Origin of the sequence: Pseudomonas sp. GV105 (genome assembly GCF_003058185.1) — a bacterium.
In the GTDB taxonomy this organism is placed as follows: Bacteria; Pseudomonadota; Gammaproteobacteria; order Pseudomonadales; family Pseudomonadaceae; genus Aquipseudomonas; species Aquipseudomonas veronii.
Genome location: NZ_QBUF01000006.1, coordinates 286102 through 341356, shown reverse-complemented (window position 1 = coordinate 341356; position 55255 = coordinate 286102). Strand labels below are relative to the sequence as shown.

55 protein-coding genes, 1 tRNA gene and 1 pseudogene (1 of these 57 cut by a window edge) are annotated in these 55255 nt (G+C 60.6%); 21 read left to right on the top strand and 36 right to left on the bottom strand.

Features of this window, described 5'->3' with window-relative positions; genetic code table 11:
• Positions 1–175 precede the first annotated feature (175 nt).
• The 4 genes from C8K66_RS14285 (at position 176) to C8K66_RS14270 (ending at position 3806) form a co-directional block, all read left to right on the top strand.
• Positions 176–487 (top strand): hypothetical protein, encoded by a 312-nt coding sequence (locus C8K66_RS14285; protein ID WP_046383038.1) that lies wholly within the window; start codon positions 176–178, stop codon positions 485–487.
• Positions 488–598: 111 nt separating this feature from the next.
• Positions 599–1495 carry a hypothetical protein gene (locus C8K66_RS14280; protein ID WP_057004379.1) on the top strand — a complete coding sequence of 299 codons (897 nt, stop codon included), beginning with the start codon at positions 599–601 and terminating at the stop codon, positions 1493–1495.
• Positions 1496–1505: 10 nt separating this feature from the next.
• Entirely contained in the window at positions 1506–2897 is a 1392-nt protein-coding gene (locus C8K66_RS14275) for an alginate export family protein (protein WP_026139986.1), read from the top strand.
• A 90-nt stretch (positions 2898–2987) separates the two neighbouring features.
• Positions 2988–3806: an alpha/beta fold hydrolase gene (locus tag C8K66_RS14270; protein WP_108525145.1), complete on the top strand. Its 819-nt coding sequence runs from the start codon at positions 2988–2990 to the stop codon at positions 3804–3806.
• Positions 3807–3860: 54 nt separating this feature from the next.
• Here the strand turns inward: C8K66_RS14270 and C8K66_RS14265 are convergent, their stop codons facing one another.
• Both C8K66_RS14265 and C8K66_RS14260 read right to left on the bottom strand, forming a co-directional pair.
• Positions 3861–4247 carry a DoxX family protein gene (locus C8K66_RS14265; protein WP_026139987.1) on the bottom strand — a complete coding sequence of 129 codons (387 nt, stop codon included), beginning with the start codon at positions 4245–4247 and terminating at the stop codon, positions 3861–3863.
• 77 nt (positions 4248–4324) lie between these two features.
• Entirely contained in the window at positions 4325–5200 is an 876-nt protein-coding gene (locus tag C8K66_RS14260) for a LysR family transcriptional regulator (protein WP_017846689.1), read from the bottom strand.
• A gap of 111 nt (positions 5201–5311) precedes the next feature.
• Between C8K66_RS14260 and C8K66_RS14255 the strand changes: the two genes are divergently transcribed.
• Entirely contained in the window at positions 5312–6544 is a 1233-nt protein-coding gene (locus tag C8K66_RS14255; RefSeq protein WP_108525143.1) for a YbfB/YjiJ family MFS transporter, read from the top strand.
• Positions 6541–7539 carry an NAD(P)H-quinone oxidoreductase gene (locus C8K66_RS14250; protein ID WP_057004383.1) on the top strand — a complete coding sequence of 333 codons (999 nt, stop codon included), beginning with the start codon at positions 6541–6543 and terminating at the stop codon, positions 7537–7539. Before C8K66_RS14255 ends, C8K66_RS14250 begins: the two co-directional genes overlap by 4 nt.
• 59 nt (positions 7540–7598) lie before the next feature.
• Here C8K66_RS14250 and C8K66_RS14245 read toward each other — a convergent pair whose 3' ends face one another.
• From C8K66_RS14245 to C8K66_RS14235, 3 genes are all read right to left on the bottom strand, one after another.
• On the bottom strand, positions 7599–8723 hold the full coding sequence (locus C8K66_RS14245) for an alkene reductase (protein ID WP_108525141.1): 1125 nt from the start codon (positions 8721–8723) through the stop codon (positions 7599–7601).
• 87 nt (positions 8724–8810) lie between these two features.
• Complete coding sequence (locus C8K66_RS14240; protein ID WP_108525139.1) at positions 8811–9488, bottom strand: type 1 glutamine amidotransferase domain-containing protein; 678 nt, start codon at positions 9486–9488, stop codon at positions 8811–8813.
• A gap of 26 nt (positions 9489–9514) precedes the next feature.
• Complete coding sequence (locus tag C8K66_RS14235; protein WP_108525137.1) at positions 9515–10114, bottom strand: TetR/AcrR family transcriptional regulator; 600 nt, start codon at positions 10112–10114, stop codon at positions 9515–9517.
• A 173-nt stretch (positions 10115–10287) separates the two neighbouring features.
• Between C8K66_RS14235 and C8K66_RS14230 the strand changes: the two genes are divergently transcribed.
• Entirely contained in the window at positions 10288–11232 is a 945-nt protein-coding gene (locus C8K66_RS14230; protein ID WP_108525135.1) for a GlxA family transcriptional regulator, read from the top strand.
• Here the strand turns inward: C8K66_RS14230 and C8K66_RS14225 are convergent.
• Positions 11229–11735, bottom strand: coding sequence for a GNAT family N-acetyltransferase (locus C8K66_RS14225; RefSeq protein WP_026139989.1), 507 nt, complete (start codon positions 11733–11735; stop codon positions 11229–11231). The two genes, C8K66_RS14230 and C8K66_RS14225, sit on opposite strands and share 4 nt — an antisense overlap.
• Before the next feature lie 179 nt (positions 11736–11914).
• On the opposite strand from C8K66_RS14225, the gene C8K66_RS14220 reads away from it, so the two are divergent.
• Entirely contained in the window at positions 11915–12787 is an 873-nt protein-coding gene (locus C8K66_RS14220; RefSeq protein ID WP_017846697.1) for an undecaprenyl-diphosphate phosphatase, read from the top strand.
• A 12-nt stretch (positions 12788–12799) separates the two neighbouring features.
• Here the strand turns inward: C8K66_RS14220 and yghU are convergent, their stop codons facing one another.
• Entirely contained in the window at positions 12800–13636 is an 837-nt protein-coding gene (gene yghU, locus C8K66_RS14215; protein WP_046383028.1) for a glutathione-dependent disulfide-bond oxidoreductase, read from the bottom strand.
• Positions 13637–13717: 81 nt separating this feature from the next.
• Positions 13718–14644 (bottom strand): LysR substrate-binding domain-containing protein, encoded by a 927-nt coding sequence (locus C8K66_RS14210; RefSeq protein ID WP_108525133.1) that lies wholly within the window; start codon positions 14642–14644, stop codon positions 13718–13720.
• A gap of 114 nt (positions 14645–14758) precedes the next feature.
• Between C8K66_RS14210 and C8K66_RS14205 the strand changes: the two genes are divergently transcribed.
• Positions 14759–15361, top strand: coding sequence for a glutathione S-transferase family protein (locus C8K66_RS14205; RefSeq protein ID WP_046383026.1), 603 nt, complete (start codon positions 14759–14761; stop codon positions 15359–15361).
• A 6-nt stretch (positions 15362–15367) separates the two neighbouring features.
• Here the strand turns inward: C8K66_RS14205 and C8K66_RS14200 are convergent, their stop codons facing one another.
• Positions 15368–16135 carry an SDR family NAD(P)-dependent oxidoreductase gene (locus C8K66_RS14200; protein ID WP_017846701.1) on the bottom strand — a complete coding sequence of 256 codons (768 nt, stop codon included), beginning with the start codon at positions 16133–16135 and terminating at the stop codon, positions 15368–15370.
• Positions 16136–16273: 138 nt separating this feature from the next.
• On the opposite strand from C8K66_RS14200, the gene C8K66_RS14195 reads away from it, so the two are divergent.
• The 3 genes from C8K66_RS14195 (at position 16274) to potE (ending at position 19672) form a co-directional block, all read left to right on the top strand.
• Positions 16274–17422 carry an aldose epimerase family protein gene (locus C8K66_RS14195; RefSeq protein WP_057004388.1) on the top strand — a complete coding sequence of 383 codons (1149 nt, stop codon included), beginning with the start codon at positions 16274–16276 and terminating at the stop codon, positions 17420–17422.
• 147 nt (positions 17423–17569) lie between these two features.
• Positions 17570–18001 carry a hypothetical protein gene (locus C8K66_RS14190; RefSeq protein ID WP_046383024.1) on the top strand — a complete coding sequence of 144 codons (432 nt, stop codon included), beginning with the start codon at positions 17570–17572 and terminating at the stop codon, positions 17999–18001.
• A 342-nt stretch (positions 18002–18343) separates the two neighbouring features.
• Positions 18344–19672, top strand: coding sequence for a putrescine-ornithine antiporter (gene potE / locus C8K66_RS14185; RefSeq protein WP_046487170.1), 1329 nt, complete (start codon positions 18344–18346; stop codon positions 19670–19672).
• 120 nt (positions 19673–19792) lie between these two features.
• Here potE and C8K66_RS14180 read toward each other — a convergent pair whose 3' ends face one another.
• The 6 genes from C8K66_RS14180 to C8K66_RS14155 form a co-directional block, all read right to left on the bottom strand.
• The gene (locus tag C8K66_RS14180; RefSeq protein ID WP_108525131.1) at positions 19793–21535 is read right to left on the bottom strand and encodes an ABC transporter substrate-binding protein; all 1743 of its coding nucleotides are present in this window, start codon (positions 21533–21535) and stop codon (positions 19793–19795) included.
• 169 nt (positions 21536–21704) lie between these two features.
• Complete coding sequence (locus C8K66_RS14175) at positions 21705–21977, bottom strand: DUF2160 domain-containing protein (protein ID WP_010567825.1); 273 nt, start codon at positions 21975–21977, stop codon at positions 21705–21707.
• A gap of 10 nt (positions 21978–21987) precedes the next feature.
• Positions 21988–22788 (bottom strand): carbohydrate ABC transporter permease, encoded by an 801-nt coding sequence (locus C8K66_RS14170; protein WP_017846707.1) that lies wholly within the window; start codon positions 22786–22788, stop codon positions 21988–21990.
• Between the two features lie 10 nt (positions 22789–22798).
• The gene (locus C8K66_RS14165; protein ID WP_005789024.1) at positions 22799–23665 is read right to left on the bottom strand and encodes a carbohydrate ABC transporter permease; all 867 of its coding nucleotides are present in this window, start codon (positions 23663–23665) and stop codon (positions 22799–22801) included.
• On the bottom strand, positions 23662–24759 hold the full coding sequence (locus C8K66_RS14160; protein ID WP_046383020.1) for an ABC transporter ATP-binding protein: 1098 nt from the start codon (positions 24757–24759) through the stop codon (positions 23662–23664). Before C8K66_RS14160 ends, C8K66_RS14165 begins: the two co-directional genes overlap by 4 nt.
• Positions 24759–25853, bottom strand: a complete 1095-nt coding sequence (locus C8K66_RS14155; RefSeq protein ID WP_017846710.1) for an ABC transporter ATP-binding protein — start codon at positions 25851–25853, stop codon at positions 24759–24761. The genes C8K66_RS14160 and C8K66_RS14155 overlap by 1 nt, the downstream gene beginning before the upstream one ends.
• Positions 25854–26181: 328 nt before the next feature.
• Here C8K66_RS14155 and C8K66_RS14150 point away from each other — a divergent pair, with 328 nt between their 5' ends.
• Complete coding sequence (locus C8K66_RS14150) at positions 26182–27999, top strand: sigma-54-dependent Fis family transcriptional regulator (protein ID WP_108525129.1); 1818 nt, start codon at positions 26182–26184, stop codon at positions 27997–27999.
• Between the two features lie 90 nt (positions 28000–28089).
• The gene (locus C8K66_RS14145; protein ID WP_057004397.1) at positions 28090–28419 is read left to right on the top strand and encodes a hypothetical protein; all 330 of its coding nucleotides are present in this window, start codon (positions 28090–28092) and stop codon (positions 28417–28419) included.
• Here C8K66_RS14145 and C8K66_RS14140 read toward each other — a convergent pair.
• From C8K66_RS14140 to C8K66_RS14125, 4 genes are all read right to left on the bottom strand, one after another.
• Entirely contained in the window at positions 28389–30506 is a 2118-nt protein-coding gene (locus tag C8K66_RS14140) for a TonB-dependent receptor domain-containing protein (protein WP_108525127.1), read from the bottom strand. The two genes, C8K66_RS14145 and C8K66_RS14140, sit on opposite strands and share 31 nt — an antisense overlap.
• Positions 30507–30644: 138 nt before the next feature.
• Positions 30645–30914, bottom strand: a complete 270-nt coding sequence (locus tag C8K66_RS14135) for a hypothetical protein (RefSeq protein ID WP_017846713.1) — start codon at positions 30912–30914, stop codon at positions 30645–30647.
• A gap of 127 nt (positions 30915–31041) precedes the next feature.
• Positions 31042–31755: a hypothetical protein gene (locus C8K66_RS14130; RefSeq protein WP_017846714.1), complete on the bottom strand. Its 714-nt coding sequence runs from the start codon at positions 31753–31755 to the stop codon at positions 31042–31044.
• A gap of 1232 nt (positions 31756–32987) precedes the next feature.
• Positions 32988–34313: an OprD family porin gene (locus C8K66_RS14125; protein ID WP_108525125.1), complete on the bottom strand. Its 1326-nt coding sequence runs from the start codon at positions 34311–34313 to the stop codon at positions 32988–32990.
• A 684-nt stretch (positions 34314–34997) separates the two neighbouring features.
• On the opposite strand from C8K66_RS14125, the gene C8K66_RS14115 reads away from it, so the two are divergent.
• Positions 34998–37601: a cation-translocating P-type ATPase gene (locus C8K66_RS14115; protein WP_256590919.1), complete on the top strand. Its 2604-nt coding sequence runs from the start codon at positions 34998–35000 to the stop codon at positions 37599–37601.
• Between the two features lie 371 nt (positions 37602–37972).
• On the opposite strand, the gene C8K66_RS30885 is transcribed toward C8K66_RS14115, so the two are convergent.
• A complete protein-coding gene (locus C8K66_RS30885; protein WP_158276049.1) occupies positions 37973–38380 on the bottom strand; it encodes a hypothetical protein in 408 nt (135 codons plus the stop codon).
• Between the two features lie 120 nt (positions 38381–38500).
• The gene (locus tag C8K66_RS14100) at positions 38501–38959 is read right to left on the bottom strand and encodes an anti-virulence regulator CigR family protein (RefSeq protein ID WP_081610141.1); all 459 of its coding nucleotides are present in this window, start codon (positions 38957–38959) and stop codon (positions 38501–38503) included.
• A gap of 592 nt (positions 38960–39551) precedes the next feature.
• Between C8K66_RS14100 and C8K66_RS14095 the strand changes: the two genes are divergently transcribed.
• Both C8K66_RS14095 and C8K66_RS30880 read left to right on the top strand, forming a co-directional pair.
• Entirely contained in the window at positions 39552–39827 is a 276-nt protein-coding gene (locus tag C8K66_RS14095; protein WP_046385245.1) for a hypothetical protein, read from the top strand.
• 222 nt (positions 39828–40049) lie between these two features.
• Positions 40050–40190, top strand: coding sequence for a hypothetical protein (locus tag C8K66_RS30880; protein WP_162231504.1), 141 nt, complete (start codon positions 40050–40052; stop codon positions 40188–40190).
• 159 nt (positions 40191–40349) lie between these two features.
• On the opposite strand, the gene C8K66_RS30875 is transcribed toward C8K66_RS30880, so the two are convergent.
• The 4 genes from C8K66_RS30875 to C8K66_RS14075 form a co-directional block, all read right to left on the bottom strand.
• Positions 40350–40529 carry a hypothetical protein gene (locus tag C8K66_RS30875; protein ID WP_057004404.1) on the bottom strand — a complete coding sequence of 60 codons (180 nt, stop codon included), beginning with the start codon at positions 40527–40529 and terminating at the stop codon, positions 40350–40352.
• A 945-nt stretch (positions 40530–41474) separates the two neighbouring features.
• A complete protein-coding gene (locus C8K66_RS14085) occupies positions 41475–41789 on the bottom strand; it encodes a hypothetical protein (RefSeq protein WP_046383008.1) in 315 nt (104 codons plus the stop codon).
• A 105-nt stretch (positions 41790–41894) separates the two neighbouring features.
• Complete coding sequence (locus C8K66_RS14080) at positions 41895–42203, bottom strand: putative quinol monooxygenase (protein ID WP_108525121.1); 309 nt, start codon at positions 42201–42203, stop codon at positions 41895–41897.
• A gap of 98 nt (positions 42204–42301) precedes the next feature.
• A complete protein-coding gene (locus C8K66_RS14075) occupies positions 42302–42958 on the bottom strand; it encodes a hypothetical protein (protein WP_158276048.1) in 657 nt (218 codons plus the stop codon).
• Here C8K66_RS14075 and C8K66_RS31290 point away from each other — a divergent pair.
• Positions 42902–43096 (top strand): annotated as a pseudogene (locus tag C8K66_RS31290) (integrase); the annotation flags it as partial. The gene C8K66_RS14075 and the pseudogene C8K66_RS31290 overlap by 57 nt on opposite strands.
• A gap of 115 nt (positions 43097–43211) precedes the next feature.
• Here the strand turns inward: C8K66_RS31290 and C8K66_RS14065 are convergent.
• Positions 43212–43302, bottom strand: a tRNA-Ser gene (locus tag C8K66_RS14065).
• A gap of 152 nt (positions 43303–43454) precedes the next feature.
• Here C8K66_RS14065 and C8K66_RS14060 point away from each other — a divergent pair.
• The gene (locus C8K66_RS14060; RefSeq protein ID WP_108525119.1) at positions 43455–44126 is read left to right on the top strand and encodes a Bax inhibitor-1/YccA family protein; all 672 of its coding nucleotides are present in this window, start codon (positions 43455–43457) and stop codon (positions 44124–44126) included.
• A 74-nt stretch (positions 44127–44200) separates the two neighbouring features.
• Here C8K66_RS14060 and murB read toward each other — a convergent pair whose 3' ends face one another.
• The 8 genes from murB to C8K66_RS14020 all read right to left on the bottom strand — a co-directional run bounded on the left by murB (position 44201) and on the right by C8K66_RS14020 (position 51044).
• Positions 44201–45220, bottom strand: a complete 1020-nt coding sequence (gene murB, locus C8K66_RS14055; protein WP_108525117.1) for a UDP-N-acetylmuramate dehydrogenase — start codon at positions 45218–45220, stop codon at positions 44201–44203.
• Positions 45217–45681 carry a low molecular weight protein-tyrosine-phosphatase gene (locus C8K66_RS14050; RefSeq protein WP_108525115.1) on the bottom strand — a complete coding sequence of 155 codons (465 nt, stop codon included), beginning with the start codon at positions 45679–45681 and terminating at the stop codon, positions 45217–45219. The genes murB and C8K66_RS14050 overlap by 4 nt, the downstream gene beginning before the upstream one ends.
• Positions 45681–46445 carry a 3-deoxy-manno-octulosonate cytidylyltransferase gene (gene kdsB / locus C8K66_RS14045; RefSeq protein WP_017848011.1) on the bottom strand — a complete coding sequence of 255 codons (765 nt, stop codon included), beginning with the start codon at positions 46443–46445 and terminating at the stop codon, positions 45681–45683. Before kdsB ends, C8K66_RS14050 begins: the two co-directional genes overlap by 1 nt.
• Entirely contained in the window at positions 46442–46627 is a 186-nt protein-coding gene (locus C8K66_RS14040) for a Trm112 family protein (protein WP_003174668.1), read from the bottom strand. The genes kdsB and C8K66_RS14040 overlap by 4 nt, the downstream gene beginning before the upstream one ends.
• A gap of 23 nt (positions 46628–46650) precedes the next feature.
• A complete protein-coding gene (gene lpxK / locus C8K66_RS14035; RefSeq protein ID WP_046382926.1) occupies positions 46651–47661 on the bottom strand; it encodes a tetraacyldisaccharide 4'-kinase in 1011 nt (336 codons plus the stop codon).
• The gene (locus C8K66_RS14030; protein ID WP_046382925.1) at positions 47661–48089 is read right to left on the bottom strand and encodes a biopolymer transporter ExbD; all 429 of its coding nucleotides are present in this window, start codon (positions 48087–48089) and stop codon (positions 47661–47663) included. Before C8K66_RS14030 ends, lpxK begins: the two co-directional genes overlap by 1 nt.
• Positions 48086–48721 (bottom strand): MotA/TolQ/ExbB proton channel family protein, encoded by a 636-nt coding sequence (locus tag C8K66_RS14025; protein ID WP_046382924.1) that lies wholly within the window; start codon positions 48719–48721, stop codon positions 48086–48088. Before C8K66_RS14025 ends, C8K66_RS14030 begins: the two co-directional genes overlap by 4 nt.
• Positions 48722–48830: 109 nt before the next feature.
• Positions 48831–51044, bottom strand: coding sequence for a DNA internalization-related competence protein ComEC/Rec2 (locus C8K66_RS14020; RefSeq protein ID WP_108525113.1), 2214 nt, complete (start codon positions 51042–51044; stop codon positions 48831–48833).
• 147 nt (positions 51045–51191) lie between these two features.
• On the opposite strand from C8K66_RS14020, the gene C8K66_RS14015 reads away from it, so the two are divergent.
• Entirely contained in the window at positions 51192–51707 is a 516-nt protein-coding gene (locus C8K66_RS14015; protein WP_046485254.1) for a DUF2062 domain-containing protein, read from the top strand.
• A 3-nt stretch (positions 51708–51710) separates the two neighbouring features.
• Here the strand turns inward: C8K66_RS14015 and C8K66_RS14010 are convergent, their stop codons facing one another.
• Entirely contained in the window at positions 51711–53081 is a 1371-nt protein-coding gene (locus C8K66_RS14010) for a sensor histidine kinase (RefSeq protein ID WP_046382922.1), read from the bottom strand.
• Positions 53068–53796, bottom strand: coding sequence for a response regulator transcription factor (locus tag C8K66_RS14005; RefSeq protein WP_046382921.1), 729 nt, complete (start codon positions 53794–53796; stop codon positions 53068–53070). Before C8K66_RS14005 ends, C8K66_RS14010 begins: the two co-directional genes overlap by 14 nt.
• A gap of 204 nt (positions 53797–54000) precedes the next feature.
• Between C8K66_RS14005 and C8K66_RS14000 the strand changes: the two genes are divergently transcribed.
• On the top strand, positions 54001–55255 hold the 5' portion of the coding sequence (locus C8K66_RS14000) for a response regulator (RefSeq protein ID WP_046382920.1). 1499 nt of this gene lie beyond the right edge of the window; 1255 of the gene's 2754 nt are visible here — the first part of the coding sequence; it begins with the start codon at positions 54001–54003; the stop codon falls past the right edge of the window.

Genomic DNA, 55255 nt, shown 5'->3' with positions numbered 1-55255 from the left:
CCCCCGCTCTGCATCGCTGCACGGCCGACGTGTCCTTGAAAACCGTCATCCTGAGGCCAGTTTATGAACCTGATGTTACGGTGATAGCAAAAAAAACATCACGGTGATGGGAAACCCGCTGCACTACACTTTCAAGCCTTATCGGCCCAATTCCCCAGGCCCGCCAGGAGGCCCCATGAAGCGACTCCCCACCCTCGCCAGCCTGTTGCTGTGTACCGCGCTGCCCCTGCTCGCCCACGCCGAAACCGCCGCCAAAGGCTGCACCGAGGTGACGGTGGATGGCTATAAGGCTCCTGACTATGGCTGCCTGGGCCAGCAGATGGGCAACAACGCGGACGCGGCCAAGGCGGCGCAGAAAAACCGCGAGGCGCAGAACGTACCGGTGCAGAAGCGGCCGCCGAATCAGGTGGGACTGTCCACCCCGGCGGCGACCAGCATTCGCATGGGCAATACGTTCGGGACGTCGGTCAAACCGCAACGGCCTTGAACCTCTGACAGGCCATCAAGGCTGAACCGCTCAACCGAGCACGCCCATACAATTCGCTTGGCTGCCCTACCCCCTAATCTCCTGACTTTCCAAAAAGGCGGGAGAGTAGGCATGTACAAAAAAGTGAGAACGGTATCGCTGGCATTGACGCTGTTGACCGGCGCCATGATGAACTGCGCCTTTGCGGCGACGCCAGCGGTCGCCGTGGCACCGCAATATGACACTAGCCATGTGTACGTCGCCCCGGCCGATGTGGACCGTTTCACCCAGAGCTTCCTCGCCACTTTCGGCGGCAGGAGCACGCCTCAGGTGGTGGTGAATGTGCTGCCGGTGCCCAGCAGCACCACCTCGCAGTTGCTGCAGACGCCAGCAGGCACAGTGTCGCTGTTTGGCTTCACCACCCCCATCCCGCATCCGTTCGGCCAGGAGCGCAACGGCTATCTGGTCAAGGACATGGACGCAGCGCTCAAAGCCGCCCGGGACAACGGTGCGGCGGTGATCGTCAGCGATTTTCCCGACCCGATTGGCCGGGACGCGGTGATCCAATGGCCAGGTGGTGTGAACATGCAGCTCTACTGGCACACCAAGACCCCAGACTACGCGGCGTTCCAGACCCTACCGGAAAACCGCGTTTACCTCTCCGCCGATCGCGCCGACACGTTCATCCGGTCGTTCCTGGGCTTCTCCCATGGCAAGGTGCTGGCCGATGACAAGCACGCATCCGCGGTCGATGTGGGCCAGGTCAGCGGCACCTACCGGCGCGTCGAGATCGAATCGCCGTTCGGACGCATGACGGTGCTGGTCACTAACGGCCAACTGCCCTACCCGTTTGGGCATGAAACCACCGGCTACCAAGTGGCGGACCTGACCGCCACGCTCGGTAAAGCCACCGGCTCGGGTGCCAAAGTGCTGGTGCCGGCCTTCACCAGTAAAAACCGGCGCAGCGCGCTGGTTGAATTCCCGGGCGGCTATATCGCGGAAATTCACCAGCTCAATACGGTGCACTGAGCCCATGCCAATGACTCGACGCACCGGCTGGGGCCTGGCTGTGCTGTGGCCGCTGCTCGCCAGCAGTGGCCATGCAGACGAGTTGGCCACGCGACCGGCGATCAAGACCAACCGCTGGCAGGAAGACTGGTCCGTACTCAGCGATCCGGCGCTGCGCACGCAGCCACTGGACAGCTTGAAGTACCTCCCGCTGTCCAGCGCCAACCCATTCACCTACCTGTCCCTCGGCGCAACATTGCGCGAGCGCTTCGAGATGAACGATGCCAGCGGTTTTGGCGTACACAATGTGGCCCGTGATAGCTACTTGCTCCAACGCTTCCAGGTCCATGCTGACCTGCACTTGAATGAAAACTGGCGTGTGTTCACCCAACTCGAAGATGTGCGGGCCTACGACAAGACCACGATCGGCGGCGCCGATCAGAACCGCGTGGACCTACGCCTGGCCTTCGCCGAATACATCAACACCTTCGACGCCGGCACCTTCAAGAGCCGTATCGGCCGCCAGGACTTTGCCTTTGACTTGCAGCGTTTCATCTCGTCGCGGGACGGCCCGAATGTACGGCAATCCTTTGATGCGCTGTGGGCCGACTGGGAGACCCGTCAGTGGCGCTTTATCGGCATCGCCAGCCAGCCGGTGCAGTATCAGGACGGGCGGCACTTCGACGACACATCCAACAGCGATGCGCGCTTTCATATGCTGCGGGTCGAGCGACTGGTAGGCGGCAAGAATGAACTGTCAGCCTACTACGGCGTGTATGAGCGCAGCGCCGCGCACTATCTGGATGCGGACGGCGATGAAACCCGGCATTTCGTCGACGCACGCCTGGGCGGGGCGGCCCAGGGTTTCGACTGGGACATCGAAGCCATGCTGCAAAGCGGCTCGGTAGGCCACAAGGACATTCGCGCCTGGGCCGGCGGCAGCCGCACCGGATACACCTTCGATAGCCTGGCGTGGAAACCGCGCATCGGCCTGCAATTGGATATTGCCTCGGGCGACCGTAAAGCCGGCGACGGCACCCTCGGCACTTTCAACCCGCTGTTTCCCAACGGCTACTATTTTTCCCTGGCGGGCTATACGGGCTACAGCAACCTGATTCACGTCAAGCCCTCGATCACCGTTCAGCCTGTCGACAAGCTGAGCGTGCAGACCGCCGTCGGCCTGCTCTGGCGGCAGACCACCAGCGACGCGGTCTACACCCAGCCGAACTTGCCGGTCGCCGGCACCGCAGGCCAGGGTGATCGCTGGACCGGTGCTTACGCTCAACTGCGTACCGACTATGTATTTACGCCAAACCTCAGCGGCGCGGTTGAAGCGGTGCATTACGCAGTCGGCCGGACCTTGCGCGATGCCGGAGGCGACGACAGTAATTATTTGGGGGTAGAGCTCAAGTTCAGTTGGTGAACCCAAGCAAGCACACCCATACAAGCCCGTTGCCCGGTTTGGGGCAATAGTGATCCTGATGTTTTTCGTTCCTCAACCAAGGAGTTTTCCATGAGCACATTCGTTGCCAAAGACGGTACCCAGATCTACTTCAAGGACTGGGGCAGCGGTAAACCCGTGTTGTTCAGCCATGGCTGGCCGCTGGACGCCGACATGTGGGAATACCAGATGGAATACCTGAGCAGCCGCGGCTTTCGCACCATTGCGTTTGACCGCCGGGGTTTCGGGCGCTCGGATCAGCCGTGGAGCGGTAACGACTACAACACCTTTGCCGACGATATCGCCCAACTGATCGAACACCTGGACCTCAAGGACGTGACCCTGGTCGGCTTTTCCATGGGTGGCGGCGACGTCGCGCGCTACATCGCCCGCCACGGCAGTGCCCGTGTCGCCGGCCTGGTGCTGCTGGGCGCGGTGACGCCGCTGTTCGGTCAGAAACCGGACTACCCGCAGGGTGTGCCCACCGATGTGTTCGACGGTATCAAGGCCGGCCTGCTGAAGGATCGGGCGCAGTTCATTGCTGATTTCAACTCGGCGTTCTTCGGCATCAACAAAGGCCAGAAAGTCTCCGACGGCGTACTGACGCAAACCCTGCAGATCGCCCTGCTGGCATCGCTCAAGTCGACCGTGGATTGCGTCACCGCCTTCTCCGAGACCGACTTCCGCCCGGACATGGCCAAGATCGACGTGCCGACCCTGGTGATCCACGGCGATGGCGACCAGATCGTACCGTTCGAAACCACCGGCAAGGTAGCGGCCGAGATGATCAAGGGCGCCGAGCTGAAGGTCTACAAAGACGCGCCGCACGGGTTTGCAGTGACCCACGCCCAGGCATTGAACGAAGACCTGCTGGCGTTCCTGAACCGCTGAACCGCTTAGATCCCGCTCTCCTTATTTGGCCGGGCTTGCCCGGCCTTTTTTTGCTCAGGCAAAACGCTGACCGAGGGTGAAGCGACCCGGCCCGGCGATCAGCACGCTGGTGAAAATGATCAACAGCAGCCAGCCGAACTGCCCTTCCAGCAACGTCCACTCCGGGTGCACCACCAGCATCGCGATCAACAGCACCGCGAGGATCGGCAGGCAGGCCAGGCGCACCAGCACCCCGGCGATGATCAACAGCGGGCACAGCACTTCGGCGCCAATCGCCAGCAGCAACGTAACGTGAGCGCCGAGGTGAAACGGGTCTTCGATCAGTTTCAATTGCTCGCTGTAATTGAGCAGTTTGGGCATGCCATGCACCCAACACAGAAACAGTGCGCCGCTGACCCGCAGAAACAGCAGACCCACATCCTGATTTCTTGATTCGTTCATAAGCGACCTGTCCGTGAGATGACTGCCGCCGATTGTGTGCGCAAAGATGCCGGCGAGCTTGCAAGCGTGTGCTGACCTCACTCCCCGGTGCCGGCAAACCCCGCGACGATTTCATCGATCACCACCCGCACCCGCGCGGTGTGGCGCAGGTCGGCGTGGGTCACCAGCCAGACGTCGTAAGGCATCGGCCGAGTGCGCTCCGGCCAGAGACGCACCAGCCCGTCGCGTTCGCCGGTACACACCGGCATTTCACCGATACCGATGCCGGCGGCAATGGAACGGCGCACCAGCAGGCCGGAGCTCAGGGTGGCCGCGATGCGGCCGCGGCCCAGGGGTTCGCAGACCAGGGTCATGTCCTTCTGGCTCTGCAGATAGGCGTGGTACACCACCAGATCATGGCCTTCGAACAGGCTGCCGGGCTCCGGTGCGCCGTGGCGATCGATATAAGCCTGGGAGGCAAACAACCCAACCGGCCAACGTGCGATACGCCGCGCGATCAGGTCAGGGCTGTCCGGGCGCATGTTACGCACGGCGATGTCGGTTTCGCGCTTGGCCAGGCTGAGAAACTGGGTGGACGCGTCCAGATGCACGCGCACGTCGGGGTGCTGCTCGTGCAAGCGGGCAATCGCCGGGATCAGAAAATCGATGGCCAACGAGTCGGTGGTACTGACCCGCACGGTGCCGGTCAGGCGTTCGTCCAAGCCTTGTATCTGGCGCTCCAGCTCGAGGGCCGAGCGCTCCATTTTTTCCACGCTGCGCAGGGCGGCTTCGCCGACGGCGGTCAGCGCGTAGCCTTCGGAGGTGCGCAGGAACAGGGTGGCGCTCAAGGACTTTTCCAGCGCGTTGATCCGTCGGCCGACGGTGGCCTGGTCAACCCCCAGCACCCGCGCCGCGCCACGTAAGGTCGACTCGCGGCACACCGCCAGGAAGACCCGTGCATCGTCCCAATTCATGCCCTCTCCTTATGCTGCATATATGCATCGATGTGCCGCATACTCGCAGCGTTATTGCATCATGCAACGGGACTATGCTGAGCGCCAGAGAAAACCCTCAGGACCGCCGTCATGCCCGACACTCACACCCCGCCCCGCCGCGCACTGTGGTTACCGATCTTCGCCGGCCTGTGCGCCAGCCTGGTCAGCATCGGCCTGGCGCGCTTCGCCTATACCCCGCTGATCCCCTCGCTGATCCAGGCTCACTGGTTTGCCGCCAGTGACGTGGTGTACCTCGGCGCCGCCAACCTGGTGGGCTACCTGGTCGGCGCCCTGATCGGACGGCCCCTCGCCCGGCGCACCTCGAACACGGCCGCCTTGCGACTGATGATGGTGGCCGTGACCCTGGCGTTCTTTGCCTGTGGCTTTCCCTTGTCGTTGCTCTGGTTCTTCGCCTGGCGCCTGCTGTCGGGCATCGCCGGGGGCGCGATCATGGTGCTGGTGGCGGCGACGGTGTTGCCCCACGTACCCGCGGCACGTCGGGGCCTGGCCAGCGGCGCGATCTTCCTCGGCATCGGCCTGGGCATTGCAGGCTCCGGGACGATTGTGCCGCCGTTGTTGAGCCTGGGTTTGCAACAGACGTGGTTCGGCCTGGGCCTGTTGGCGCTGGTATTGACGGCAGCGAGCTGGTTCGGCTGGCCTTCGGGCACCCTGCATGAAGCGGCACCGCAAGCCAACGCATCCGTCGCGACCCCGCCGGGCGTATACCTGCTGTTTGGGCAATACGCGTTCATGGCCGCCGGGTTGGTGCCAGCCATGGTGTTCCTGGTGGACTACGTCGCCCGTGGCCTGGGGGCCGGGCCGCACGTCGGGGCGATGATCTGGGTAATGTACGGCCTGGGGGCGATTGTCGGCCCGGTCACGTATGGATTTCTCGCCGACAAGCTCGGTGCGCGCCTGAGCATCCGCCTGGTGCTGGCGGTGCAGGCGATTACGATCGGCCTGCTGCCGATCTCCAGTTCGTTCACCGCGTTGGCGCTGCTGGCGGTGATCCTCGGTTCGTTCCCGCCGGGTATCGTGCCGCTGGCATTGGCGCGGGTTCATGAGCTGGTGCCCAACCATCACCATCAACAGCTCGCCTGGAGCCGCGCTACGGTATCTTTCGCCACGTTCCAGGCGCTGGCAGGCTTTGCCTACTCGGCGCTGTTCAACGGCAGCGGCGGCCAGCATGCCCTGTTGTTCATGATCGCGGCCGGGGCCATCGTGGTCGCGCTGCTGCTGGAACTGGGCATGATCCTGCTGAACCGCCGCCCGTCAGAGGCGGTCCCAACCCATACGCTCATCGCCACAGGAACTCTCGAATGACGCTCCCGCACGAAATGACCCTGATCGAAATCACCCAGCCCGGCGGCCCCGACGTCCTGCAACCGCGGCGGGTCGCCGTACCGGTGGCGGGCCCCGGCGAGATCCTGATCCGTGTGCAGGCGGCCGGGGTCAATCGCCCGGACGCCTTGCAACGCGCCGGCAAGTACCCGCTGAAACCCGGCATGAGCCTGATTCCGGGGCTGGAAGTGGCCGGTGAAGTGGTGGCGCTCGGCGACGGCGTCAGCGCATACGCCATTGGCGACAAGGTGTGTGCCCTGACCAATGGCGGCGGCTATGCCCAGTTTTGCGCGGTGCCCGCCAGCCAGGCGTTGCCGATCCCCGAGGGCATGGACTGGATTCAAGCCGCCGCCGTGCCGGAAACGTTCTTCACCGTGTGGTCCAACCTGTTCGGCCTCGCTGGCGCGCATAAAGGCCAGCGCGTGTTGATCCACGGCGGCACCAGTGGCATCGGCACCACCGCGCTGATGCTCTGCCGCGAATTCGGTATCGAGGCCTTCGCCACCGCCGGCAGCGCCGACAAATGCGCCGCCATCGCCAAGCTGGGCGCCGAACCGATCAACTACCGCGAGCAGGACTTCGCCGACGTCATCGCGCAGAAGACCGCCGATCAGGGGGTTGATGTAATCCTCGACATCATGGGGGCCTCGTACCTGAACAATAACCTCAAGGCCCTGGCCATGGACGGTCACCTGGTCATGCTCGGCTTTCTCGGCGGCGGCAAGGCGCATGACGTCGACCTGCTGACCATCCTCGGCAAACGCGCGGTGATAACCGGTTCACTGTTGCGCCCCCGCACCCGCGAGGAAAAGGCCATGATCGCCGAACAGCTGCGCGAACAGGTATGGCCTGTGCTGGCCGCCGGGCGTTGCCTGCCGATCATCGACAAGGTCTACGCCTACACCGACGCCGCCCAGGCCCATGCCCGGATGGAAGGTGGGGATCATATCGGCAAGATTGTGTTGCAGGTGGCGTGACGCCTGATGCCGTCACTGTCGGGCCTTGGCAGGGCCCGACAGCTCGCACGAGAAATGACCTATTGGGCATGCACCGGGTAATCGATATAGCCCACTTCATTGCCACCATACATCCCCTCCGCCCGCAGCGGATTCAACGGCCAGCCATTGAAGAGCCGTTGCGGTAAGTCCGGGTTGGCAATGAAGGGCCGCCCGAACGCAATCAGGTCGGCCAACCCCGCGTAGACCAACCGCGCACCGCGCTCGGCGGTGTAACGCCCGGCGTAGATAATCCGCCCGGTAAAGGTGTCACGCACGGCCTGACGGAACGTGTCGGGCAGGTCGGGAGCGTTGTCCCAGTCGGCTTCGGCAATCGAGACATAGGCGATGCCCGCCGCTTGCAGCACCTTGATCGCTTCCAGGTAGGTGTGGTGCGGGTCGTCTTCCACCAGGCCGATGTACACGCGGTCCTGATCGGTGCCGCTGAACAACGGCGAAAAGCGCACGCCCAGGCGCTGCGGGCCGACCACCTGGCTCACAGCCTCGACAATCTCCCGCAAAAAACGCAGACGGTTGTGCAGCGAACCACCGTACTCGTCGTCGCGCTGGTTGGCGTGGGCCGAGATGAACTGGTTGACCAGGTAACCGTTGGCCGCATGGATCTCCACCCCGTCAAACCCGGCGTCCAACGCATTGCGTGCCGCCTGTGCGTAGTGCCCGACCAATGCCTTGACCTCAAGGGTGGTCAAGGCACGGGGCACGGGCGGTTGGACCAGTTCACCCTGGCCAGGCCCGGTGGCGATGAACGCCTTCGCCTGTTCCGCCTGCAGCGCGGACGGTGCGACGGGCGCGGCGCCGTCAGGCTGCAACGCATTGTGGGACACCCGGCCCACATGCCAGAGCTGGGCGAAGATCACCCCGCCTTCGGCATGCACCGCGTCGGTGACGGTGCGCCAACCGTCGATCTGCGCCGGGGTGTAGATGCCCGGCGTCCAGGCATAACCCTGGCCACGCGGCTCGATCTGAGTGCCCTCGCTGACCATGAAACCGGCCGAGGCGCGTTGACGGTAATACTCGGCCATCAGCTCAGTGGCGACATCGCCGGGTTGCGCGCTGCGTTGACGCGTCAGCGGTGGCAGGACGACGCGGTTGGCCAAGGTGCGATGCCCGAGTTTTATCGGGGTACTTAAAACACTGTGGGTCATTTGAAAGATTCCAAATTCAGGACGAGCGAAACCGTTGGCGGCTCTTGAGAGCCGCCAATCCATGCAGGTTTAAAACCGTTGATTAACTTATGCGGTGAGCTTCAGCAGGGTCTTGGCAACAGCGCTGGAACTGGCAGGGTTCTGCCCGGTGACCAGCAAACCGTCTTCAAGCACAAAGGATTGCCAATCGGCGCCCTTCTCATACTTGCCGCCCAGTGCCTTGAAATCGTTTTCGATCAAGAACGGCACCACATCGGTCAGGCCGACCGCGGCTTCTTCCGCGTTGGAAAAGCCAGTGACGCGACGGCCCTTGACCAGCGGCGCGCCATTGACCGCCTTGACGTGGCGCAAGGCACCCGGTGCGTGGCAGACAAAACCGATGGGCTTGCCGGCCCGCTCGAACGCCTCGATCAGGGCGATGGACACCGGCGACTCCGCCAGGTCCCACAGTGGGCCGTGGCCACCTGGATAGAACACGGTGTCGAAGTCGGCGGTGTTGATCGTGTCCAGCTTGACGGTGTTGGCCAGGGCCTGCTGCGCGGCCGGGTCGGCGGCAAAGCGGCGGGTCTGTTCGGTCTGCGCATCCGCTTGATCGCTCGCCGGGTCCAGTGGCGGCTGGCCGCCGGCCGGGGACGCCAGCACCACATCGGCGCCGGCGTCCTTGAACACGTAGTACGGTGCGGCAAATTCTTCGAGCCAGAAACCGGTCTTGCGCCCGGTATCGCCCAGCTGGTCGTGAGAGGTCAGTACCATTAATACTTTCATGTTCCAGTGCCTCGATAGGGTTAAGGTCAGTGTGTGTCAGGGCAACCCAACAGCTGTCGGGTCAGCAGCAGCGCCTGATCAAACGGCGCGGATGTACGGGTGATCTTGCTCATGACGCTGCTCCCCAGCCATAACGCATACAGGCTCCGGGCCAGGCTTTGCGGGGCTTGCGCCACTGTCAGCGAACCGTCCTCGACGCCGCGCCCGATCGCGCCGGCAAGCAAGGCGATGGTCCTCGACGTGCCGCGATCCAGGGCCAAGCGCATGGGTTCTGAAAGGTCTGACACTTCCGCACCGAGTTTGACGGCAAGGCATTTGCCCGCGTCGGTGCAGCCGGTCTGGTTGTCGATCCAGCCTTGCCAATAGCGCATCAACTTGGCGCGCGGGGACAACCCAGGCTGCTCGAACAGTTGCGCCATGCCTTCTACGTAGTGATCGAAGTAGTGGTCGAGCAATACCACACCGAATGCATCTTTGGAGTGGAAGTAGTGATAGAACGAACCTTTGGGCACATCGGCGGCTTGCAGGATTTCGTTCAACCCCACCGCAGAAAACCCTTTGGCGCCGACAATCGATTGCGCCGCGTCGAGAATGGTCTGCCGTGGACTTTTGCTGGCGCTGTGCATGCTTCACTCCGTCCGATTAGACCAGTCGTCTAGTGCATGGGGTGAATGTTAGGAGCCGGGCCGGGCGCCCACAATGTCATATCCGCAAGGATTGCGGACATGCGCCGAACCCGGTTGCCGTTTTCCCGGCACGCGCCGACAATCGCCCCTCCCGCCCGCGTTGGAGTATGGCGATGCATAGCGTTGCGCTGATGGTTTACCCGAACTTCCAGTCCCTGAGCCTCAGCCTGGGCTCGGTGTTCGAGTGCGCGAACCTGCTGCGCGGCGAGCCGGCCTACGAGTTTCACCTGGTGTCGGAAAGCGGCGGCGCGGTGATGACGTCCCAGGGGTTCTCGGTGAACACCACGTCGATCCGGCCGCAGGGCTATGACACCCTGATCGTCAGCGGTTACCTGGAATTTCGCCTGCCGGAGGCCAACCTGCTGGCGCTGGTCAAGGCCGCGTCCGCTCAATCGCGGCGTGTCGCCTCGCTGTGCATGGGCATCTTCGTGCTGGCCGAGGCCGGGTTATTGGCGGGCAAGCGCACCACCACTCACTGGATTCACGCACCGGCGTTTCGCAAGCGCTACCCGGATATTCAGTTGGAAGAAGACAAACTGTTCATCGTCGACGGCCAGATCTGGACCGGCGCCGGCATGAGCGCTGGGGTCGACCTGGCGCTGGCAATGGTGGAGAACGACCTGGGCAGCGACCTCGCCCGGCGCATCGCGCGCAAGCTGGTGATTGCCCAGCGTCGGGGCAGCGAACAGTCGCAGTTGTCGGCGTTGCTGGAATTGGACCCCAAATCCGACCGCATCCAACTGGCCCTGGCCTATGCCCGCGAGAACCTGACCCACGACCTGTCGGTGGAAGCCCTGGCCGATGTCGCCCGGCTCAGCCCGCGTCAGTTCAGCCGGGTGTTTCGCGAAGAAACCGGGCAGACACCGGCCAAGGCCATCGAATCCCTGCGGGTGGAAGCGGCGCGGGCGATGATGGAAACCAGCCGCCACCCGGTCGAGGTGGTCGCCCGCGAAACCGGCTTCGGCGACCGCGAGCGCATGCGCCAGGCGTTTCTGCGCGCCTTCGGGCAGCCGCCCCAGGCCATGCAGCAGGCTTTTTTCAGCGAGCGCAGCGTTTAGTGCAACGACGCCCGCGTGATCAGGTAACTGGTCAGTTGCGGATCATCGTCCAGTTCGAGGGTCTGCACCGGGCGTGGCAGGTTATCCAGCACGGTGCGCCAGAACGCCTGGGACACTTCATCCTGGTCATAGAAACGCACCAGCCAGTTGGCCGCGCCGCTGCATAGCACCTGGGTGGCGATCGCGCTGCCGATGCCCTTGCGCCGGTAGCGCTTGAGGATGAACAGGTCGGCCAGTTCCAGGGCATCGATGCCCGGCAATTCACTGCCTTCGATCAGCAGGAAGCCGGCGATATAACCGTCGACCAGCAGCAGGTTGGCGCTCCACTGCGGGTCGTGCCAATAGCGGTTCAGGTGTTCGTCATGGATGTAGAAACGGCCGTCCGCCTCGACATCTTCCTGCTCCCAGTCCGAGGACTCATAGGCGTAGTACTGGTACAGATTGCGGATCAGCTCGGACGCTTCCGGGCCGGTCTGGATCAATTCGACGGTGGTTTCAGGCATGAGGCTCTCGGTGAAAAAACGCAGGGCGCCATTGTTCACAAAACGCTGCCCCAGTCCAATAGCGGCATGAACCTTTCTACTTGCTGAACCGATTGCAAATAGCTGCCGCCCCGTCCGAACCTTCGAAACATTTCGAATAAACTTCGCCGGCTGCCTCTTTTTTCTCAAGGACATGTACTTTGACCAACGTCTGTTCCGCCGGCCTGGATGTGGGCTTCGCCTCCCTGGATTACCTGCAGATTTTCATCCTGGGCGTGATCCAGGGCATTACCGAATTGTTGCCGGTGTCGTCCACCGCCCATATGCGTGTGGTCCCCGCCCTGCTCGGCTGGCAAGACCCGGGCTCGGCGTTTTCGGCGGCGATGCAACTGGCGGCGCTGGCGGCGGTGGTCAGTTACTTCTGGCGCGATGTGCGCCAGGTGGTCACCGGCAGCATTGGCGCGGTGCGCCAGGGTGACTACAACAATCAGTGGTTCAAGCTGGCGGTGGCGATTGTGCTGGCGACCATTCCGATCTGCATTGCCGGCCTGGCGTTGTCGTCGACCTTGAATGCCTGTAACTCGCCGCTGCGCGGGCTGATGGTGATCGGCATTGCCTGCGTGGTGATGGCAGTGTTGCTGGCGGCGGCCGAACTGCGTGCGCGGCATACGCGGGAGGTGAGCGAAATGCGCCTGCGCGATGCGTTGATCGTCGGTATCGCACAGATTGGCGCCTTGATTCCCGGGGTCTCGCGCTCCGGCTCCACACTGACCGCCGCGCTGTTCCTCAATTTCAAGCGTGAAGAGGCTGCGCGTTTCTCCTTTCTGCTGGGCCTGCCGGCGATCGCCCTCGCCGGCTTGAAGGAGCTGTGGGTGCTGCTGCACGCCGATATGCCGGTGCATGCCTGGCCGCACTTGCTGTTTGGCCTGGTAGTCGCCAGCGTCTCGGCGTTCTTCGCGATCTGGGGCCTGATGAAGTTCCTGGAGCGGTTCTCCACCTGGCCGTTCGTGATCTACCGTGCGCTGCTGGGGATCTTCTTGATCGTGGCGGTCAGCACCGGGTTGTTGAGCTGAGCCTCATCGACCTCAGCGCTCGAAATCGCGCGCATCGTGCCGCTCCGGCAGTTGCTCTTCGAGCGGCCCGGACACCCGGTTGACCCGTCGTCCACGCTGCACCGCCGGGCGCGCCTCGATCGCATCGGCCCAGCGCAGCACATGTTTGTAATCCTGCACCGAAAGGAACTGCGCCGCGTCATACAGGCGGCCTTTGACCAGGCCGCCGTACCAGGGCCAGATGGCGATGTCGGCGATGGTGTAGTCGTCACCGGCAATGTACTCGCTCACGGCCAGGCGCTTGTCGAGCACATCCAGTTGGCGCTTGGTTTCCATGGCAAAGCGGTTGATCGGGTACTCCATCTTGCTCGGCGCATAGGCGTAGAAATGCCCGAAGCCACCGCCCAGGTACGGCGCGCTGCCCATCTGCCAGAACAGCCACGACAGGCACTCGGCGCGGGCCGCAGGTTCGGTCGGGAAGAACGCCCCGAATTTCTCCGCCAGGTACTGCAGGATCGCGCCGGACTCGAATACGCGAATCGGCGTGGCGCCGCTGCGGTCGAGCAAGGCGGGGATTTTCGAGTTCGGGTTCACCGCGACAAAGCCGCTGCCGAACTGGTCGCCGTCGCCGATCTTGATCAGCCAGGCGTCGTATTCCGCGCCGGTATGCCCGAGGGCCAGCAGCTCTTCGAGCAGGATCGTGACTTTCTGCCCATTGGGCGTGGCCAGCGAGTACAACTGCAGCGGGTGTTTGCCGACCGGCAGTACCTTGTCGTGGGTCGCCCCGGCGATGGGCCGGTTGATACTGGCGAATGTGCCGCCACTTTCGGTGTCCCAGGTCCAGACCTTGGGGGGTACGTATTCGGTCATGCTCACGACTCCTGATGTGCTTGAGGTCAACGAATCGACCCAGACTAAACCAAAGGTTGGGGTTGCGTCACAACCCAGCCTTCATCCTTGAGCGCTGGGTGGACACTTATCGGTAACGCCTTTCAATTGCCCCAGGTAACTGTCCACTTCCTTGAACAACCACTGGGAAAACGCCTGCTGCTTGGTGTGCGAACCTTCGCGGGGCGGCCAGACCAGCCAGTAGGGATACGCGTAGGGCACACTGATATCGCCGAGCTGCACCAGTTCGCCACGGGCGATGGCGTCCTGCACCAGGCTGCGCCGCTCCAGGGCGATGCCCTGCCCCAGGCGCACCGCCTCCAGGATCAGGTTGGAGTCATTGCTGCATAAGCCGGCGTGCTCGCCGGACATCTCGACGCCCGCCGCCTCGCACCATGGCAGCCAGGACTCGGTGCTATGGATGATCGGGCTGTCGACGAACTGCTGTGGTGTCTGCGGCAGCTGCCCATGATTGAAATGAGGCGCGGCCACGGCGATCACTTCATCGTGAAACAACAGCCGCTGCTCCACGCCGTCCCAATCGCCCTCGCCCATGCGGATGCCGATATCGACCGATTCCTGATGCAGGTTGGAAATGCTCAGGCTGGCTTGCAAGCGAATGCGGATATGCGGGTACAACGCCTGGAACGTCGGCAGGCGTGGGACCAGCCAGGAGCAGCCGAACGAGGGCAGCACCGCGACCACCAGTTCATCGGTCTTGGGTTGGGCCTGGATCAAGCGCGTGGCTTCGGCGATATCTCCCAGCGCCTTGCGAATCTGCAAGGCGTACAGGCGCCCGTCTTCGCTCACCCGCAGGCCGCGACCTTCGCGCACGAACAGGGCCAGACCGACGAGCTCTTCCAGCACCTTGATCTGCTGGCTGATGGCTGAGTGGGTAACGTGCAGTTCCCTGGCCGCCAAGGTCACGCTGCCCAATCGCGAGGTGGCTTCGAAGCTGCGCAGGCAGGTCAAGGGAGGAAATACGCTCATGTAAGCTCAGCTAACCTTTTACGGTAAAAATAATCGATATTGCAGGACCTACAGCCGCTTTAAAGTTACCTAAATTAACCAATCCTGCCAACTACCCATTACCAAGGAGGCTTTATGAAACTGGTCGGCATGCTGGACTCGCCTTATGTACGTCGCGTGGCCATTTCCCTGGAACTGTACGGGGTGGATTTTGTGCATGAGCCCTTGTCCGTGTTCAGTACCTACAACGCATTCGCGCGGATCAACCCCGTGGTCAAGGCGCCCACCCTGGTGCTGGACGATGGGACCGTGTTGATGGACTCCAGCCTGATCCTGGATTACCTCGAAACCCTCGCGCCAGCTGACAGAAAGCTGCTGCCGCAGCCCCCCGCGGCACGCGCCAAGGACCTGCAGTTGCTCGGGCTGGCCCTGGCGGCCTGTGAGAAAAGCGTGCAGATCGTCTATGAACACAACCTGCGACCGGCCGAGAAGCAGCATGCGCCGTGGCTCGACCGCGTCAGCGGGCAATTGCTGGCCGCGTATACGCTGCTGGACAAACACCTGAGCCAGGCCGACAGCGAAGCGCTGACCCAAGCCTCGCTGACGGTGGCGGTCGCCTGGTCCTTCAGCCAGTTCACCGTGGCCTCGGTGGTCAAGGCGGATGCGTTCCCCCATGTGCAACGCCACGCCGAACGCCTGGAGCAGCACCCGGCCTTCAAGCGCTACCCCATCGAGTGACCGGAGTTACACCCAGCCGCCATCGACAATGAAGTTCTGCGCCGAACACATCGCCGACGCCTGCGAGGCGAGAAACAGCGCCATGCTGGCGATGTGCTCCGGCAATACGCTGCCAGGCAGGCACTGGCTGCGGCTGATCAGTTCCTTGGCGGCGTCGTCGACCCACATCGTCAATTGTTTTTCGGTCATCACCCAACCCGGCACCAGCGTATTGACGCGGATACGGTCCGGGCCCAGCTCACGCGCCAGCGCCCGCGTCATGCCGTGGGCGGCGGCCTTGCTGGCGGCGTACACCGGGTAGCCGGCGGAGGCCATCATCCAGCCAACGGAGCCCAGGTTGATGATCGAACCGCCACCCGCACGTTTCATCATCGGCACCACAGCCTTGGCTGCAAAAAAGGCGTGCTTGAGGTTGACCGCGATCAGCTTGTCGAACGTCTCCGAATCAACTTCCTCCAGGGTATGACGCACGTCGTTGGCGGCATTGTTCACCAACACGGTGATCGGCCCCAGGGCGTATTCGAAGCGCGCAATCGCGGCCTTGTAGGCAATCTCGTCGGTGATATCGCAGTGACCGAACTCGACGGTGTGCCCCTGGGCACTCAACAACGCGGCCAGGCGCTCGCCCTGGCCTTGCGCGCGGTCGACGAACGCCACCTTGGCCCCCTGCCCGGCGAAGGCTCGCACCATGAATTCGCCGATCCCCGAAGCGCCTCCGGAAATCAATACGGTCTTGCCCTTGAGGTCGGGATAAACGGCCTGTTCAGTACTCATATCAAGGTTGCCTCGATCAATTAGTCTTATTTTATTTTACGAAATCGGCGTTTAAGGCTATAAATTTGCGGCCTCACCGACAAAATATCGCACATTAGTAGAACTATTCCACTCAAAACAACAAAAGGAAGTTCGACCATGAAGCACCCTCGATACCTGTTGTCCGGCCTCGCCTTGTCCATGCTGATCGCCAGCGGTGGCGCGCAGGCCGCCGGTCTGTCCAGTGAACACAAACCCTTCGGGAAAACCAACGACGGCACCGCTGTCGAGCAGTACATATTGCGCAACAGCCATGGCATGCAAGCCACGGTCATCACCTATGGCGGCGTGTTGCAGGCGCTGAAAGTGCCGGACAAGCACGGCAAGGTCGAGGACGTGGTGCTCGGCTTCGATGATGTGCAGGGCTATCAGCGCGGTACGGCGTTTTTTGGCGCGACCATTGGCCGCTTCGGCAATCGCCTGGCCGGCGGTGCGTTCGAGCTCGACGGCAAGCGTTATCAGGTGCCGCTCAACGACGGTCCCAATTCGCTGCATGGCGGCGCCCAGGGCTTCGACAAGCGCGTGTGGCAAGCCAAGCCCGTCAAGGACAAGGATTCGGTCGGCGTGACCCTGACCTACCTGTCCAAGGACGGCGAGATGGGCTTTCCCGGCAACCTGACCACCGAAGTCACCTATCGGCTCAACGACAACAACGAATTGCACATCGACTACAAGGCCACCACCGACAAACCGACGGTGCTCAACCTCACCAACCACAGCTATTTCAACCTCGCCGGCGCGGGCAACGGCGACATCCTCAAGCAGGTGGCGACCTTGCACGCCAGCCACTACACGCCGGTGAATGCCACCTTGATTCCCACCGGCGAAGTGGCACCGGTCAAGGGCACGCCGATGGACTTTCTCCAGCCCACCGCCATCGGCCAGCACATCAAGGACGCGCATCCGCAACTCAAATTCGCCGAGCCGAAACAGGGCGGGTTTGACTTCAACTGGGCGCTGGATACCCAAGGCGACATCAAGCAACTCGCCGCCGACGTGTACGACCCCGCCTCCGGCCGCCGTTTGCAGCTCTACACCACGGAACCTGGGGTGCAGTTCTATACCAGCAACTTCCTCGATGGCTCGGTGAAGGGCAAGGCAGGCAAAACCTACCTGCATTGGAGCGGTTTCACACTGGAGACCCAGCACTTTCCCGATGCGCCGAACCAACCGACGTTTGCCTCGACACGCTTGGACCCCGGGCAGACCTACACCCAGCGCACCATCTTGAAGTTTTCCGCCGATTGAGGATGGCGGCGGGCTTGCCGGCGACCGAAACGCTGTCGCCGGCAAGCCGGCGTCCGGCGCTAATGTGATGCAAATAGTCCCCAAAACCGTGCTTGGCTGCTATTGTGCCGCGCTTTGAAAAGCCGCCTACCAGCAAGGAATTGGACGTTGAACACTGACGAAAAAATGACCGGGGACCTGTTCGAGGTGGATAAGCGTCTGTCACTCAAACCCGTGGTGGACTTCAACGCCTACCTGCGCAACGCATTCGGCGACGGCCCCTGCACCTGCGTGCGCTGTGCTGCCGCTGGCGGGGAGGAAACCGGCTATGAGTTCCAGCACACCTTCAACCTCGACACCAAACCCACCCACCGCCGCTTTGCCTCGACGGCCGGCAGCGATGTGCTGTTGATGTTGAAAAAGGCGTGGCTGTCGTACACCAAGGCGGAGTTGCCGCTCAGTGGCGTGCTGGCATTGCCGACGGTGAAAGAGTTTGTCGAGCCACAGTTGCACAAGCGCCTCGCCCCGTTGTTTCTGGCCAGTGGGTTGGCCAAGGATGTCGAGGGCGAACTGCGCATCCAACCGCAGGCCATGGCCTGATCCCTCCCTTTGAGCCGCCCTTGAATGTGCGGCTCAGGCGTCGGGGTGATAAATCGAACCGTTGAGTGAGCACAGTAGCGAGCGTCCTACCCAGGGACGCCGCTGTCCCTACGCCAATCCTGCCTATTTCGGCTTTTTCCTTGCGAAAGTTTCATCAGTGGGATCAGCATGGCCCACGATGAATAGCCGCTTGATCGAATAACGCGCCTTCACCGCCAAAGCCGAACACCGTCGCACCGAGACGGGCATCCTGCGCGTGACAATGTCGCCCGACTGCCGCCGCGCAGGGTTGGCGCAGCAAAAGCACAGCTCAGGTTTTGCGTTGATCACAAGGAGTTCTGGATGGCCGCACCAAGCAAGAAGATGAGCCTGTTGGGCCTGACCACCCTGGTAGCGATCAACATGATGGGCTCGGGGATCATCATGTTGCCGGCCAGCATGGCGCAACTGGGCGCGATTTCGCTGCTGTCGTGGGTCGTCACTGCGCTCGGTTCGATGGCGATCGCCTACGGCTTCGCTCAATGCGGGCTGTTCTGTACCCGCAGCGGCGGGATGTCGGCGTATACCGAGGAGGCCCACGGCAAGTCGGGGTTTTTCCTGTGTTCGTTTCTGTATTTTCTGTCGCTGATCATTGCCAATGTGGCGATTGCGATTTCGGCGGTGGGTTATTTGTCGTCGTTCATTCCGTGGCTGGGCAGCGGGCCGGGACCGTTGTTCGTCGGCAGCCTGGCGCTGATCTGGCTGACCACCGTGGCCAACTTCGGCGGCCCGCGCATCACCGGGCGCATCGGAGTGGTCACGGTATGGGGCGTGATCATTCCAGTGGCGGGACTCTGCGTGATCGGTTGGTTCTATTTCAAGCCCGAGGTGTTCACGGCCGCCTGGAACCCACACCAACGGCACCTGTGGGACGCCGTCAGTGCGAGTATTCCTCTGACCCTGTGGGCCTTTCTTGGCATGGAGTCGGCCGCCCAAGGCTACGACGCGGTGGAGAACCCCAACCGCACCGTGCCCCTGGCCTGCCTGCTCGGCACGCTTGGGGTGGCGGTGGTGTATGTGCTGTCGACCGCGGTGATCCAGGGCATCGTGCCCAATGCCGAACTGGCCGCGTCCTCCGCACCGTTCGCACTGGTTTACGCACAGATGTTCAGCCCCTGGGTCGGCAAGCTGATCATGGCGTTGGCGGTGGTGGCCTGTATCGGCTCGTTGCTGGGCTGGCAATTCACCCTGGCGCAAACGGCCAAGATGTCGGCGGACCAACGCCTGTTTCCGCGGTTTTTCAGCCGCATCAGCGCCGCGAATGCACCGGTGCTGGGGCTGCTGGCGTGTGCCACGCTGCAAAGCCTGATTGCCTTGTCGACCATCTCGCCCAGCGCCAGCGCGCAGTTCAGCAAACTGGTGAACCTGGCGGTGGTGACCAACCTGCTGCCCTATGTGACCGCCCTCACCGGCCTGCTGGTGATGATGTACAAGGCACACGCCAGCGCAACGGTGCAGGCGCGCAATACGCTGGTGGTGCTGGTGGCCGTGGGGTATTCGCTGTATGCGATTTATGCCTGCGGTGAAGAGGCGGTGTTTGGCGCGATGCTGGTGCTGGCGTTCGGGTATCTGTTGTATGGCTTCCTGGCCAAGCGGTTTGTCGGGGAACCGGCAGATTCCCCTGGCAGATGAAGATCAAAATGTGGGAGGGGGTTTGCCCCCGATTGCGCCAGTCGATACGTGTATTGACTGAACCACCGCTATCGGGGGCAAGCCCCCTCCTACAGTGTTTACCGCGTTTGCCTGAACTGATTATTTACGCGCCGCCTCCCACTGCTTGAGCAGGTCGCCGTAGGCCACGGTTTCGCCTTTGGGTTTCTCGTTGGCCAGTTTCGGCTTCGGCGCGCCGGGCTGGTCGAACCAGTATTGGGCGTCACGTTCCGGGTTCATTTTCGGACCGCACACCGGTTGCACTTTGGAGCGCTCCAGGCGCGTCATGATCGCGTCTTGCTCCTTGGCCAGGTTGTCGAGCGCCTGTTGCGGGGTTTTCTCGCCGCTGGCCGCCGCCGCAATGTTGCTCCACCACAATTGCGCCAGGCGTGGATAGTCCGGCACGTTGGTGCCGGTCGGCGTCCACTCGACCCGGGCCGGGCTGCGGTAGAACTCCACCAGGCCGCCAAGCTTCGGCGCCAGGTCGGTCATGGCCTGGGAATTGATGTCCGACTCACGGATCGGCGTCAGGCCGACGATGGTTTTCTTCAGCGACACGGTTTTCGAGGTGACGAACTGCGCGTACAGCCAGGCCGCGAGCTTCTGCTTCTCAGGCGTCGACTTGAGGAAGGTCCAGGAACCCACGTCCTGATAACCCTTCTTCATGCCCTTTTCCCAATAAGGCCCGACGGGCGACGGCGCCATACGCCATTTCGGTGTGCCGTCGGCGTTGACCACGGGCAGGCCCGGCTTGGTCATGTCGGCCGTGAACGCGGTGTACCAGAAGATCTGCTGGGCGATGTTGCCCTGGGACGGCACCGGGCCGGATTCGGAGAAGGTCATGCCCGCCGCTTCCGGCGGTGCGTAGGCTTTCATCCAGTCCACGTATTTCTGCGTGGCGAACACCGCAGCCGGGCCGTTGGTGTCGCCGCCCCGGGTGACGCTGGAGCCCACCGGGTGGCAGTCCTCGACGCGAATGCCCCACTCGTCCACCGGCAAACCGTTGGGCAAACCCTTGTCGCCGCCACCGGCCATGGAGAACCAGGCATCGGTGAAGCGCCAGCCGAGGGACGGGTCTTTCTTGCCGTAGTCCATGTGCCCATAGATGCGCTTGCCGTCGATTTGCTTGACGTCCTCGCTGAAGAACTTGGCGATGTCTTCATAGGCCGACCAGTTCACCGGCACGCCGAGGTCGTAGCCGTATTTTTCCTTGAACTTGGCTTTCAGCTCCGGCCGCTCGAACCAGTCAGCGCGGAACCAGTACAGGTTGGCGAATTGCTGGTCGGGTAACTGGTAGATCTTGCCGTCCGGCGCGGTGGTGAAGGAGATACCGATAAAGTCCTTGATATCCAGGGTCGGCGAGGTGAAGTTCTTGCCTTCGTTGGCCATCAGGTCGGTGATGGATTCGGTTTTGCCGTAGCGAAAGTGCGTACCGATCAGGTCGGAATCGTTGACCCAGCCGTCATAGATGTTCTTGTCGGACTGCATCTGGGTTTGCAGCTTTTCCACCACATCGCCTTCCTGCAGCAGGTCGTGGGTCAGCTTGATACCGGTGATTTCACTGAAGGCCTTGGCCAGCACCTTGGATTCGTACTCATGGGTGGTGAGGGTTTCCGACACCACGTTGATCTTCATCCCACGGAACGGTTCGGCGGCCTTGATGAACCACTTGAGTTCCTCGAGCTGCTGGTCGGCCGTGAGGGTCGACGGCTTGAACTCGCTGCCGATCCATTTTTTCGCCGCTTCTTCATACGCATCGGCCCAGGCCGTGGCACTCAAACCGCTGAGGGCCAATACGGCGGCCAATGAAATGCTATGTCGCAGCTTATTGTTTTTATCGAACATAGAGACCTCCTGGTTGATTTCAAAAGGGACTACAAACGCCACACACCCCTTGTAGGAGCGAGCTTGCTCGCGAAAAACGCCCAGACACCGCGCACGCCCAGAAACGCCGCGTTATCGTTGACGAATTTCGCGAGCACGCTCGCTCCTACAGGGAATAGAGGCATCCGCACTAGCCCCAACGCATCACACACAACAGCCATACAAGGGAGAGCGCGGACGCCACCCAGATGCTCCAGTCGGTTACGCCGATCACCAGCAGGTGCAGGTAGGCGCTACCGAGAAGACCGATAAACAAACGATCACCACGGGTGGTGCTGATCGGCAGAAACCCGCGCCGAGGGATACTCGGCGCGCGCAATTCCCAAGTGGTCATGCCCGCCAGAATCAGGGCGATACCGCCAAAGAACAGCGCAGTGGGGGTGGTCCAGGCCATCCATTCCATCATCGACTCCTCAGACCCGGCCCAGGGCAAAGCCCTTGGCCACGTGGTTGCGTACAAACCAGATCACCAGCATGCCGGGCAGGATGGTCAACACCCCCGCCGCCGCCAGTACGCCCCAGTCGATCCCCGACGCCGAGACGGTGCGGGTCATCACCGCCGCGATGGGCTTGGCATTGACCGAAGTCAGGGTGCGTGCGAGCAGCAGTTCGACCCAGGAAAACATGAAGCAGAAAAACGCCGTCACGCCGATGCCGGAGCCGATCAATGGGATAAAAATCTTCACAAAGAACTTGGGGAAGGAGTAGCCGTCGATGTAGGCGGTTTCGTCGATTTCCTTGGGCACACCCGACATGAAGCCTTCAAGAATCCACACCGCCAATGGCACGTTGAACAGGCAGTGCGCCAGGGCCACCGCGATATGCGTGTCGAACAGGCCGATGGACGAATACAGCTGGAAAAACGGCAACAGAAACACCGCCGGCGGCGCCATGCGGTTGGTCAGCAGCCAGAAAAACAGGTGCTTGTCGCCCAGGAAGCGATAGCGCGAGAACGCATACGCCGCCGGCAGCGCCACGCTCAAGGAGATCAGCGTGTTCAGGCTCACGTAGTACAGCGAGTTGAGATAGCCGGTGTACCAACTCGGATCAGTGAAGATCACCTTGTAGTTGGCCAGGGTGAAATCCTGCGGAAACAGCGTCAGCCCGCCGAGGATTTCGGTATTGCTTTTGAAGGACATGTTCAGCAGCCAGTAGATCGGCACCAGCAGGAACAGGATGTAGATCAGCAGCGGTATGACTTTGCGCTTGCTCATGTTGGTGGCCTCAGCGGTTGGCGTCGGAATGGGTCATGGCGGTGTAGAACAGCCAGGACACCAACAGGATGATCAGGAAGTACACCAGGGAAAACGCCGCGGCCGGGCCCAGGTCGAATTGGCCGACAGCCATCTGGGTCAGCGTCTGGCTGAGGAACGTGGTGGCGTTACCCGGCCCGCCACCGGTCAGTACGAAGGGCTCGGTGTAGATCATGAAACTGTCCATGAAGCGCAGCATCACCGCGATCAGCAGCACACTTTTCATCTTCGGCAGCTGGATATGTCGGAAAACCGCCCAGGCCGACGCCCGATCGATACGCGCCGCCTGGTAGTACACATCTGGAATAGCGCGCAGCCCCGAGTAGCACAGCAGCGCCACCAGGGAGGTCCAGTGCCAGACATCCATCACCAGCACCGTGACCCAGGCGTCCATGGTGTTGGCCGCGTAGTTGTAGCTGATGCCCATCGCATTGAGGGTAGAGCCGAGCAGGCCGATATCGGCGCGGCCGAAAATCTGCCAGATGGTGCCCACCACGTTCCACGGAATCAGCAACGGAATGGCGAGGATGATCAGCACCAGCGACGACCAGCGGCCCTTGGTCGGCATGGTCAGGGCGATGGCGATGCCCAGCGGGATTTCGATCAGCAGCACGCACGCCGAGTAGATGAACTGGCGCAGCAGCGAGTCGTGCAGACGCGGGTCGAGCAGCACCTGTTTGTACCAGTCGGCGCCGACAAAATAGCGGCTGGACTGGTCGAAAATGTCCTGCACCGAGTAGTTGACCACCGTCATCATCGGGATCACCGCACTGAATGCCACCAGCAGGAACACCGGCAACACCAACCACCAGGCCTTGTTGTTCTGCACCTTGTTCATGGCCGCACCTCCAGCAGGTAATCGTCGGCGTAGAGCATCAGCCACTGCGCGGGGAAGCTGATAGAGGCGGTGCCTTCGGGCACCGGTTTGTCTTCGGCCAGGCGCACTTTCAGGGTGGCGCCGTCCAGGCTCAGGGTCAGGATCTTGTAGGTGCCGAGGTCTTCAATATGGGTGACGTCGGCTTGCAGTGCGTCGGGGTTATGCTCATCCCACACATGAATGAATTCCGGGCGGATGCCCACCTGCAAGGTCGTGTAGGGCGTGTCGGCGAGGCGTTGCTGCACGGCCTCGGACAACCGCAGATGGGTGTCGGCAAAGCGCACTCCGCCGGCCTCGGCCTGCACTTCGATCAGATTCATCCCAGGGCTGCCGATGAAATAGCCGACAAACGTATGGCTCGGCCGCTCGAACAACTCCCGCGGCGTGCCGAATTGCACGATTTGCCCGCCGTACATCACCGCGATCTTGTCGGCGAAGGTCGAGGCTTCCAGCTGGTCGTGGGTCACGTAGACCATGGTGATATTGAACTGCTCGTGGATCTGCTTGAGCTTGCGCCGCAGTTTCCATTTGAGGTGCGGGTCGATCACCGTCAGCGGTTCATCGAACAGGATCGCCGAGACGTCGTCGCGCACCAGGCCCCGGCCCATGGAGACTTTCTGTTTTTCGTCGGCGGTGAGGTTGCGTGCCTTTTTGCTCAGCAGGCTTTGCAGGTCGAGGACTTCGGCAATTTCCTGCACCTTGCTGTGAATTTTCGCCTCGGCCATGCCCTGGTTACGCAACGGGAAAGCCAGGTTGTCGAACACCGTCATGGTGTCGTACACCACCGGGAACTGGAACACCTGGGCGATGTTGCGTTTTTCCGGGGTCAGCTCGTTGACCACTTTATGGTCGAACAGCACGTGCCCTTCGGACGGGCTGAGCAGGCCGGAGATGATATTGAGCAGGGTTGATTTGCCGCAGCCCGAAGGCCCGAGCAAGGCGTAGGCGCCGCCCTGCTCCCATACGTGGTTCATTTCCCGAATGGCGTAGTCCTCGGGACCTGTCGGCGTAGGGCTGTAGCTGTGCGCCAGGTTCTGCAAATGGATCTCGGCCATCAGGCAACCCTCGCGACACGGCGTCCGGGGGCCTGGACCAAGCGGCCCTGGCCATCGAACACAAACAGTTTATGGGTGGGGATATACACACGGATCGGCGCGTCGACGTCGTACTCATGCACCCCCGGCAAGTGCAGCACCAGCAGGAAATGCTCGCTGCGCACATGCAGGAAGGTTTCCGAGCCGCTGATCTCGGCGACTTCCACGGTCACCGCCAGTTCGAGGTCGTCGTCGTTGCTGGGCACCAGGCTGATATGGCTGGGGCGCACGCCAAAGCGGAACTCGCCCTCGCCGATGGGACGCAGGTCAACATTGAGTGGGAAGTGTACGAAATTGGCGAAGCTCACTTCATTGCCGCGGATGCTGCCCGGCATCAGGTTGATCGGCGGTTCGGAAAACAACTCGGCGGCCAATACGGTCTGCGGCTGGTGATAGACCTCGGCCGCCTTGCCGCTCTGGATCACCCGGCCTTCGTGGAGGATGGTGGTGGTGCCGCCGAGTGCCAGCGCTTCGTTGGGCTCGGTGGTGGCGTAAATCGCAATGGTGTGGCGGGCCTTGAACAGCTCGCGCATTTCCTGACGCAGCTCTTCGCGCAGTTTGTAGTCCAGGTTCACCAACGGCTCATCGAACAGGATCAGTTCGGCATCCTTCACCAACGCGCGGGCCATCGCCGTGCGTTGCTGCTGGCCGCCGGACAGCTCCAGCGGGTGGCGCTTGAGGAACTTCTCGATGCGCAGCATCTTCGCGGTTTCCAGCACCTTGCTCTGGATCAGCTCGTTGGACACACCGGCCTGGCGCAACGGCGAGGCGATGTTCTCGAACACGGTCATGGTCGGGTAGTTGATGAACTGTTGATACACCATCGACACGTTGCGCAGGCGCACCGGTTTAGCGGTGACATCCACGCCGTTCATCAGGATGCGGCCGCTGTCGGGCTTGTCCAGGCCGGCCATCAGGCGCATCAGGCTGGTCTTGCCGGACAGGGTGCGACCGAGCAGCACATTGAAGGAGCCGGCCTCGAAACGCAGATTGGCGTCGTCGATCCAGGTCTGGCCTTCGATGACGCGGGAGACATGTTCCAGGGTCAATGACATGACACGCCCTTTTTTATTATTGGAATGAATCTGGCCAGTGGTCACAGCGAGTTTCGTGCCAACCGCAGCAGGTGCTTGATCCACAAGGAAATGCCCTGAAAGCGAGGTTCGGGAGCGAACAAAAATGAACAATTCGGACTGAACAACTGAACACTCCGCGGGTTGACAATGAACAGTTCTGAACAACACTGTTTGAACCCGATTGACTGGACAACGCAGAACACATGTGGGAGGGGCGGTGCGACGATTCGACTTGCCCCCTCCCACATCGACCGGGTGACATCCGTTAGATTGTGCAAGACCCAAAAACAATAAAAAGAAGGTCTCCATGGCCGAACCGCTGACTCACGACACCCTCATCCAGGAGTCCTGGCGCCGCTGCCGCGCATTCGGTCTGGACCACCAGAGCCCACCCAGCTTTGACCAACTGCCCGCCGAGGGCATCAGTCAATTGCTGGAGAGCCAGCATTCCCTGGTACAGACCACCCACCAGGAAGTGTTGCCTTACTACGAGAACATCCTGAGCAACTCCAACTGCCTGATCATGCTGGCCGACAACCAGGGCCAGGTTTTGACGTCGTGGGGCACCCAGCGCTTTATCGACCCCAAGTTGGCCCGTGGTTTCAGCCCCGGCGCCAGCTGGATGGAGCGTTCCAGCGGCACCAATGCCATCGGCACCGCGCTGGCCTGTGCCCAGGCGGTGCATATCGAACACGATGAACACTTCCTCAAGGCTAACCGCTTCATGACCGGTTCGGCGGCGCCGATCTTCGACGCCCAGCGCGAAATCATCGCGGTGCTGGACGTGTCCAGCGACAGCTACCTGCCGCCCTCCCACACCCTGGGCATGGTCAAGATGATGAGCCAGACCGTGGAAAACCGGCTGATCCTCAACCTGTTTCGCGGCGAGCATTTCCAGCTGACCTTCAACACCGGGCTGAACAACCTCGACAGCCAATGGGCGGGCCTGCTGATCTTTGATGAAAGCGGCCAGGTGTTATCGGCCAACCGCCGCGCCGACAACCTGCTGGGCATCAGCCTGTCGCGGGTGATGATCGACCGCTTGTTCAAGGTGTCGATGCTGGAGTTACTGAATCAGCCGGAGGGTTTGCCGTTCTCCTTGCAGGCGGCCGGCCGCAATCGCTTCCAGTGTTTGTTGAAGCGGCCCAAGCAGATGCCGGTACACGCGCGGGTTTTCAGCGAACCGGCACCGCCGCAAGCCGCACCGATCAGCCTCAAGACCCTGCATTTTGGCGATGTGCGCGTGGAAAAAGCCGTGCGCCAGGCCGAGCGCCTGCTGGAAAAGGACATTCCGCTGCTGATCCACGGTGAAACCGGCGTGGGCAAAGAGGTATTCGTCAAAGCCCTGCACCAGGCCAGTTCGCGCAGCCAACAGGCATTTATCGCGGTGAACTGTGCGGCGATTCCCGCTGAGCTGGTGGAATCGGAACTGTTCGGCTACGAAAAAGGCGCCTTCACCGGCGCCAATCAAAAAGGCAGCGTCGGCCTGATCCGCAAGGCCGACAAGGGCACGCTGTTTCTCGACGAGATCGGTGATATGCCACTGCCGACCCAGGCCCGCTTGCTGCGGGTCTTACAGGAACGCTGCGTGCAACCGGTGGGCAGCAGCGAGTTGTTCCCGGTGGATTTGCGCATCATCTCCGCCACCAACCATGTGCTACGCGAGCAGGTGCAGGCCGGGCGCTTCCGTGAGGATTTGTACTACCGCATTGGCGGGCTGACCCTGGAGTTGCCGCCACTGCGCGAGCGCACTGACAAGCGGGCGTTGTTCCAACAACTGTGGCAGCAACACCGCGAACCGAAGCAATGGGCCGGGCTGAGCGCCGAGGTGTTGGCGTTGTTCGAGCAGCACCCGTGGCCGGGCAATTTGCGCCAGGTCAGCAGTGTGTTGCAGGTGGCGTTGGCCATGGCCGAGGAGCAGCCGATCCGCCCGGAGCATCTGCCGGACGACTTCTTCGTCGATCTGAACGTGACGGCGCCGCTGCCCACCAGCGCGCCTCTGGAGGACAGCATCGACCTGACGCGGCGCTTGAAAGCGGCAGGCGGGAATATTTCCCACCTGGCGCGGGAACTCGGCGTGAGCCGCAACACCCTGTACAAGCGCCTGCGCCAAGGCAATGACTGAAACCCGGGCAGCAATCGACCGCTGCCCTCAGGCTTGAAACCGCCTCGCCCGCACGCGACACTGCGCCGCTCCATCACGAGGACACCGCCGATGACCGCAACCGCCGCCACCGTTTCTGCACGGGAGGCTTATCAAGTGCTCAAGGATATGGCCCTGGAAACGCGGGTCATCAGCGCCTGCGCGGCAGCGGATGACACGGTGAGCGTGGAAACCGACGGCTGGCGGATGGTGCTGCTGACCCAAGGTACGGTGCTGGTGGGGTGCCAGCACTGCCGCTCACCCGATGGACGGCATGGCTCATTGGACAGCTGGCAACGCTATGGCACCAACCCAGTGGCATTGATGAGTACGTGGGAGCACGCGCAAGTCGAGCGCCTGTTGTCGGTGTCTCAGCGCCAGCTCCACGACACGCCGGTGTAGATGCCCCGACCGTCCCCGGGCGTGGAGCGGGCGGCGTCCAGGCCCTTGTCGTCATAACCCGGGGTGACGGTGTTGGCGTAGCGGCGGTTGGTCAGGTTGCGCAGGTCGACCCAGGCTTGCCAGTCCTGCTGCGGGGCGTCGTAGCCGAACGTGGCGCCGAGTAAGGTATAGGCCGCCGCGTAGTAGGAATTGGCGTAATCCACCGCCACCCGCGAGGAATGCTCGGTGTTGAGGCTGGTGTAGAAACCGGTCGGATGGCTGTAGCGCAACTGTGCCTGGTAGTAGTGCTTGGGAATGCCCGGCAAGGTGTTGTCGCCGAAGCGGTCGTCGTTGCGGTAGTGGAAGTCGCTGAAGGTGTAAGCCTGGCGCAGGGCGAGCTTACCGCTGCCGCCGCCGTCCCACAGCGGGCTGAGCAGGCTCAGTTCGACACCTTGGTGAACCGTGGGGCTGGCGTTGGCCTCGGCGAGGATCGCGTTGCTGGTGGGGGTCTGGGCCTGGGTTTCAACGGTGAGCAACTCGTGGCGCACTTCCGAGCGGTACAGTGCCAGGTCCCATTGGCCGAACCACGCGTCACCACGGCCGCCGACTTCCAGGGTGGTGGCGGTCTGGTTTTTCAAACTCACGCCTTCGCGTTGCAGGCCGGTGGCCGGGCCGCTGCCCGGCCCGAAGTATTTGTTGGAACCCCAGATCATCGACCAGGCATGCGGCGGCTCGACCGAGCGGCTCAGGTTGCCGTACACCTGCAATTGCGGGGTGAAGTCATAGCGCAGGCCGATGCGCGGCGCATAGTCCCAGTCATGTTGACTGAGCGGCGCCTGGCCGTCGGGATAGGTCACCTGGGTTTCGCGGCGGGTGTAGATCGCGGCCAGGCCGGTGGTCAGCCACAGGTCCGGGACCAGTTCCAGGTCGTTGCCGATATGCAGCACCGTGTCGGAGCCCAGGTAGCTGTAGTCGCGGGTCTTGGTGCCGGGGGCATAGCCTGCGGTATTGCCGACAGGAATTCGCACGTATTCCGACGCGCCATTGTTGGGCATCGCCTGGGTAGTGCGCAGGCCGATCGTGGTTTTACTGTCGTGACCGAACAGGGTGTCCTGGCGAATGTAGTTCAGCGTGCCGCTGATATCGGTGTAGGCGACTTTCAGGCGATTGGTGCCCTCGCGCAGGTCCATCGGGTAGTCGTGATAGGCCAGGCCGACTTCGAGCCGTGCGTTGTCGTCGAGCTGCAACGTGGTCTTGTTGGCGATCCAGGTGGAGCCCGGTTGCAGGCGTTTTGAATCGCGGGCGGCGTTGAGGCTGTTGGCGGCACGCGGATCATGGCTGATCTGGTAGCGCGTGAGCTTGCCTGGCGTGTTGTTGGTGGTTTCGCGGTAGCGCAAGTAAAAGCGCGTCTCCAGGTTCGGGTTGAAACGGTAGCCGAAGTTGGCCGCGACGCCCTTGCCCGTGCCGGCGCTCTGCTGCTGATAGCCGTCGGATTCGGAATCGGTGAGGCTGATGTAATAGTCGGCATCCCCCAGCACCTGGCCCGAACTGATCTCGCGCTGGGCGTAGCCACGGCTGCCCGCTTCGTAGCGCACTTGCAGCTTGGGCGCGTCGTAGCCGGTGTGGGTCACGTAATTGACCGCCCCACCCAGGGCCAGCGCGCCCTGATCAAAACCGTTGGCACCGCGCAGCACCTCGACGCGGCTTTGCCACAAGGGGTCCTTGAGTTCATAGGGCGTACCGCCGGGGCCCGTCAGCGGCAAGCCGTCGAGCGTCTCGTACAACCCGGAAGCATGGGCGCCGGGGCTGCGGTTGAGGCCCGAGCCACGGATCGAGAGTTTGACGCCTTCATTATTCGCCGCCTTGGCGTACACCCCGGCCTGATACTTGAACACGTCCTCGTTGGTGCTCACCCGCCCCTGTTGCACGCTGCCCATGTCGATGTAATTGGTGCCGCCGGGCACGCGCTTGAGCTGCGCCTGCGCCAATTCAGCCGCGCTGGCTTCGCTGGTGGTGACTTCGACCGGCGCCAGTTGCAGGTCCTCGGCCTGCACAAGGGAACTGAGGGTCAGGGCAGCAAAAAGCAGCGGGGGTTGGCGCAGCAACATGGGGCGGGTCCTTGGAATGCGGGGGCGTGAAGGCAAGGCCTCGCACGCGAACTGTGATGGGAAGACCGGGACGCTCGCCAGGTCACGCCTTATTCACGGCGCAGAGCCTTCCCGGCCCCTGAAAAAACTACCTGTCTCCTAGCCCGCGGCGGACGCCAGCGCGCGCATGAAATCATCCGCCTCCGACCCCGCCGGAAAGCGGAACCCGTACATTTCGTCGGTCGTCAGAATGCTGTTGAGGGCGTCGCGAAATTGCGCTTCGGTCGGCGACTCCTGCAGCAGTTTGTGTGCCGGTAACAACAGCTCGGCAGAAACGCCTTGCGCACTCGCGGCGTCAATCACCGCAAACAGGATGAATCGCAGGCGGATTTCGCGATCCGTGGGCCAAACCGTTTTTCGCTTACCCAAGGTAGGGCCTCATATTTAAGAAAAGTCCGAGGCTATTGCCGACAGATGGGCGTTTCAAGCAGTGCAGTGCAAGATAGGGCACTTCCTACAGAGGAAACGGAAACACCGCACTCAACGGTCCTAACGCTCACTGCACCGGCAGAAAATTCATCAGCAACAGGCTTTGCGCGTAATTGACGCCAATGCGTCGGTAGCGCTCATCAAGCATCTGGGTCAGCAGGTCGAGCCGCGCGACGATCTTGCCGAACTCGACGGCGAAACTGAGGTTGCTGCCCTCCTCCGAGATCTCGTTGGAAAACAGCAGCAGCACGCCATTGGCATCCTGACGCTGGCTGAGCAGCCAGGTGGCCTTTTCGATATTGCGCGCCGCGTTGCTGACGAATTGCGGGTTGATCGTGTCAGAGATATAGAACCGGGTGCGCCCGCCATGTGCAGTCACCAGCATGCTGCCAATCGCATAGATAAACGCCCCGACCCGATCGCCGCGAAACTCGGGGCTCAAGGAGTAACTCAGGGCCGCCAGATCGCGACGATCCCCCAGGGCGGGCAGCGGTTGACGGTTTTCGATGGCCGAACGGATTTCCCGCGCCGCGCTCACCGCGTCCAGGTAACCCGACTGCCGCCACTGGTTGGGGTTGCGCAGGTACAGCTTGTTCATCAGCAGATACAGGCTTTGCAGGTTATCGCGCATGCCGAGGGTGGCCATGCGGTCGACGCTGGTCTGGAGAAACTCATCAGGCTTGCCATTGCTGAATTGCCTGGCGATATCGCGCCCCTGTTGCTGGCTGCAGGCGGTGGTGCAGAGCAGAAACACGAGGACGAGCCAGCGCGGGCGGTTCATCCATCGGCAGGTAAGAGGCGGGAACGTATGATCCATCGGCACCAGGTCTAGTTCTTATGTCCACACGCAGTATGAGTATGGCTGGGATAGAGATAGATCCGAAAAATCCGAAAAAGTGCAGGATTGGGCAACAGAAAACCCGGAATGACATGAGAAGCCCCCAGTGCATGTTAATGCGTTTCGCAAAGACACAACTTCGAGCACCCTATGCCGTATCGCGATCGGCAGGATTACCCAATCAGGATCTAGTACCGAGTGGCTTAGTCACAAATACAAAATAAGTGACTTTCAATATTTAAAATCACGCTCTGCAAAGCCCATACGCTGAAATACCGCTTCCTTTCAGACGTCTGCTGTTTAGATTGAAATGGGGACTCTGGCGCTCAACGCCGGTTCAACGACCGAAGTGACGCCGGCATCACCTATCGCTTGAACCAGCAGAAACGAGATTGAATACAATTAACAAAAACATAAAATTGATGAGCCTGCAGCCTGCCAGATCGTTACATCCCTGAGGTATCGGATCTAAACTGCAAAATATACTTAGCTATTTTGAATGAGGTTCCCGATCATGGCGTTCTGTTTTGGTCTATTCGCGCCACATTACCGTTATAAACATTACGTTTTGATCGACAACGACGGTTGCTGTATAGGATTCAAGACCTGCACTCGAAACCCTGGCGCAAAATGGGTTGAAACTGAAGAGATAAACCTGGCCTGGCTGAATAAACCATCTATCAACCGGTGCCCACCGCCCCCTTCAACAGCCCATCTAAAGACATAGAGCAAAAGACATTTTCATTCAAATCTACAGATTGCTTTTGCCTTATCGGCTTTCTTCGCAAACACACTTACCAGTACGCAATCCCTTCACATCAATATCACACTATTTTCACACTCCACGCGATTCAAAACCAACTAAGTTGCTTAAGTATGGGAAGTACTCTCAACTCGTTCTATTGCATTATTTTCACATTAATTGTTAAACAATGATGCTGGTAGCAGACCAGCCGCAATGGGGCAGACCAAAGCGACCTCAGGGTCGGTCGGCACCCGAACCAACACAACCGCGCAACGATCCGCAGGTTCAGGCGCCAAAATCGGCGACCTCAACCTTGCCGTGCAAAGCCCAGACATCAAGCGCTTTATACAAACAAAACGGCCAGTTTCAGCAGAACTGAAACTGGCCGTCAATGCGTTGCGTCTTCCGGGCTTGACCGGCGATCGTCCGCTTAGAAAATCGAGATTGGGTAATCCACGATCAGACGGGTTTCGTTGTAATCCCCTTCCGCCTGATCAGCGTTACCGCGGTGCCAGGCTTGACGCACGCGCATCGACAAGTCTTTGACTGGGCCGCTCTGTACCACGTATTTGGCTTCAAAGTTGGTTTCATGGTGCTTGCCGTCAGCACCATAACCATAGGCACGGTAGGCGCTGCCGACCGGCATGTGCGTGCCGTCGATATTGTCACCGTTGAGGTAGCGCGTCATAAAACTCAGCCCTGGCACGCCATAAGTCGCCATGTTCAAGTCGTAACGGGCCTGCCAGGACTTTTCGCCTGGGCCGTTAAAGTCAGAATATTGAACCGAGTTGGCCAGGAAGATGGAGTCGGCCAGATCACCCGACTTGTTATTACCCACGGCCACATAGTCGAACGGCGTGTCGCCGTGAACCTTCTGGAACGCCAGTGTGACGGTATGAGCACTCAGGAAAGAGTACGCCGCCGCCAACGACCAAGTGGTGTTGTTGATGGAGCCGGCTTTGGACTGGCCGGAGTCGGTGGTGCGGTAGATGTTGAAGTCCAGGTTCAATGATTGATCGGCAGTGAACGGAATCGTGTAGTTGGCATTACCGTAGTATTGATGCCAGACGTCCTTGAGGTCCGAGGCAAACACGCTCATGGACAAGTTATCGGTCAGCGTGTACTTGCCACCGAGGTAGTCAATACTCTTGGCCGGTATGTTGGCATAACCGGCATACAATTCGTGGCTATTGTTGGTCGTGGTCGGACCGTTACTGCTGGTGAAGTGCCCGGCGTCGAGGTTCAACCCTTCAATTTCGCTGCTCAACAGGTTGAAGCCAGTCGCCGTTTGAGGCGTGGCGCGAGTACCCGCCGTGGCCAGGACCGGGTTGTTGGGCTGCAAGTTGCCATAATGCAGTTCAGTTTTGGAGAACCGTGCCTTGATCGACGCGCCTGCACTGCTGAAGTCATTCTCCGGCCGGCCGTTGCTGTCGACCGGCAAGTTGCCAGAGCCTGCATTGCCTTTGCCACCGTCCAACTTTACGCCCCAGTATCCGTAAGCATCCACACCAAAACCGATGGTGCCTTGGGTGAAGCCGGAGGAGAAGTTGCCTTGCATCACCTGCAACCAGTCCTGTTTGTCGCCCGCCGAATTCTTACCGTCACGATCAAAATAAAAGTTGCGAAGCAGCAGGTTCAAACTACTGCCTTCAACAAACCCCTTGGCAGTCGCTTGGTCCTCCACACCCGCGGCTGACGCTAGTTGACTAGCACCCAGCGAGACCGTCAGCGCCACCAAATTCCACTTAAAAGACATTGTTTGTTCCCCTGTTTTTAATAGAGCTGCCTCGTCTCTCAATGCACAGTCAGCAGGATCTCCCCTGAAGTCAGGCGGTCAAAAGCGAAGAGTCATAAGTCGATGGCAGATGAGAAGGTTTCTAAGTCGCAACGCATTGACTGCGCAGCGCAAGGTACCGTTTTATAACGGTTTATTTTTAGTACAGGGCAGAGCCTAAGGTGAAAAACTTATAACACTTTCCCGCCGATGGAATGACCTCGTTTCCCGTGAAAGTAATTTTCCATTTCTGTAACAATTCAGGTTTATACAAGAAAGCCGGACGCGTGAAATGAGCTGGACATCGATGTTTCGCATACATCTAAAGTCCCAACTGCACGATGAAAACGGCACGCTCTGAGCCTGGATATCCGCAAAGGGCCAAACTGATTCAGGCGTTCTTGGGGCTCCCTTATCGAGAGCGGCGAATGCCGCAATATTTAAAGCAACGTTGTGCTAGCGTACCTGTAGGACGGATTACATGATGGTCTTAGACGCATGCCTCGAGGTCGATACGACTACAAGCCTCGAGGCAGGACATCACATCGCTATAGAGCCAGCCTGCAGGTATCGCAGCGCCATGGGGGTACAGAACCTGATGACACACATTGCCCCATTGCCCCCCCTTGATTCGAGTCACGATCACCCACTCATAACGGCCGCGTTGTGAACGCTGAGCTACCTCATTCAGGTTCGCAGGCGCCGCTTGAGGGTTTGTGCGAGGCGCAGGTGCAGCAACGTCTGGCGCAGGACGGGCCGAACGAACTCCCCGCCTCCCGCCGACGCAGCGCCTTGCGCCTGATGTGTGACGTGGCCTTCGAGCCGATGTTTCTCCTGCTGGTCGCGTGCGGCGCTTTGTACATGGTGCTGGGCGATGTCCAGGAAGCCCTGATGTTGCTGGGCTTTGTCTTCGTCGTGATGAGCATCAGCTTTGTCCAACAGCGGCGCAGTGAACGCTCCCTGAATGCGTTGCGGGACCTCTCCAGCCCAAGGGCTAAAGTGCTAAGGGAAGGTAAGGAGTGCAGCGTTCCCTCGCGGGACCTGGTTGTTGGCGATGTTGTAATGCTGGCTGAAGGCGATCGCGTACCCGCTGACCTGCTACTGACAACATGCGCCAACCTATCAATTGATGAGTCCTTGCTGACCGGAGAATCCATGCCAGTCAGCAAGCTGGTCGCGCCGCAGTCTCATACACTTGGTGATCCAGCGCCGCCGCCAACGGATGCGGCCCTAGCGCAGGCATTTTCAGGCACATTGGTCACATGCGGTACCGCCCAGGGACGTGTCACCGCCACAGGCGAGCGCAGTGCGCTGGGCCGGATTGGCCAGTCACTGGCAGACATCGAGGTGGAACCCACCCCGACACAACAGCAAACGCGTCGTGTGGTCAAGCGGGTCGCTGTCATAGGCCTGGCGCTGGCGGCGGCGCTCGCTATCGCTTTCGGGCTGCTGCGCGGTGACTGGCTGCATGGGATGCTGGCGGGCCTGACGCTGGCGATGGCAATCCTACCGGAGGAATTGCCGGTTGTACTGACGCTCTTTCTAGGCCTCGGCGCCTGGCGACTCGCCCGTGAGAAGGTGTTAGCGCGTAGCATCCCTGCCGTCGAATTGCTCGGTGCGACCACCGTCTTATGCGTCGACAAGACCGGTACGCTGACGGCTAACAGAATGACGGTCAGGCGCCTTTGGTCCGAGGAGGCTGAGTATGAAGTCGCCAGAGATGGTACTGACGGCGGCACGCCTTTGCAGGAGGCACTCCATGGTGTGCTTGAGTACGCGGTTCTCGCCAGCCACCGCCATGCTTTCGACCCGATGGAGTCGGCCATCGGCGAGACCGGGCAGAGCCTGCTCGCGCTCACCGAGCACCTCCACGCCGACTGGACGCTGATCGACGACTATCCCTTGTCACCCCAGATGCTGGCAATGTCGCGGGTCTGGCAATCGCCGAATCAACGAGAGCGACTCATTGCTGCAAAGGGAGCGCCCGAGGCAATCGTCGATTTGTGCCATATGGATCCCGTTCGCAGCGCGCGCATTGCGGCTCAGGTGCTGGCGATGGCGGCAGACGGGCTTCGCGTTCTCGGCGTCGCACAGGCGACCTTCGCCGCCGAGGTATTGCCCGGTTTACAGCACGACTTCGACTTCAGGTTTCTAGGATTGGTCGGGCTCGAAGATCCGATTCGTCCAGATGTGCCGCAGGCTATTGCCGAGTGCCGAGCCGCCGGCATCCGTGTGGTGATGATGACGGGCGACCACCCGGCCACAGCGATGTCGGTCGCCAGGCAGGCCGGGCTGGGCACCGATGCGCCGGTGATCACTGGAACCGAACTGTCCACACTGAACGATTCTGAGCTGGCCGCACGACTGATCACGACGCAGATCTTCTGCCGTGTTCAGCCAGAGCAGAAACTGCGCCTGGTACGCGCGTTCCGTGCACAGGGTGATGTCGTCGCCATGACCGGCGACGGTGTCAACGACGCGCCTGCGCTGAAGGCAGCCGATATTGGCGTTGCGATGGGTGCGCGTGGCACCGAGGTCGCACGCGAGGCGGCCGCGCTGGTTTTGCTCAATGATGATTTTGAGTCGTTGGTGACCGCCGTGCGCTATGGCCGCCGCATTTTCGCCAACTTGCGCAAGGCGATTGTGTTTGTGGTGGCCGTACACGTGCCGATCATCGGCCTATCGATGCTTCCAGTGCTTTTCGGCTGGCCGATGGTGCTGATGCCGGCGCACATTTTGTTCTTGCAACTGATCATCGACCCCGCCTGCTCGGTCGTGTTCGAGGCCGAACCGCTTGAGCCGGATGCGATGAAGGCTCCTCCACGTCGAAAGGAGCAACAGTTGTTCGACAGCGCAGTGATGATACGCGGCCTCTGCCAGGGCATTGGCTTACTGATACTGCTTCTCGCGACGTATGCGGGTATGAGGTTCTTTGCGCCGGTAGCGTCTGAGCAAGATGAGCTTGCGAGAACACTGACCTTCGTCGTCCTGGCGCTGGCCAACCTCGCCCTGATCCATACCAATAAGTCATGGGGCCGCACGCGCTGGGTGGGGCCTGGCGCGTTTGGCACCCAGCTCAGTTGGATCGCTTTCGCAACGTTGGCCATGTTGGCGATAGCGCTGTTTTTTCCGCCGGTTACCCAGCTGTTCTCATTCGTGACACCCGCGCCAGTACTGCTACTTTTCGCATTTGGCATCGTCGCGCTGAGCGTAATGTGGTTCGAAGTCGTGAAATGGCTAATACGAATGAGGAGCGAGCATAGCGACTGAGCGAAGCCTTTCGTGCTGATCCCCGAGTTCGCCAGGGGCTGCACATGTCGCAACCCAGGCGAGGTTTGTTCAGCAGTTAATCGCTTAGATTGGCTCCCAGCTTTGGAAAAGCAAACCGGATCAGCAGCGCAACATCGGGTGCTTCGCCCCTCGAGCATTATCGGATAACGCGGCGAGTGGACTCGTCACGTTGGCGAACCTCTTACTCGGGTCAACGCCTTCATAAAAGGTGTACGTCAGGATTCGAACCCTGGAATCGCCAGTAACGTTCACCGGCTTCCAGGAATCCAAAGTAACTTTTTAAAACAATACGTTAGATTCTAATAATTACCGCACCAAGGCACTTTTGAATGCGTTGGAGCCCGCGCCGATCATGGGGCGCATAAGGTTGCAGAAATCATTCCGCCCTCCCCCGCGTGCTGCCGATCGAACACTATCGCCAATAGTCGTAGTGAAACATCCGGGGACCGCTGATAATCTGCGACCACGTTCGCCAGCCGTTTAGGGATGGAGGCGAAAATAGAAGCCCTGGAGCCGCGAACCTCCGGGGCTTTGCTTTTTTGGCGCAGGCTGACACCCAACTCTTCTGGGCATTTTTCCTTTGGCCCTAAATTGTTCAGGGCGCTGGGCGAAATCCCTTTCAGTACCGACATGGCCGAAATCGGAATGGTTGTGATGTGCCTTGATCTTTCCCGATAGACACGTTCGATTGCCCCCCGCCGGATTGTTTGGTTGTCATGGATTTGGTGTGTTTGTGCATTGGCGTAGCCGTGAAGCAAGCCTACGATCAGCCCCTGAGACAGCCGACCTTGCGATTGCTCATGGTCGCGTTTAGCGCGGATACAAAAACGCCCGCGTGGCGGCGGGCGTTTGGCATAGATCGTCGAAGCGTTATCGCCTTAATCGAAGGCGCCGTTGAGGACTTCGTAGATTATGCCGGAAGCAATTGCGACCAGTATCAAGTCCGTGCCTGCCTGCTGCCATTCGTAGCCGTCGTAATGTGGAAGTCTGCCCAGCAATCGACCATCAAGCTTCTTGGCGATGCCTGGAGGAAGAGGCTTCCCTCTGGCGAGGTTCTTTTGTATTCCGGGTGGCAGTGAAGGGCCTGGGCTCCAGTAGTCACGGTAGCCGCCGAGCACTCCCAATACGCTGCCGCGGTCAATGCTTGGCCCGCGAGACCAATCGTCTCCGCTGGGACCTTTCCCCTTATTACCCTGGTTGCCATGACCTTGACCACCTTGTGAGTTGCCTTTTCCATTGCCTTGACCTTTCCCATTGCCAGGGTCTGCGAGTGCAGCCACCGAGCCAACGGCCAAAGTAAGGCAGATAGCAGCTACAAGCGTGCGTGATCTAAACATGACTGTCTTCTCCGGAAGGGAATGCTCCCTGAAATGTAGACGGTATTGAAGGTTTTAGTTCCGTAATACTCATCCCACTCGCTGCATCCGTTAACGGAGCGTGGCACCCAACGATAACCGCCGATTAGGCCCCCTCCAGGTTAAAAAATTGCGGGATCAGGTGCTGCTTTCGATTTCACCAATCGTCGATGCCTTACACCCAGCACTGCCAAACACGTACATACATTCCCCTTGTATTTGATAGCTTAAAGCCATCAAGCGGCATGCCTCATGCGCAGAGCCACCTTGGACAAGACGTGGACGTCTGGCAATCATCACTCATTGGTGAATTGTTTCTATCAGGGAAGAGGATCTGAAGCGGGTGACCGCCACCCCATCCTCCATAGCCAAATGCTCAGGCATGCACGCGCGCCTATGGCTGACCCTGCCCGACCAAAGCGTTAAGCATTGGTGCCTTCCCAGGAATCTGTTTTGCGACCAACAGTCGTTGCCCAGGAGCACCCTCAGGAAATGGATTCCGGAAACCATTCAATAGACGGGGCGAACTCCGAAAAGCCAAACGAGTAGGAACTTAAATATGGAGATTTATAGTATGTCAGCTCAAGAAAACTACGTTGGTGTTGGCGGATGGACTGCTTACCACGAACTGACTCCAAAGGACCATGCTGTATTCAAAGAAGCCTTGGAAGGCTTTGTGGGGGTGCAATACACCCCTGAGACGGTTGCGACCCAGGTCGTCGCTGGCACAAACTATCGCTATCACGCCAAAGCACAGCAGCCTGGTTCGCCAGCAATCTGGGCAGCAATCGTAGAAATCTACGCCCCCCTCAAAGGTAAGCCGCACATCACCCAGATCATCCGCATCTAAGCGCGCTTAACACCCTTCGGGTCACGCGAGGATTGCGGGACTCGAAGGCTGATCGCGCGCCCTTGCTTGCGCTGCGCTTCTGGCTTCTCCCTCCCCTGGAGCCGCAAGCATGACGATTGATGCCCTCCCCGACCTGAATGCGTATCCCACCCCTGAGCGGGCGTTTCGCTATCTGCGACTTATTGCGAGGTGGCCGAGGTTCGTGGGTGCGATGAAGGCTACGTGCCGGACCTCTTCCCCGCCCAGCATTACGGTGACTACCTGATCCTGAACATCGACCTGAAGCCAGGCCGGATCAAGAACTGGAGGAAGCCGGTCGCCACCGACATCGAAAAGATGATCGAGGCGAACCAGGAAAACTGATCAACCAGCGCCGTGTATCGGATATCGCTCAGCCCTCTGTGATGACAGCAGGGTGGTTGCCTTGCCCCTGGCCTTAGCGGATTTTGTCGCGGCGTAGACGGGCAACACTCGGAGGGATTCAAGCGACATCCGATGCGGACGAATTCGCGGCCTATAACGCTATAGGCCGCCACTGATACTCAAGGAATCAGTCATCCCGATCATCACGATCTCGACCGTGATAACGATCATACCCGCGATCATCGTATCGGCGATCGTACCCACGGCCCCGACCTTGGTCATCGTAGCCCTGGTCGTATCTGCGCCCATGATCATCCCCTCTGTAACGATCATGCCCATACCGTCCTCCGTCGTCCCAGATAGGCACGCAACCACCAAGCAGAATAAGACCAGAAATGGCCAAAAGGGTTATTGCTGCGCGCTTCATCTTGAACGTCCTAATTGCTTGAGAGGGTTAATTTTTTGACTGCAAATCAGCCCAATGATTCAGCCGTGCCCGCGAATAAACATCGGCCCGAGCGGCCGCCAGGGCATGATCAATTACACGTCGCTGAGGAGCGTCGCGCCGGGGAAAATTGGCCAGGCCGATCTACCTGAGCGCCATGTGCATCGACGCCCGGGGCGACCGCTACAGCAAGTCCGTGGAGAGGGTGAGCACTAAAACCTTCAAGGCTGCCGCTACCGGCTTGTCCGACTCCGAGGCCGCGTCATACCCGTTCTTCAATGCTGATCCAGCGGCTATTGCTGTGACAACGGCACTGCCGCTAGCGCCGCTATCAGAATTCGCATGTCGTACCTTGTCCATAGATGGCATTGATATCTACAGCGCTCATCGAGAGCAAGCACTCACGACACCGGATATTTTGTCTGATGGCGACTGCCAGGTACGGAAAAAATGGTATCGGACAAGTGAACCTATTCCTTTCGGATCAACGTCAGCCAGATGCCATGGGTTCTCAGGATTCGGTGCTATCACCGTGTATCGGTCGCCCGAAGTCTGCAAAATCCCTCCGAGGCTTCCACCTACCAGGTCGGTCGCCTGCCACCCATCTCTGATGCACTCGGCGACAGCCTTAGCCGAATGCTTCGACTCGATTTCAAGCAATGGTGGATTCTTCCTGATGTCGCTAACGCTTGAACACCCAGCCAGCAGAATAACCGCCAGTCCCGCTACAACACTTCGCATGTCGTTCCCTCTTTGGTTTGGCGGGACTGTAGCACCTGGCCGCAGAAAGCAAAAAGCCCAGCGCGAGGCTGGGCTCAAAGCAACTAATCTGCAAGAGACTAAGCGTCTGGAACTTCTTTATCGAGTGCAAGCTTTGGATCAGCCACCTCTACCCAGCCCTTCTTCAAATACTCATCTGCCACAATTTTACGTATCAAAAAACAGTAGATGATTGGCAGTCCAGCAATAGGTATAGCTGCCCAAGGCGGGCCTGCAAACAGCCCCAACCCTATAGCAATACCCCAGATTAATAAATGGCGCCAAAGGCCGGCGAAGCAAAGATAGAGTGGGCCTAGGAACAATATTGCCAGAACCTGAAACGCATCGACTTCTTCAACCTTGCCATTGTCTAGACTTTTGAAGTATCGGGCCATTGCACTCTCCGTGTGGGGGTTAATTCGGAAAAATAGCACTGGGAAAGCCAGATGCAAAGAGCCCTGCGTGGGGCTGGGATCTTCTGTTGTGAGCTCAGCCCTTCTTCAGTGCGATGAAAGCACCGCCGATTCCAAAAACAGCACTGTAGCCGGCCCCGCACGGAACGTCGGGTTGTGCTTGGCTGCCTCAAGCATATGCGGAGCGAGATCATGTGCATCAAGCGCTTCTTTTGATGCCCACTTCTCGATCAATACAAAGCTATCGCTATTTCCGACTACAGGATGGATATCATATTGAATGCACCCTTGCTCAGCCCTGACCAAAGGAGCGAGTTTTTCAAAAGCCGCGAGCTGGCCCGAGCCTCGACCTGGCTGGGTATTGATGATGACGACAAGCCGAACTTCATCAGACATAGGTAACACGCCGCATACTAAAGAGGGGAAAATACAGTACGCTACAACCAAGTACAGATGCAAAAAGCCCAGCGATGAGCTGGGCCTAACTGGTTCAACTAGGCTCCGGTCACGGGAACTCTGCCAGCGTTGCAGTAAGGTAGTTGAATCTTTGATTTAGACTTATCGGCGGACTTCACCGTCCCATAGGCGGTTGCTAGTGTGGACACCGCGTCCACTGCCATCTTCAGTCCGGGTGTCGAATCGGCGCCCACCTTTGCCAAGCTACCGTTATCGTTTAGGTCTACCGAGAATTTAGAGGTTTCGAGCCATCCAGCCTCGTAACGGATATAGCTTTCCTGGGCCGCCGGGATTAGCTTCGTTTCAGTGACTTGGACCGCAAAGCAGCCAGTGTTTTCGTCGCCGCCGGCGTAACGTAGCATCTCACCTTCTTTATTCAGGATTTTGTCCTGAATGTAATGCTCCTTTACCTGAACTAGCCGAAAAAAAGGAACACCCTCACAACCATTCTTGCAGTCAGATTGCTCATACGTGACAATTTTCCCTGAGCATCCTGCCAGCACTGCTATCACTGAAAAAATCATAAACCGTTTCATGCCCACTTCCTCCCCTATATGGCTTATTGCCACAACAAGATCGTAGCGGGCGCTAGCGGAAGCGCCATTTTCTACGATCTCACCTGCTGAGAGATGGCTTGCGAGAAAGCTATCGAACAAGGAGATCCGATGCTCGCTGCAAAGATCGGCGGGTTTCAATTCCGAGATATCCGACCCAAGGCGGCGTCTGAAATTGTGGATATCGGCGATGCGAGCCTGCTATTGGGGCATAGCAATCAGGAAATCACAAAGCGCGTTTATAGGAGACTCGGCGCCACCGCGAAGCCGTCAAAATAGAAAAGTTATGGAACGCTTCCATAATAGTTCTGGAACGCCGAGCAAATTAAGATCGGAAGTGTCCAAGCCCCAGAAACGCAAAAGCCCCGCATCAGCGGGGCTTTCGTGTAAATCTTGGCGGGAAACCAGGGATTCGAACCCTGGGAACGCTATTAACGTTCGCCGGTTTTCAAGACCGGTGCATTCAACCACTCTGCCAATTTCCCTTTTGCATCACAGGATTATAGCAGCCCATCCTGTCTCAGCGGGCGCCATAATACCCGAATGAAACACACTGTCAAACTCTCGCCATCGCTTGTTACAGAGCGTCTGTTATGATCTTTGCGACTGAACGTTTCAAAACCGAAGGAGTGTCGCCATGCGCGAACAGAATTACGCAGTGAATGGTAACGCGCAGGCTGAGCAGCTTGAAGTCAGCCGCGTCTTGCGCAACACCTATGGCTTGCTCGCCCTTACCCTCGCATTCAGCGGCGTGATGGCGTTCATGGCGCAGCAGATGCACGTCGGCTACCCGAATGTCTTTATCGTGTTGATCGGCTTCTACGGTCTGTTCTTCCTGACCAACAAGCTGCGTGACTCGGCCTGGGGCCTGGTGTCGGCGTTTGCCTTGACCGGTTTCATGGGCTTTATCCTCGGCCCGATCCTTAACCGTTACCTCGGCATGGCCGGCGGCGCGGAAGTGGTCAGCTCGGCGTTTGCCATGACAGCCCTGGTGTTTGGTGGTTTGTCGGCGTATGTGCTGATCACCCGCAAGGACATGAGTTTCCTGGGTGGCTTCATCACCGCCGGCTTCTTCGTGTTGCTGGGGGCAGTGGTCGCTGGCATGTTCTTCCAGATCAGCGGTCTGCAGTTGGCGATCAGCGCAGGTTTTGTGCTGTTCTCCTCCGTGTGCATCCTGTTCCAGACCAGCGCCATCATCCACGGCGGTGAGCGCAACTACATCATGGCGACCATCAGCCTGTATGTGTCGATCTACAACCTGTTCATCAGCCTGTTGCAGATCTTCGGCATCATGAGCCGCGACGACTGATTGCCAGCAGTACAAAAAATGCCCCGTATCGCAAGATACGGGGCATTTTTGTTTCAGGGCGCTTTGTTCAGGGCTCAGTACTGGTTGGGCTCCATCTCCAGATCGACCTTGAAACGCTGGGCAATATCCTGCTGGATACGTAGCGCCAGGTTGGCAATGTCATGCCCGGTGGCGCCGCCGTAGTTGACCAGCACCAATGCCTGCATCTTATGCACGCCGGCATCTCCATCACGAAAGCCCTTCCAACCGGCCTTGTCGATCAACCAGCCGGCAGCGAGTTTCATCTGCCCGTCGGCCTGGGGATAGGCCACCAAGTCCGGATACACGCCCTGCAGCTCGGCGGCCAGCGCCTGGGACACCAATGGGTTTTTGAAGAAGCTGCCGGCATTGCCCAGTTCTGCGGGGTCCGGCAGTTTTTCCCGACGGATGCCGCAGATCGCCCGGCTGACATCGCTCGGGGTGGCGTCGGTAATCCCCTGCCCGGCCAGGCGCTGTTGCACGGGGCCGTAGTCGAGCTTGAGGTGGCTGACGCGGCTCAGGGCAAACCGCACCCGCAGGATCAGCCACCGTCCGGTTTCGTGTTTGAACAGGCTGTCCCGGTAGGCGAAGTTGCATTCTTCCAGGCTGAAATCACGTAACTCGCCGGTCTGGCGATCCAGGGCCGTCAAGCCGGCGAACACATCCTTGATCTCCACACCGTAGGCGCCGATGTTTTGCATCGGTGCGGCGCCCACGGTGCCCGGGATCAGGCTGAGGTTTTCGAGGCCGCAGAAGCCATGTTCCAGGGTCCACAGTACGAACGGGTGCCAGGCTTCGCCCGCTTCGGCCTCGACCACCACATGCTGGCCGTCATCCTGCAGCACCCGAATACCCTGGGTCGCCATGCGCAATACCAGGGCCGGAATGTCCCGGGTCAGCAGCAGGTTGCTGCCACCACCGATCACCAGCAGCGGTACTGCCTGGGCGGCGGCATAGGCCAGGGCCTCGCGAACATCCGCGTCGCTGTGGGCCTCGGCGAAGAGCTGGGCACGCACGTCGATGCCGAAGCTGTTGAATGGCTTGAGCGATACTTGCGCAAGCACTTGCAAGGTCATAACCGCCCCTTCAATTCGATCACCAATAAATCACAGGCTCGTTCGATCAGGTCCAGGACCCGCTCAAAGCCTTGTTCGCCTTCGTAGTAAGGGTCTGGCACCTCGTCCACTTCAGAGTCGTAGCGGCGCAGGAACAGGTCGAGCTCGGCCTTGCCCTGCCCCGGCTGCATCGCTTTGAGGTTACGCAGGTTGCTGTGGTCCATGGCCAGGATCAGGTCGTAACGCGCAAAGTCGGCGCGGGAGACCTGCTGCGCACGCTGGGCCGACAGATCGTAACCGCGCTGCTGCGCTGCCTGTTGGCTGCGTGAGTCCGGTGGGTTGCCGATATGCCATTCCCCCGTGCCGGCGGACGCCACGTCGACCTGGCCAGCCAAACCCGCTTCGCGCAATTTATGGCGCAATACGCCTTCAGCGGTGGGCGAGCGGCAGATGTTGCCCAGGCAGACAAACAGAACCTCCATCAGGCCCCCAGCAGGCGGCGGACGCGCTCGAGGTCTTCGTGGGTGTCAACACCCGCAGGCGGTGCTTCCAGAGCATCGCCGACATGGATACGCACGCCGTGCCACAGGGCACGCAGTTGTTCCAGGGATTCGGTGTTTTCCAGCCAGCACGGGCCCCAACTGACGAAGTCATGCAGGAAACCGGCACGGTAGGCATAGATACCGATGTGACGGCGGTACGGCACGCCTTCTGGCAACCGGTCAGGATGCCTGGCAAAAGCATCCCGCGCCCAGGGCAACGTCGAGCGGCTGAATGTCAGCGCCAGGCCGTTGATGTCGCTGACCACCTTGACCACGTTCGGGTTGAACAGCGTTTCAATGTCTTCGATGGGCTCGGCCAGGGTCGCCATGCGCGCTTCGCCATGGGCCGCCAGGTTCGCGGCCACCTGGTCGATCACGCGCGGCGGGATCAACGGCTCGTCACCTTGCACATTGACCACGATGGCATCAGGCGCCAGGCCAAGTTGTGTGGCCACTTCGGCCAGGCGGTCGGTGCCGGAATTATGGTCTTCGCGGGTCAGTACCGCTTCGGCACCGAAGGTTTTGCACGCATCGATAATGCGCGGATCATCGGTGGCCACCACCACGCGTTCGGCGCTGCTTTTGCAGGCCTGTTCCCACACCAGCTGAATCATCGGCTTGTTGCCGATCAGTTGCAGCGGTTTACCCGGCAAGCGGGTCGAGGCGTAGCGCGATGGAATGACAACGGTAAAGGCTGTAGTCATTTATCCAGGCGCTCGTCGGTGGTCAGCGTGCGGGCTTCGCTTTCCAGCATCACCGGGATGCCATCACGGATCGGGTAAGCCAGGCCGGCGCCTTTGCTGATCAGTTCGGTCTTGTCCGCGCTGAGCTTGAGTGGGCCTTTGCAGATCGGGCAAGCGAGGATGTCGAGCAGTTTGGTGTCCATGAGTGTTTCCTGGAATGAAGCGTTTAAGGCAAGAGACGGGCGGGCAACAGACGCATCAGTTGCATGTCGAACCAGGCGACAAACGCTGGCGACGGCACCGCATCCACCGCAAGGTACCACCAGTCGGACTGGGCAAAGGCGCGGCACTTCACCGCGTCCTTCTCGGTCATGACCAGCGGCAATGATGGCGTGAAATTCAAGACTTCCGCGCTGTAGGACGCATGGTCGGCAAAAGCATGGGGTATCGGCTGCCAGTGTAGCGTTTCAAGGGTGTTGAAGAAACGTTGCGGGTTGCCGATACCGGCGACCGCATGCACCTGCTGGCCCGCCGGGAAGTAATCGACCGGCTGGCGTTCGCCGGTTTGCAAGTTGACCAACGCCGTGGGCAGCAGACGAAAGGCGAAACCATCTTCGCGATCGGCCGCGGCGCCATTATAGAGCAGCGCATCCACGCTCTTCAGGCGCTCCGCCGGTTCGCGCAACGGCCCGGCAGGCAGGCAGCGGCGATTGCCCAGGCCCCGGGCGGCGTCGATCAGCACCAGCTCAAGGTCGCGAGCCAGGCGGTAATGCTGCAGGCCGTCGTCGGAGAGGATCAGGTCCAGGGTTTCGCTGGCCAGCAGCGTCTTCACTGCGCGGCTGCGATCGGGGTCGATCATCAAGGGGACGCCGCAGCGCTGCACGATCAGCAAGGGTTCATCGCCAGCCACTTCAGCAGCGTGGCCGGCCTCGACCCGCCACGGCAACTGCGGTGGCTTCGCGCCATACCCGCGACTGACCACGCCCACACGCAAACCTCTGCGCTGGCAATGCTCGATCAACCACAGGATCAACGGCGTCTTGCCAGTCCCGCCCACGGTGATATTGCCGACCACCACCACCGGCACCGGCGATTGGTAGATCTCGCCCTCGCCCGCCAGGAAGCGCGCGCGCTTGCGCTGCACCACCGCGCGATACAGCGACTCCAGCGGCCGCAGCAACGTCAGCGCCGGATGGCCTTCGTACCAGGCCTTGAGCAAGCGATCGGACATGGCCATCAGGGTTGGCTCACCGCCTCGACGGTGCTCATGCGCAAGTGGCTGAACCCCAGCTTGCCGGCAGCGTCCATCGCGGTAATGACAGCCTGGTGCTGGGTCTTGCCATCGGCACTGATCGACAGCGGCATCTTGGTATCGCCACCGGACTCTTTCTGCAGGGCTTCCATCAGGCTGTTGAGGTCGTTCTTCTCGAGCAACTGGTTATTCACCGAAAACACGCCGTCGGCACTGATGGCGATATCCAGTTGCTTGACTTCCTGGTCCTCGGCCGGCGAGCCGCTGACCGCTTCCGGCAAATCGACCCGTAGCTGGGTCTGCCGCGTAAAGGTGGTGGTCACGACAAAAAACAGCAGCAGGATAAACACCACGTCGATCAGCGACGCGAGGTTGATATCAACATTTTCCCGTTGCTTGCGGCGAAATTTCACGCTTTGTCCCCGACCAAGTCCACGTCACGGTCGCCCTGCACCACTTCCACCAGTTTGATGGCTTCCTGCTCCATGCCGACCACCAACTCATCGATCCGGCGTTGCAGGAAACGGTGGAAGAACACCGAGGGAATACCGACCATCAGGCCCGCTGCCGTGGTGATCAGGGCCTTGGAGATACCACCGGCCAGCACCGCGGCGTTGGTGCTCATGCCCGAGCCCATGAACGAGCTGAAAATATCGATCATGCCCAGTACCGTGCCCAGCAGACCGAGCAACGGTGCCATGGCGGCGATAGTGCCGAGGGCGTTGATATAACGCTCCAGCTCATGGATGACCCGCGCGGCGGCCTCTTCGATGCACTCTTTCATGATCTCGCGACCATGCTTGGAGTTGGCCAGCCCGGCCGCGAGAATTTCACCCAGGGGTGAATTGGCACGCAGCTCCTTGAGTTTCTGCTTGTCGAGCTGCTTGTTCTTGATCCAGCCCCAGACCTGCCCCAGCAGATGCTCGGGTGTGACACGGCTGGCGCGCAAGGTCCACAGGCGTTCGGCAACGATGCCGAGTGCGGCGATGGAGCTCAAGATGATCGGCAACATCATCCAGCCGCCGGATTTGACCAATTCCCACACAGTGAATGTCCCCTCGAAAAAGTGCGCCACTTTACCATATAGGTCAGGCAGCGGGGCTCGTCGACCCACGACCCGCCGATCACAGGCTTCGGCCATTGGTAACGTGCGGTTACGGTAGCGCTTCTCGCCAGAAGCGGCGTTGACTGCGCGCAACAATCGGTGGCGCGAAGGCGCCCAATCGCAAACGTACCGCGCCCTGTTCGGCGCTGTCATACACCTGCGCTCCCAACGCTTGATAGCGCTCCACCACTTGTGGATGAGGATGACCGAACGCATTGCCGCGCCCTCGGGAAATCAGCACCGACTTCGGCGCCAGCCGCTGCAGAAACGGCCAGGATGACGAACTGCGGCTACCATGGTGAGGGGCTTGCAGCCAATCGGTCGGCACCGCCAGGGTCGAGGCCAGAAACGCCTGCTCGGCGGCGCGATCGATATCGCCGGTGAGCAGCAGGCGCTCGCCATTGGCCTGTACGTGCAATACACAGGATTTGGGGTTGCCATCAACTGCGTCTGGCCATTGCCACAATTCAAAGGACACGCCGTCCCACGCCCATTGTTCACCGCTGATACAAGGCTGAGTGTCGAGAAGCGCCGGCAACCCTTCAGTTTCACCACCGACGACCCGTTTGATCGGCAGCCCACGGGCGACAGCCGCCGCACCGCCGGCATGATCGGCATCGGCATGGCTCAGTAACATCATGTCCAGAGCGTCTACCCCGAGCCTCTTCAGCGACGGCAACACCACCCGCGCGCCGAGATCGACCGCCCCGGAGCGCGGGCCGGCATCGTAGAGCAAGGTGTGATGGCGGGTGCGCAGGATCAACGCCAGCCCCTGCCCGACATCCAGCTGCAGTACGTCCACCTGCCCGTGGGGCACCGGCTCGCGCGGCGGGAACACCGCCAACAACAGCATCGGCCAGCCGAGCAGCCGAATCGGCACACCCTTGGGCAGCAACAGCAACACCGCACCGACCAGGCTAACCAGCCAATAGCCCATGGGCACCTCGGCCGGTATCCACGCGGGCAATTGCCCCGCCAGCAGCGCCAGGGCGTTGAACAAGCCGTCCAGCGCCCCACCCGCCAGCCACAACAAGCCCGCGCCCACGAACGGCACCGCCAGCAATGCCGTCCCGAGCAGGGCCAGGGGCAATACCACCAGGCTGATCCACGGCACCGCAAATAGATTGGCCAGCGGCGCACTGAGGCTGATGGGCAAACCCAGCACCAGCAACACCGGGAAAAGACCGATGGCTATCAACCATTGCGGACGGGTCCATGCCTGCCAAGCACTCCAGCGGCCTAACCGACCGCCGAACGTCAGCCCCAGTACCGCCACGGCCGCAAAGGACAACCAGAACCCCGGCTGCAAGCTGGCCAAGGGTTCAAGGATCAGCACACCATTGAACGCCAGCAACAGCGGCCACCAGATGCCCAGATGACGGAAACGCAAACGCCACAGCAACACCAGCCCCACCATTACACAGGCGCGCTGCACCGGCACGCCGAACCCCGCCAGCAGGCCGTACCCCAACGCCGCGGTAAACGCCAGGCCACACGCCCACGGCAGCCACGGCCAGGTGCGCGGCCAGCAGCCGTAGCGCGCCAGAGCGGCGACGAGCGCATAGATCAACCCCGCCAACAGGCCAATGTGCTGGCCGGAAATGACCAGCAAATGCACCGTGCCGGTGTCCTGCAAGACACGCCAGTCGTCGGCCGTCAGCCCGGAGCCGTCCCCCAGCACCAGGGCCGCCAACCCCGCCTCGCGCCCTTGGGCGTCCACCGCCGTCAAGCGCTGACGGACCGCGTCACGCCAAGCATTGCGGGCCGGCGCCAGGCGTTCGCCGTCCTTTACCGAGCCGGTGGCGCCGATGCGCTGGGCGAGCAGCCAGGCTTCATGGTCGACGCCATGGAAGTTGAGCAGGCCCGACGGACGTTTAAGCGTCACCGCGAGGCGCCAACGCTCACCGCTGCGTACCGGTGGGCCACCGTGCCAGTACAGCCGAATGCGCGCGGGCAAGCGGGCGTTGCGCGACCGGCTGTCGCTCAGTTCGAAACGCACGCCGCTGTCAGTCTGCTGCGGCAACCCGCTCACACGCCCCTCCAGCCAACGCGTCTGGCCGTCGAGCATCGGACGCAAGCGGTCATCCAGCGCCCACTGCGCGCTCACACATGCCCAACACAAACCGAACAGGAAAAACGCCAGCGGATAAGTGCGAAACGGCAGCAGCATCAACGCCACCACTGCCAGGGCCAACAGCATCCCGGCAGACGGCAGTGCGGGTAGAAATCGCAGCGCAAGCAGCCCGAGTGCAAGCGCGAACATCCCTGTCCTCATGGATCATTCCTTTGACGTGATCCATTCAGTCTTAGCTGGCCCCCGGCCGCAGCCTATGATGTTTTGTCACAAAGTCTGAATTTTCTGTTTATAGAATGCGCGCATACTTGCCCCTCGACTTGATCTGGACCCCTTATGCCCCGGCGCTTATTCAAACGGTACATGCCCGACCCGACCAGTATCAGGGAACACAAGTCATTACAGTTTCTGGGCACCTTGCTGCATGACCCGAACCTCTGGCACCTGAATCGGCACTCGGTAGCCCGCGCCATGGCGGTAGGCCTGTTCGCGGCGTTTATCCCGATCCCCTTGCAGATGCTCTTGGCGGCGATGCTGGCGATCACGGTGCGGGGCAATATGCCGATTGCCATCAGCCTGGTGTGGCTGACCAACCCGATCACCATGCCAGTGGTGTTCCTGTGTACCTACATGACCGGCGCCTGGCTGATGAACGTGCCGGCGCGCAGCCTGCCCGACGACCTGACGTGGGAGTGGATCAGCGGTCAGTTGAGCACGCTGTGGCAGCCGTTCCTGCTCGGCTCGCTGGTACTGGGTGTGGTGTTGGGCGCGCTGGCCTATTGCCTGACCATGGGTTATTGGCGCTGGTGGGTCGCGCACCAATGGAATAAACGCAAACTGCGTCGCGCTTGAGCCCTAGGCTGCGCACAAACGCAGATGCACACGCAAGCCCTGGCCGGTATTCTCCGCCCACAAGCTGCCGTCCTGACGTTGCACCGCATTGCGCGCGATGCTCAACCCCAGCCCGAAGCCACCGTCGCCAGGCCGTGAGCCGTCCAGGCGGATGAACGGCGCGAAGATCCGTTCCAGATCGCGTTCATCAATACCCCCGCCCTGATCCTCCAGCCATAGGTGCCAATATGCGCCATCACGGCGCCCATCGAGGCTGACGACACCGCCCGCAGGTGAATGCCGTATGGCGTTGCGCAGGATATTTTCCAGCGCCTGGGCCAGGGCGTTCAGATTGCCGCGTACCCAACAATCCGGCCCCAGCCGGCATGGCAGCCGCGAGGCTGGCCAATCGCTTTCGAAACAGGCGTTGTCCTTGAGCATGTCCCACAACGCCTGAACCTGAATGTCTTCGACAGGCAGCGGCGTCCGCTCGGTGTCCAACCAGGCCAATTGCAGGCTGTCCTCGACCAGGCGCTGCATGACGTCGATCTCCCGCCCCAGCCGTTCACGCAGTTGCGCCAGATCCTGCTCGCTGTCACAGGCCACGCGTAAACGGCTGAGGGGGGTGCGCAGTTCATGGGACATGTCCCGCAACAGCTGTTGCTGCAATACCACCGTGCCCTGCAACCGCTCGGACATATGGTCAAACGCCCGCCCCAGCTCGCCCAATTCATCCTGGCGGCTGGTGGCATCGTGGGACAGCCGCGTGTTCAATTGATCGGCACGCCAGGCGTTGGCCTGCTCGCGCAATTGATTGAGCGGCATGATCAGCAGCCGGTACAGGCCGATGCACAACAACAGGGTAAACAGACCGGGAATCACGCCATTGGTCACCACCCGCCAGAACAGTTGGTAGCGCCCCGGCATAAAGCGCTGGGGCAACTCGATCACCAGCGAGCCGACACTGGGGTCCAGGGGAAACGGGATTTTCAACCATGGCAGGCCTTTGGCGTGGCGGCTGACCGGCCAGTCCAGGCCGCGCAGAAAAGTCAGGCGCTGGCTTTCCTTGTCGGTCAACGGCGTGCTGGCGAGGGATTGCAGGTCGTTGCCGATCACGCCGATCCAGGTGCGCTCACGCGCAGCCATCAGTTGCAACCAGGCGTCCACGCCGTCAGCGCCCTGGGTACTCCAGGCCAACTCCGCTCCCGCCGCATAACCGCTGAGAATCTCGCGGGAGGTGTCGGACAGATAAGCGTTCTGCTGCTCCATGTACCGGCCCCAGGACCAACTGAGCCAGATCATCAACAAGCAGAAGGCAATCAGCAGGCAGGCCAACTTCCAGAACAACGAGTGCCTGCCCGGCAGACGTTTCAAGCCCCCCTCAAAGGCCGTCATCGTGACCGCTCAACACATAGCCCTTACCCCAGACGGTACGCACTTCACGCTCGCTATAGCCGATGGTCTTGAGTTTGCGGCGAATCTGGCTGATATGCATATCGAGGCTGCGGTCATGGGGCGCATAACCGCGCTGCAGCACGTGCTGATAAAGGAAGGCTTTGCTCAGCACTTCCTCGCCGTTGTTGTGCAGGGTCTGCAGCAGGCGGTACTCGCTGCGGGTCAACCCGGCCCAGTGCTGCTGATAGAAGACGTCGGACAGTTCATCGTCAAAGCGCAGGCTCCGGGCGTCGTCGCGCACGGGCGGCAAACTCAGCGGCGGACGGCGATCCAGGGCCACCCGGCGCAGGATGGCTTCAATACGCACGCGCAACTCGATCATGCTGAACGGCTTGGGCAGGTAGTCGTCCGCACCCAGGCGAAAGCCGTTCACGCGATCGGCTTCGGCGCCCAGGGCCGACACCAGGATCACCGGGACCGCATGGCTCCGGCGCAGATGCGTGAGGATCGACAGCCCGTCCAGCCCCGGCAGCAGAATATCCATCAACACCACGTCGAAGACGTGCTCGCGGGCCATCTGCAGGCCTTGCTGGCCGTTCCGGCACCACGTGACCTGAAAGCCACAGCGCCCCAGATGCTCGTGGACATAGGCGCCCAGCACGGGGTCATCTTCGATGGTCAGGATACTGGGTAGACCAACTTCCACGGGATTCATTAGCGCCTGCAAGTCATTCTCAATCACTGATTATTCAAGATTCCCCCGCGCCAGGCAATCGCCACGTCGCGCCAAATGGCCCGAAGATTGCCTGCTGTCATTAATTTGCAAGATTCCACGCCGCGCAAATGGCTACACTGCGCAGGGGTGCGGGCCGGATGCCTGCACGGGCGATCGATCACAACGTGGTAGCAGGAGAGTGGCGTGCTTAGAAGAATGGGGATAAAAGGCCGCGTACTGTTGCTGACCTTATTACCGACCAGTCTGATGGCCTTGTTGTTGGGCGGCTATTTCACCTGGATGCAGCTCTCGGAGTTGCAATCCCAGTTGCTGCAACGTGGCGAAATGATCGCCGAGCAGTTGGCCCCACTGGTGGCTCCGGCGCTGAGCAGCAAGAACGCCGACCTGCTCGAACGCATCGCCACCCAATCCCTGGAACAACAGGACGTGCGCGCCGTTTCCTTCCTTGCGCCGGACCGCTCGTCGATGGCCCACGCCGGCCCGACCATGCTCAACCAGCCGCCGGTGGGTAACAGCTCGCACCTGTTGCAGCGCACCGGTAACGACGCCACGCGCTATCTGCTGCCGGTGTTTGGCCGTCATCGCAACCTTGCCGGCGAGCTGATTCCCGATGAATCCGACCGCTTGCTTGGCTGGGTCGAGGTGGAACTGTCCCACAACGGCATGTTGCTGCGCGGTTATCGCAGCCTGTTCGCCAGCCTGCTGCTGATCGCCATCGGCCTGATCTGCACGGCAACCTTGGCCCTGCGCATCAGCCGCACCATCAATTCGCCGATCGGCCAGATCAAGCAAGCCGTGGCCCAACTCAAGGACGGCAACCTGGAAACCCGCTTGCCGGCGCTGGGCAGCCAGGAGCTGGACCAACTTGCCTCAGGCATCAACCGCATGGCCGAGACCCTGCAGAACGCTCGGGAAGAACTGCAGCACAGCATCGACCAGGCCACCGAAGACGTGCGCCAGAACCTGGAAACCATCGAGATCCAGAACATCGAGCTGGACCTGGCGCGCAAGGAAGCCCTGGAGGCCAGTCGCATCAAGTCGGAGTTCCTGGCGAATATGAGCCACGAGATCCGCACCCCGCTCAACGGCATCCTCGGTTTCACCCATCTGCTGCAAAAAAGCGAGCTGACACCGCGTCAGCTGGATTACCTGGGCACCATCGAAAAGTCCGCCGATAACCTGCTGGGCATCATCAACGAGATCCTCGATTTCTCGAAAATCGAAGCCGGCAAGCTGGTACTCGACAGCGTGCCCTTCAACCTGCGTGACCTGCTGCAAGACACCCTGACCATCCTCGCCCCCGCCGCCCATGCCAAACAGCTGGAACTGGTGAGCCTGGTGTACCGCGACACACCGCTGGCATTGGTGGGTGACCCGCTGCGCCTCAAGCAGATCTTGACCAACCTGATCAGCAATGCGATCAAGTTCACCCGCGAAG

Excerpts from the sequence above, each read along its gene's own strand:
- C8K66_RS14160 (WP_046383020.1), bottom strand. The coding sequence starts at position 24,759 with ATGGCCGAGATCCATTTGCAGAACCTGGCGCACAGCTACAGCCCTACG.
- C8K66_RS14080 (WP_108525121.1), bottom strand. The coding sequence starts at position 42,203 with ATGTCTGATGAAGTTCGGCTTGTCGTCATCATCAATACCCAGCCAGGT.
- potE (WP_046487170.1), top strand. The coding sequence starts at position 18,344 with ATGGCCGCACCAAGCAAGAAGATGAGCCTGTTGGGCCTGACCACCCTG.
- C8K66_RS14230 (WP_108525135.1), top strand. The coding sequence starts at position 10,288 with ATGCATAGCGTTGCGCTGATGGTTTACCCGAACTTCCAGTCCCTGAGC.
- C8K66_RS14155 (WP_017846710.1), bottom strand. The coding sequence starts at position 25,853 with ATGTCATTGACCCTGGAACATGTCTCCCGCGTCATCGAAGGCCAGACC.
- C8K66_RS14255 (WP_108525143.1), top strand. The coding sequence starts at position 5,312 with ATGCCCGACACTCACACCCCGCCCCGCCGCGCACTGTGGTTACCGATC.
- C8K66_RS14180 (WP_108525131.1), bottom strand. The coding sequence starts at position 21,535 with ATGTTCGATAAAAACAATAAGCTGCGACATAGCATTTCATTGGCCGCC.
- C8K66_RS14245 (WP_108525141.1), bottom strand. The coding sequence starts at position 8,723 with ATGACCCACAGTGTTTTAAGTACCCCGATAAAACTCGGGCATCGCACC.
- C8K66_RS14150 (WP_108525129.1), top strand. The coding sequence starts at position 26,182 with ATGGCCGAACCGCTGACTCACGACACCCTCATCCAGGAGTCCTGGCGC.
- C8K66_RS14250 (WP_057004383.1), top strand. The coding sequence starts at position 6,541 with ATGACGCTCCCGCACGAAATGACCCTGATCGAAATCACCCAGCCCGGC.
- C8K66_RS14280 (WP_057004379.1), top strand. The coding sequence starts at position 599 with ATGTACAAAAAAGTGAGAACGGTATCGCTGGCATTGACGCTGTTGACC.
- C8K66_RS14200 (WP_017846701.1), bottom strand. The coding sequence starts at position 16,135 with ATGAGTACTGAACAGGCCGTTTATCCCGACCTCAAGGGCAAGACCGTA.
- C8K66_RS14020 (WP_108525113.1), bottom strand. The coding sequence starts at position 51,044 with ATGTTCGCGCTTGCACTCGGGCTGCTTGCGCTGCGATTTCTACCCGCA.
- C8K66_RS14225 (WP_026139989.1), bottom strand. The coding sequence starts at position 11,735 with ATGCCTGAAACCACCGTCGAATTGATCCAGACCGGCCCGGAAGCGTCC.
- C8K66_RS14260 (WP_017846689.1), bottom strand. The coding sequence starts at position 5,200 with ATGAATTGGGACGATGCACGGGTCTTCCTGGCGGTGTGCCGCGAGTCG.
- C8K66_RS14095 (WP_046385245.1), top strand. The coding sequence starts at position 39,552 with ATGTCAGCTCAAGAAAACTACGTTGGTGTTGGCGGATGGACTGCTTAC.
- C8K66_RS14145 (WP_057004397.1), top strand. The coding sequence starts at position 28,090 with ATGACCGCAACCGCCGCCACCGTTTCTGCACGGGAGGCTTATCAAGTG.
- C8K66_RS14040 (WP_003174668.1), bottom strand. The coding sequence starts at position 46,627 with ATGGACACCAAACTGCTCGACATCCTCGCTTGCCCGATCTGCAAAGGC.
- C8K66_RS14100 (WP_081610141.1), bottom strand. The coding sequence starts at position 38,959 with ATGTTTAGATCACGCACGCTTGTAGCTGCTATCTGCCTTACTTTGGCC.
- C8K66_RS14010 (WP_046382922.1), bottom strand. The coding sequence starts at position 53,081 with ATGACGGCCTTTGAGGGGGGCTTGAAACGTCTGCCGGGCAGGCACTCG.
- C8K66_RS14170 (WP_017846707.1), bottom strand. The coding sequence starts at position 22,788 with ATGAGCAAGCGCAAAGTCATACCGCTGCTGATCTACATCCTGTTCCTG.
- C8K66_RS14015 (WP_046485254.1), top strand. The coding sequence starts at position 51,192 with ATGCCCCGGCGCTTATTCAAACGGTACATGCCCGACCCGACCAGTATC.
- C8K66_RS14285 (WP_046383038.1), top strand. The coding sequence starts at position 176 with ATGAAGCGACTCCCCACCCTCGCCAGCCTGTTGCTGTGTACCGCGCTG.
- C8K66_RS14085 (WP_046383008.1), bottom strand. The coding sequence starts at position 41,789 with ATGGCCCGATACTTCAAAAGTCTAGACAATGGCAAGGTTGAAGAAGTC.
- C8K66_RS14275 (WP_026139986.1), top strand. The coding sequence starts at position 1,506 with ATGACTCGACGCACCGGCTGGGGCCTGGCTGTGCTGTGGCCGCTGCTC.
- C8K66_RS14210 (WP_108525133.1), bottom strand. The coding sequence starts at position 14,644 with ATGAGCGTATTTCCTCCCTTGACCTGCCTGCGCAGCTTCGAAGCCACC.
- C8K66_RS14240 (WP_108525139.1), bottom strand. The coding sequence starts at position 9,488 with ATGAAAGTATTAATGGTACTGACCTCTCACGACCAGCTGGGCGATACC.
- C8K66_RS14005 (WP_046382921.1), bottom strand. The coding sequence starts at position 53,796 with ATGAATCCCGTGGAAGTTGGTCTACCCAGTATCCTGACCATCGAAGAT.
- C8K66_RS14050 (WP_108525115.1), bottom strand. The coding sequence starts at position 45,681 with ATGGAGGTTCTGTTTGTCTGCCTGGGCAACATCTGCCGCTCGCCCACC.
- C8K66_RS14125 (WP_108525125.1), bottom strand. The coding sequence starts at position 34,313 with ATGTCTTTTAAGTGGAATTTGGTGGCGCTGACGGTCTCGCTGGGTGCT.
- C8K66_RS14165 (WP_005789024.1), bottom strand. The coding sequence starts at position 23,665 with ATGAACAAGGTGCAGAACAACAAGGCCTGGTGGTTGGTGTTGCCGGTG.
- C8K66_RS14175 (WP_010567825.1), bottom strand. The coding sequence starts at position 21,977 with ATGGAATGGATGGCCTGGACCACCCCCACTGCGCTGTTCTTTGGCGGT.
- C8K66_RS30875 (WP_057004404.1), bottom strand. The coding sequence starts at position 40,529 with ATGGGCATGATCGTTACAGAGGGGATGATCATGGGCGCAGATACGACC.
- murB (WP_108525117.1), bottom strand. The coding sequence starts at position 45,220 with ATGACCTTGCAAGTGCTTGCGCAAGTATCGCTCAAGCCATTCAACAGC.
- C8K66_RS14265 (WP_026139987.1), bottom strand. The coding sequence starts at position 4,247 with ATGAACGAATCAAGAAATCAGGATGTGGGTCTGCTGTTTCTGCGGGTC.
- C8K66_RS14130 (WP_017846714.1), bottom strand. The coding sequence starts at position 31,755 with ATGAACCGCCCGCGCTGGCTCGTCCTCGTGTTTCTGCTCTGCACCACC.
- C8K66_RS14270 (WP_108525145.1), top strand. The coding sequence starts at position 2,988 with ATGAGCACATTCGTTGCCAAAGACGGTACCCAGATCTACTTCAAGGAC.
- C8K66_RS14235 (WP_108525137.1), bottom strand. The coding sequence starts at position 10,114 with ATGCACAGCGCCAGCAAAAGTCCACGGCAGACCATTCTCGACGCGGCG.
- C8K66_RS14195 (WP_057004388.1), top strand. The coding sequence starts at position 16,274 with ATGAAGCACCCTCGATACCTGTTGTCCGGCCTCGCCTTGTCCATGCTG.
- yghU (WP_046383028.1), bottom strand. The coding sequence starts at position 13,636 with ATGACCGAATACGTACCCCCCAAGGTCTGGACCTGGGACACCGAAAGT.
- kdsB (WP_017848011.1), bottom strand. The coding sequence starts at position 46,445 with ATGACTACAGCCTTTACCGTTGTCATTCCATCGCGCTACGCCTCGACC.
- C8K66_RS14140 (WP_108525127.1), bottom strand. The coding sequence starts at position 30,506 with ATGTTGCTGCGCCAACCCCCGCTGCTTTTTGCTGCCCTGACCCTCAGT.
- C8K66_RS14060 (WP_108525119.1), top strand. The coding sequence starts at position 43,455 with ATGCGCGAACAGAATTACGCAGTGAATGGTAACGCGCAGGCTGAGCAG.
- lpxK (WP_046382926.1), bottom strand. The coding sequence starts at position 47,661 with ATGGCCATGTCCGATCGCTTGCTCAAGGCCTGGTACGAAGGCCATCCG.
- C8K66_RS14205 (WP_046383026.1), top strand. The coding sequence starts at position 14,759 with ATGAAACTGGTCGGCATGCTGGACTCGCCTTATGTACGTCGCGTGGCC.